The 56,727-nt window shown below is 68.2% G+C and carries 49 protein-coding genes and 1 pseudogene (2 of these 50 running past the window's edge); 28 read left to right on the plus strand and 22 right to left on the minus strand.

The features are described 5' to 3' along the window. The 8 genes from ACPTTC_RS13440 to ACPTTC_RS13475 form a co-directional block, all read right to left on the minus strand. Positions 1 to 930 carry the 5' end (the start) of a DUF4118 domain-containing protein gene (locus ACPTTC_RS13440; RefSeq protein ID WP_175951113.1) on the minus strand. 1,914 nt of this gene lie to the left of the window's left edge, so the window shows 930 of its 2,844 coding nt (coding positions 1–930); it begins with the start codon at positions 928 to 930; its stop codon lies beyond the left edge, outside the window. Between the two features lie 162 nt (positions 931 to 1,092). After that, positions 1,093 to 1,674, minus strand: coding sequence for a potassium-transporting ATPase subunit KdpC (gene kdpC / locus ACPTTC_RS13445; RefSeq protein WP_423392756.1), 582 nt, complete (start codon positions 1,672 to 1,674; stop codon positions 1,093 to 1,095). Between the two features lie 25 nt (positions 1,675 to 1,699). After that, the gene (gene kdpB, locus ACPTTC_RS13450) at positions 1,700 to 3,784 is read right to left on the minus strand and encodes a potassium-transporting ATPase subunit KdpB (RefSeq protein WP_226198831.1); all 2,085 of its coding nucleotides are present in this window, start codon (positions 3,782 to 3,784) and stop codon (positions 1,700 to 1,702) included. A gap of 54 nt (positions 3,785 to 3,838) precedes the next feature. Further along, a complete protein-coding gene (gene kdpA, locus ACPTTC_RS13455) occupies positions 3,839 to 5,644 on the minus strand; it encodes a potassium-transporting ATPase subunit KdpA (protein WP_423392757.1) in 1,806 nt (601 codons plus the stop codon). Continuing rightward, complete coding sequence (gene kdpF, locus ACPTTC_RS13460) at positions 5,641 to 5,733, minus strand: K(+)-transporting ATPase subunit F (RefSeq protein ID WP_006752209.1); 93 nt, start codon at positions 5,731 to 5,733, stop codon at positions 5,641 to 5,643. The genes kdpA and kdpF overlap by 4 nt, the downstream gene beginning before the upstream one ends. Positions 5,734 to 6,037: 304 nt before the next feature. Continuing rightward, entirely contained in the window at positions 6,038 to 7,012 is a 975-nt protein-coding gene (locus ACPTTC_RS13465; RefSeq protein WP_175971477.1) for a quinone oxidoreductase family protein, read from the minus strand. A 178-nt stretch (positions 7,013 to 7,190) separates the two neighbouring features. Next, positions 7,191 to 7,583, minus strand: a complete 393-nt coding sequence (locus ACPTTC_RS13470; protein ID WP_226198827.1) for a methylglyoxal synthase — start codon at positions 7,581 to 7,583, stop codon at positions 7,191 to 7,193. Between the two features lie 54 nt (positions 7,584 to 7,637). After that, complete coding sequence (locus tag ACPTTC_RS13475) at positions 7,638 to 8,417, minus strand: SDR family oxidoreductase (protein ID WP_423392758.1); 780 nt, start codon at positions 8,415 to 8,417, stop codon at positions 7,638 to 7,640. 230 nt (positions 8,418 to 8,647) lie between these two features. On the opposite strand from ACPTTC_RS13475, the gene upp reads away from it, so the two are divergent. The 13 genes from upp to ACPTTC_RS13540 all read left to right on the plus strand — a co-directional run bounded on the left by upp (position 8,648) and on the right by ACPTTC_RS13540 (position 20,107). Beyond that, positions 8,648 to 9,298: a uracil phosphoribosyltransferase gene (gene upp, locus ACPTTC_RS13480; RefSeq protein WP_011352740.1), complete on the plus strand. Its 651-nt coding sequence runs from the start codon at positions 8,648 to 8,650 to the stop codon at positions 9,296 to 9,298. 217 nt (positions 9,299 to 9,515) lie between these two features. Continuing rightward, positions 9,516 to 10,244: a YebC/PmpR family DNA-binding transcriptional regulator gene (locus ACPTTC_RS13485; RefSeq protein ID WP_175951107.1), complete on the plus strand. Its 729-nt coding sequence runs from the start codon at positions 9,516 to 9,518 to the stop codon at positions 10,242 to 10,244. Positions 10,245 to 10,348: 104 nt separating this feature from the next. Next, on the plus strand, positions 10,349 to 11,626 hold the full coding sequence (gene purD / locus ACPTTC_RS13490; protein ID WP_039370477.1) for a phosphoribosylamine--glycine ligase: 1,278 nt from the start codon (positions 10,349 to 10,351) through the stop codon (positions 11,624 to 11,626). A gap of 118 nt (positions 11,627 to 11,744) precedes the next feature. Continuing rightward, the gene (gene hemF, locus ACPTTC_RS13495; protein ID WP_423392759.1) at positions 11,745 to 12,668 is read left to right on the plus strand and encodes an oxygen-dependent coproporphyrinogen oxidase; all 924 of its coding nucleotides are present in this window, start codon (positions 11,745 to 11,747) and stop codon (positions 12,666 to 12,668) included. 9 nt (positions 12,669 to 12,677) lie between these two features. Next, positions 12,678 to 13,406 (plus strand): nicotinate-nucleotide adenylyltransferase, encoded by a 729-nt coding sequence (locus tag ACPTTC_RS13500; protein ID WP_423392760.1) that lies wholly within the window; start codon positions 12,678 to 12,680, stop codon positions 13,404 to 13,406. Positions 13,407 to 13,410: 4 nt separating this feature from the next. Further along, a complete protein-coding gene (gene rsfS, locus ACPTTC_RS13505; RefSeq protein WP_423392761.1) occupies positions 13,411 to 13,869 on the plus strand; it encodes a ribosome silencing factor in 459 nt (152 codons plus the stop codon). Between the two features lie 25 nt (positions 13,870 to 13,894). Further along, the gene (gene rlmH, locus ACPTTC_RS13510) at positions 13,895 to 14,365 is read left to right on the plus strand and encodes a 23S rRNA (pseudouridine(1915)-N(3))-methyltransferase RlmH (RefSeq protein WP_011352746.1); all 471 of its coding nucleotides are present in this window, start codon (positions 13,895 to 13,897) and stop codon (positions 14,363 to 14,365) included. A gap of 51 nt (positions 14,366 to 14,416) precedes the next feature. Then, entirely contained in the window at positions 14,417 to 15,049 is a 633-nt protein-coding gene (locus ACPTTC_RS13515) for a Maf family protein (protein ID WP_175971482.1), read from the plus strand. An 8-nt stretch (positions 15,050 to 15,057) separates the two neighbouring features. Continuing rightward, positions 15,058 to 16,527, plus strand: coding sequence for a ribonuclease G (rng, locus tag ACPTTC_RS13520; protein ID WP_175951102.1), 1,470 nt, complete (start codon positions 15,058 to 15,060; stop codon positions 16,525 to 16,527). 118 nt (positions 16,528 to 16,645) lie between these two features. Then, positions 16,646 to 16,981, plus strand: coding sequence for a YggL family protein (locus ACPTTC_RS13525; protein ID WP_175951101.1), 336 nt, complete (start codon positions 16,646 to 16,648; stop codon positions 16,979 to 16,981). A gap of 299 nt (positions 16,982 to 17,280) precedes the next feature. After that, on the plus strand, positions 17,281 to 18,243 hold the full coding sequence (locus ACPTTC_RS13530; protein ID WP_226198824.1) for a PRC-barrel domain-containing protein: 963 nt from the start codon (positions 17,281 to 17,283) through the stop codon (positions 18,241 to 18,243). Beyond that, positions 18,240 to 19,499 (plus strand): MFS transporter, encoded by a 1,260-nt coding sequence (locus ACPTTC_RS13535; RefSeq protein WP_175005482.1) that lies wholly within the window; start codon positions 18,240 to 18,242, stop codon positions 19,497 to 19,499. The genes ACPTTC_RS13530 and ACPTTC_RS13535 overlap by 4 nt, the downstream gene beginning before the upstream one ends. A gap of 41 nt (positions 19,500 to 19,540) precedes the next feature. Next, a complete protein-coding gene (locus ACPTTC_RS13540) occupies positions 19,541 to 20,107 on the plus strand; it encodes an FUSC family protein (RefSeq protein WP_423393359.1) in 567 nt (188 codons plus the stop codon). Positions 20,108 to 20,171: 64 nt separating this feature from the next. Here ACPTTC_RS13540 and ACPTTC_RS13545 read toward each other — a convergent pair whose 3' ends face one another. Both ACPTTC_RS13545 and msbA read right to left on the minus strand, forming a co-directional pair. Next, positions 20,172 to 20,552 (minus strand): RcnB family protein, encoded by a 381-nt coding sequence (locus ACPTTC_RS13545; protein WP_423392762.1) that lies wholly within the window; start codon positions 20,550 to 20,552, stop codon positions 20,172 to 20,174. Between the two features lie 94 nt (positions 20,553 to 20,646). Next, entirely contained in the window at positions 20,647 to 22,398 is a 1,752-nt protein-coding gene (gene msbA / locus ACPTTC_RS13550; RefSeq protein ID WP_226198871.1) for a lipid A export permease/ATP-binding protein MsbA, read from the minus strand. A gap of 223 nt (positions 22,399 to 22,621) precedes the next feature. Between msbA and ACPTTC_RS13555 the strand changes: the two genes are divergently transcribed. From ACPTTC_RS13555 to ACPTTC_RS13565, 3 genes are all read left to right on the plus strand, one after another. Then, positions 22,622 to 23,374 (plus strand): glycosyltransferase family 2 protein, encoded by a 753-nt coding sequence (locus ACPTTC_RS13555; RefSeq protein ID WP_423392763.1) that lies wholly within the window; start codon positions 22,622 to 22,624, stop codon positions 23,372 to 23,374. 120 nt (positions 23,375 to 23,494) lie between these two features. After that, complete coding sequence (locus ACPTTC_RS13560; RefSeq protein ID WP_423392764.1) at positions 23,495 to 24,337, plus strand: glycosyltransferase family 2 protein; 843 nt, start codon at positions 23,495 to 23,497, stop codon at positions 24,335 to 24,337. A gap of 128 nt (positions 24,338 to 24,465) precedes the next feature. Beyond that, positions 24,466 to 25,749 (plus strand): O-antigen ligase family protein, encoded by a 1,284-nt coding sequence (locus ACPTTC_RS13565; protein WP_423392765.1) that lies wholly within the window; start codon positions 24,466 to 24,468, stop codon positions 25,747 to 25,749. Between the two features lie 137 nt (positions 25,750 to 25,886). Here the strand turns inward: ACPTTC_RS13565 and ACPTTC_RS13570 are convergent, their stop codons facing one another. The 3 genes from ACPTTC_RS13570 to dnaE all read right to left on the minus strand — a co-directional run bounded on the left by ACPTTC_RS13570 (position 25,887) and on the right by dnaE (position 32,176). Beyond that, positions 25,887 to 27,065, minus strand: a complete 1,179-nt coding sequence (locus ACPTTC_RS13570; RefSeq protein WP_423392766.1) for a glycosyltransferase family 9 protein — start codon at positions 27,063 to 27,065, stop codon at positions 25,887 to 25,889. A gap of 178 nt (positions 27,066 to 27,243) precedes the next feature. Continuing rightward, positions 27,244 to 28,335, minus strand: coding sequence for a glycosyltransferase family 9 protein (locus tag ACPTTC_RS13575; RefSeq protein ID WP_423393360.1), 1,092 nt, complete (start codon positions 28,333 to 28,335; stop codon positions 27,244 to 27,246). 307 nt (positions 28,336 to 28,642) lie between these two features. Further along, on the minus strand, positions 28,643 to 32,176 hold the full coding sequence (gene dnaE / locus ACPTTC_RS13580; protein ID WP_423392767.1) for a DNA polymerase III subunit alpha: 3,534 nt from the start codon (positions 32,174 to 32,176) through the stop codon (positions 28,643 to 28,645). 217 nt (positions 32,177 to 32,393) lie between these two features. On the opposite strand from dnaE, the gene ACPTTC_RS13585 reads away from it, so the two are divergent. Beyond that, positions 32,394 to 33,248, plus strand: coding sequence for a sulfurtransferase (locus ACPTTC_RS13585; protein WP_175951091.1), 855 nt, complete (start codon positions 32,394 to 32,396; stop codon positions 33,246 to 33,248). 22 nt (positions 33,249 to 33,270) lie between these two features. Beyond that, positions 33,271 to 34,164 (plus strand): tRNA glutamyl-Q(34) synthetase GluQRS, encoded by an 894-nt coding sequence (gene gluQRS / locus ACPTTC_RS13590; protein ID WP_423392768.1) that lies wholly within the window; start codon positions 33,271 to 33,273, stop codon positions 34,162 to 34,164. 178 nt (positions 34,165 to 34,342) lie between these two features. Here gluQRS and ACPTTC_RS13595 read toward each other — a convergent pair whose 3' ends face one another. The 4 genes from ACPTTC_RS13595 to purT all read right to left on the minus strand — a co-directional run bounded on the left by ACPTTC_RS13595 (position 34,343) and on the right by purT (position 38,174). Next, complete coding sequence (locus ACPTTC_RS13595; protein ID WP_423392769.1) at positions 34,343 to 35,899, minus strand: DEAD/DEAH box helicase; 1,557 nt, start codon at positions 35,897 to 35,899, stop codon at positions 34,343 to 34,345. A gap of 394 nt (positions 35,900 to 36,293) precedes the next feature. Next, positions 36,294 to 36,674 (minus strand): MliC family protein, encoded by a 381-nt coding sequence (locus ACPTTC_RS13600; RefSeq protein WP_423392770.1) that lies wholly within the window; start codon positions 36,672 to 36,674, stop codon positions 36,294 to 36,296. Between the two features lie 81 nt (positions 36,675 to 36,755). Further along, a complete protein-coding gene (locus ACPTTC_RS13605) occupies positions 36,756 to 36,941 on the minus strand; it encodes a DUF6726 family protein (RefSeq protein ID WP_226198815.1) in 186 nt (61 codons plus the stop codon). Between the two features lie 18 nt (positions 36,942 to 36,959). Beyond that, positions 36,960 to 38,174: a formate-dependent phosphoribosylglycinamide formyltransferase gene (gene purT / locus ACPTTC_RS13610; RefSeq protein WP_423392771.1), complete on the minus strand. Its 1,215-nt coding sequence runs from the start codon at positions 38,172 to 38,174 to the stop codon at positions 36,960 to 36,962. 213 nt (positions 38,175 to 38,387) lie between these two features. On the opposite strand from purT, the gene ACPTTC_RS13615 reads away from it, so the two are divergent. Next, the gene (locus tag ACPTTC_RS13615; protein ID WP_089440712.1) at positions 38,388 to 38,933 is read left to right on the plus strand and encodes an META domain-containing protein; all 546 of its coding nucleotides are present in this window, start codon (positions 38,388 to 38,390) and stop codon (positions 38,931 to 38,933) included. 177 nt (positions 38,934 to 39,110) lie between these two features. Further along, positions 39,111 to 43,748: a DNA translocase FtsK gene (locus tag ACPTTC_RS13620; RefSeq protein WP_423392772.1), complete on the plus strand. Its 4,638-nt coding sequence runs from the start codon at positions 39,111 to 39,113 to the stop codon at positions 43,746 to 43,748. Positions 43,749 to 43,843: 95 nt separating this feature from the next. Here ACPTTC_RS13620 and ACPTTC_RS13625 read toward each other — a convergent pair whose 3' ends face one another. Beyond that, positions 43,844 to 45,088, minus strand: a complete 1,245-nt coding sequence (locus ACPTTC_RS13625; RefSeq protein WP_423392773.1) for a lactonase family protein — start codon at positions 45,086 to 45,088, stop codon at positions 43,844 to 43,846. A gap of 166 nt (positions 45,089 to 45,254) precedes the next feature. On the opposite strand from ACPTTC_RS13625, the gene ACPTTC_RS13630 reads away from it, so the two are divergent. After that, on the plus strand, positions 45,255 to 47,084 hold the full coding sequence (locus tag ACPTTC_RS13630; RefSeq protein ID WP_423392774.1) for a glycoside hydrolase family 15 protein: 1,830 nt from the start codon (positions 45,255 to 45,257) through the stop codon (positions 47,082 to 47,084). A 212-nt stretch (positions 47,085 to 47,296) separates the two neighbouring features. Beyond that, on the plus strand, positions 47,297 to 48,772 hold the full coding sequence (locus ACPTTC_RS13635; RefSeq protein ID WP_423392775.1) for a polyhydroxyalkanoate depolymerase: 1,476 nt from the start codon (positions 47,297 to 47,299) through the stop codon (positions 48,770 to 48,772). Positions 48,773 to 48,859: 87 nt separating this feature from the next. On the opposite strand, the gene ACPTTC_RS13640 is transcribed toward ACPTTC_RS13635, so the two are convergent. Beyond that, positions 48,860 to 49,492 (minus strand): TetR family transcriptional regulator, encoded by a 633-nt coding sequence (locus ACPTTC_RS13640; protein ID WP_039370405.1) that lies wholly within the window; start codon positions 49,490 to 49,492, stop codon positions 48,860 to 48,862. 156 nt (positions 49,493 to 49,648) lie between these two features. Between ACPTTC_RS13640 and rsxB the strand changes: the two genes are divergently transcribed. Then, positions 49,649 to 50,641 carry an electron transport complex subunit RsxB gene (gene rsxB / locus ACPTTC_RS13645; protein WP_423392776.1) on the plus strand — a complete coding sequence of 331 codons (993 nt, stop codon included), beginning with the start codon at positions 49,649 to 49,651 and terminating at the stop codon, positions 50,639 to 50,641. Beyond that, positions 50,638 to 51,282, plus strand: coding sequence for an endonuclease III (gene nth, locus ACPTTC_RS13650; RefSeq protein WP_042976184.1), 645 nt, complete (start codon positions 50,638 to 50,640; stop codon positions 51,280 to 51,282). The genes rsxB and nth overlap by 4 nt, the downstream gene beginning before the upstream one ends. Positions 51,283 to 51,430: 148 nt before the next feature. Here nth and ACPTTC_RS13655 read toward each other — a convergent pair. Beyond that, a pseudogene (locus ACPTTC_RS13655) lies at positions 51,431 to 51,844 on the minus strand (EamA/RhaT family transporter); the annotation flags it as partial. 52 nt (positions 51,845 to 51,896) lie between these two features. Here ACPTTC_RS13655 and ACPTTC_RS13660 point away from each other — a divergent pair. After that, positions 51,897 to 52,331: a DUF1841 family protein gene (locus tag ACPTTC_RS13660; protein ID WP_226198807.1), complete on the plus strand. Its 435-nt coding sequence runs from the start codon at positions 51,897 to 51,899 to the stop codon at positions 52,329 to 52,331. A 99-nt stretch (positions 52,332 to 52,430) separates the two neighbouring features. On the opposite strand, the gene ACPTTC_RS13665 is transcribed toward ACPTTC_RS13660, so the two are convergent. Beyond that, the gene (locus tag ACPTTC_RS13665) at positions 52,431 to 52,790 is read right to left on the minus strand and encodes a c-type cytochrome (RefSeq protein WP_027786804.1); all 360 of its coding nucleotides are present in this window, start codon (positions 52,788 to 52,790) and stop codon (positions 52,431 to 52,433) included. A gap of 39 nt (positions 52,791 to 52,829) precedes the next feature. Then, entirely contained in the window at positions 52,830 to 53,189 is a 360-nt protein-coding gene (locus ACPTTC_RS13670) for a c-type cytochrome (RefSeq protein ID WP_175951078.1), read from the minus strand. A 245-nt stretch (positions 53,190 to 53,434) separates the two neighbouring features. On the opposite strand from ACPTTC_RS13670, the gene ACPTTC_RS13675 reads away from it, so the two are divergent. The 3 genes in view from ACPTTC_RS13675 to ACPTTC_RS13685 are tightly spaced (at most 55 nt apart) and all read left to right on the plus strand, a layout consistent with a single transcriptional unit that may run on beyond the window. After that, entirely contained in the window at positions 53,435 to 54,277 is an 843-nt protein-coding gene (locus ACPTTC_RS13675; RefSeq protein WP_089426034.1) for an AAA family ATPase, read from the plus strand. A 27-nt stretch (positions 54,278 to 54,304) separates the two neighbouring features. After that, positions 54,305 to 55,480, plus strand: a complete 1,176-nt coding sequence (locus ACPTTC_RS13680) for a vWA domain-containing protein (protein WP_069257258.1) — start codon at positions 54,305 to 54,307, stop codon at positions 55,478 to 55,480. 55 nt (positions 55,481 to 55,535) lie between these two features. After that, a protein-coding gene (locus ACPTTC_RS13685; RefSeq protein WP_175951076.1) for a benzoate/H(+) symporter BenE family transporter crosses the window boundary here: on the plus strand, positions 55,536 to 56,727 show its 5' portion. Its footprint extends 20 nt past the window's final position; only the first 1,192 of its 1,212 coding nucleotides appear in the window; it begins with the start codon at positions 55,536 to 55,538; the stop codon falls past the right edge of the window.

Below are 56,727 nucleotides of genomic sequence, written 5' to 3' on the forward strand. Positions count from 1 at the left end.
GGCCGCGAGCTTCAGCGCGTCGAGCGTGCGTTGCCGCCGCGCATCGGGCAGCCGCTGCAGGCGCGGCGTCTCCACATAGACTGCGATCCAGTCGGCCTTCAGGCTCGCCGCGAGCCGCGCGGCCGCCCGCACGAGCGTCGGCGCCTCGGGGCCCGGCCCGACGCACACGAGCAGCCGCTCGCGCGCCTGCCAGATGCGCTGGATCGAACGGTCGGCGCGGTATTCGCGCATCTGCGCGTCGACCCGGTCGGCCGTGCGCCGCAGCGCCAGTTCGCGCAGCGCGATCAGGTTGCCCTTGCGGAAGAAGTTGCGCACCGCACGCTCGGCCTGCTGCGCGAGATAGACCTTGCCGTCGCGCATCCGCTCGAGCAGCTCCTCGGCCGGCAAGTCGACGAGCGTGACTTCGTCGGCCGCGTCGAACACGCGGTCGGGCACCGTCTCCCACACGCGGATGCCGGTGATCGCGCCGACCACGTCGTTCAGGCTTTCCAGGTGCTGGACGTTGACGGTCGTGTAGACGTCGATGCCCGCGTCGAGCAACTCGTACACATCCTGCCAGCGCTTCAGGTGCCGGGCGCCCTGCACGTTCGAGTGTGCGAGTTCGTCGACGAGGATCAGTTGCGGCTGGCGCGCGAGCGCGCCGTCGAGATCGAATTCGGTGAGCGTGCGGCCGCGATAGTCGATGCGCGCGAGCGGCAGCACGTCGAAGCCGTCGAGCAGCGCGGCGGTTTCGCTGCGCCCGTGGGTCTCGACGATGCCGACGACGACGTCGACGCCTTCCTGCAGGCGCTGGCGCGCGGCCTGCAGCATCGCATAGGTCTTGCCGACACCGGCCGATGCGCCGAAGAAGATCTTGAGCTGGCCGCGCCGCTGCTTTTCTTCGTCACGCTGCAGCTTGTCGAGGAGTTGGTCTGGATCGGGACGATTCATGCGTCAGAAAGGCGGAGCGCCCGGATGCGCGCGAGTACCAGCATTGTTGTTCCAAATCGCCGCAAAAGGCAAAGACGGCGCATGCGCCGTCGGGAAAAGGCGCGTCCGGCGCGAATCGGGCCGCGCCGGACGCCGGTTGCCGCCGCAAGCCCGCACGCGCGGTCAGTGCGCGGCCTGGGCCGCGTCGAGCGCGAGGTTCAGCTTCAGCACGTTCACGCGCGGTTCGCCGAGCACGCCCAGCTGGCGGCCCGTCGTGTTCGCGGCGACGAGTTGCGCGACCGCGTCGGGCGCCAGGTTGCGCGCCTTCGCGACGCGCTCGACCTGGTATGCGGCGGCGGCCGGCGTGATCTCCGGATCGAGGCCGCTCGCCGACGCCGTCACGAGGTCGACCGGCACGGGCTTCGACATGTCGGTGCCCGCGTCGCGCAGCGCGGCGATGCGCCCCTTCACCTGGTCGGCGAGCGACGGGTTCAGCGGGCCAAGGTTCGAGCCGCCGGAGCCGGTCGCGTTGTACGGCATCGGCGCGGTAGCCGACAACCGGCCCCAGAAGTACTTCGGCGCATCGAACTGCTGGCCGATCAGCGCGGAGCCGACTGCCTTGCCGTCCTTCTCGATCAGGCTGCCGTTCGCCTGCGACGGGAACACGGTCTGGCCGAACACGGTCATCACGGCCGGGTACGCGAGCCCCGTCACCGCGGTCAGCACGACAAAGATCACGACGAGCGGACGAATCAACGTTTTCATGATGTTTCCTTCAAATATGACCGGCTCAGGCCCAGCCGAGCGCCGCGAGCGTCATGTCGATCAGCTTGATGAACGGGAACGGCAGCAGCACGCCGCCGAGGCCGTACACCAGCAGGTTGCGGCGCAGCAGCGACGCCGCGCCGAGCGGGCGGTACGTCACGCCCTTCAGCGCCAGCGGAATCAGCGCGACGATGATCAGCGCGTTGAAGATCACCGCCGACAGGATCGCCGACGCCGGCGACGTCAGGTGCATGATGTCGAGCACGCGCAGTTGCGGATAGGTGGTCACGAACGCGGCCGGGATGATCGCGAAATACTTCGCGATGTCGTTCGCGATCGAGAACGTCGTCAGCGAGCCGCGCGTCATCAGCATCTGCTTGCCGATCTCGACGATCTCGATCAGCTTCGTCGGGTTCGAGTCGAGGTCGACCATGTTGCCGGCTTCCTTCGCCGCCTGCGTCCCGGTGTTCATCGCGACCGCCACGTCGGCCTGCGCGAGCGCCGGCGCGTCGTTGGTGCCGTCGCCCGTCATCGCGACGAGGCGCCCGGCCGCCTGGTGCTCGCGGATCGTCGCGAGCTTGGTTTCCGGCGTCGCTTCCGCGAGGAAATCGTCGACCCCTGCTTCCGCTGCAATCGCCGCGGCCGTCAGCCGGTTGTCGCCCGTCACCATCACGGTCTTGATGCCCATCTTGCGCAGTTCCGCGAAGCGCTCCTTGATGCCGCCCTTCACGATGTCCTTCAGCTCGATCACGCCGAGCACGCGCGCCGCACCCTCATGCAGGTCGGCCACGACGAGCGGCGTGCTACCGCGGCGCGCAACTTCGTCGACCGCGCGGCGCACTTCTTCCGGGAAGCGGCTGCCGTGTGTCTCGACGTAGTTGCGGATTGCATCGGCCGCACCCTTGCGGATCTCGCGGCCGGGCAAGTCGACGCCGCTCATCCGCGTCTGCGCGGAGAAGCCGATGAACGTCGCGTGCAACTGCCCCATGTCGCGCTGGCGAATGTTGAAGCGCTCCTTCGCGAGCACGACGATGCTGCGGCCTTCCGGCGTTTCGTCGGCGAGCGACGACAGCTGCGCGGCATCGGCCAGCGCTTCCTCGGTCACGCCCGGCGCCGGCACGAACGTCGATGCCTGGCGGTTGCCGAGCGTGATCGTGCCGGTCTTGTCGAGCAGCAGCACGTCGACGTCGCCGGCCGCCTCGACTGCACGGCCTGACGTCGCGATCACGTTCGCCTGCATCATCCGGCTCATCCCGGCCACGCCGATCGCGGACAGGAGGCCGCCGATCGTCGTCGGGATCAGGCACACGAGCAGCGCGACGAGCGCGGTGATCGTCACCACGTGGCCGGCCTTCATCGCTTCGACCGAGAACATCGAGAACGGCAGCAGCGTCGCGGTCGCGAGCAGCATCACGATCGTCAACGCGACGAGCAGGATCGTCAGCGCGATTTCGTTCGGCGTCTTCTTGCGCTTCGCGCCTTCGACCATCGCGATCATCCGGTCGAGGAACGCCTCGCCCGGGTTCGCGGTGACCTTCACGACGATCCAGTCGGACAGCACGCGCGTGCCGCCCGTCACCGACGAGAAGTCGCCGCCCGACTCGCGGATCACCGGCGCGGATTCGCCGGTGATCGCCGATTCGTCGACCGATGCGACCCCGTCGACCACCTCGCCGTCGGCCGGGATCACGTCGCCGGCCTCGACGAGCACGACGTCGCCACGGCGCAGCTCGGTCGCGGTCGTGATGCGGATCGGCGACTTCGGGTGCGGCTCGTTGAGCTTCTTCGCCATCACGTCTTTCTTCGCGCTGCGCAGCGACGCGGCCTGCGCCTTCGAGCGCCCTTCGGCGAGCGCCTCGGCGAAGTTCGCGAACAGCACGGTGAACCACAGCCACAGCGCGATCGCGAGGATGAAGCCCGCGGGCGCCTCGGCCTGGCCGGCGAGCGCCGCGATCCACAGGATCGTGGTCAGGATGCTGCCGACGTACACGCAGAACATCACCGGGTTGCGGAACTGCGTGCGCGGCGTGAGTTTCTTGAACGAGTCCACGATCGCCGGGCGCAGCAGCGCCGGATCGAACATGGACCGTGTTGCGGAATGTTGAGTCATTGCGATCTCTTCAATCTCTTCAGTCTTTTCAAGGTGTCGCCATGCGGGCGCGCATCACGCGCCCAGCCACATCATCAGGTGCTCGACACCCGGGCCGAGCGCAAGCGCCGGCACGTAGGTCAGCGCGCCCACCAGCAGCACGGTGCCGAGCAGCAGCACGACGAACAGCGGACCGTGCGTCGGCAGCGTGCCGCTCGTCACCGCGATGCGCTTCTTCGCGGCCAGCGAGCCGGCGATCGCCAGCACCGGCACGATCGTGCCGAAGCGGCCGAACCACATCGCGATCGCGGTCATCCAGTTGTAGAACGGCGTGCCGACCGTCAGGCCCGCGAACGCGCTGCCGTTGTTGTTGGCGGCCGAGCTGAACGCGTACAGGATTTCCGAGAAGCCGTGCGGCCCCGGGTTCGCGATGCCGGCCTTGCCCGCATCGGCGAGCACGGCGACCGACGTGCCGACCAGCACCAGCAGCGGCGTGAGCAGCACGACGATCGACACCATCTTCATCTCGTAGGACTCGATCTTCTTGCCGACGTATTCCGGCGTGCGGCCGATCATCAGGCCGGCGACGAACACCGCGAGCAGCGCGAACACGAGCATCCCGTAGAGCCCCGAGCCGACCCCGCCGTAGACCACCTCGCCGAGCTGCATCAGCAGCATCGGCACGAGGCCGCCGAGCGGCGTCAGCGAATCGTGCATCGTGTCGACCGCGCCGCACGACGCGGCCGTCGTCGCGACCGTGAAGATGCCGCTCTGCGCGATCCCGAAACGCGTTTCCTTGCCTTCCATGTTGCCGCCCGGCTGCAGCGTGCTCGCCGACTGGTCGACGTGCAGCGCGGCGAGCGTCGGGTTGCCGCCCTGCTCGGCGTTGACCTCGACGCCGACCGCGACCGCGAACGCAACCGTCATCGCCGCGAGCACCGCGATGCCCTGCCGGCGGTCGCCGATCACGCGGCCGAACACGAGGCACAGCGCGGCCGGGATGATCAGGATCGAGAAGATCTGCAGGAAGTTCGCGAACGGCGTCGGGTTCTCGTACGGGTGCGCCGAGTTCGCGTTGAAGAAGCCGCCACCGTTGGTGCCGAGCATCTTGATCGCTTCCTGCGACGCGACCGGGCCCATCGCGAGCGTCTGCTTCGTGAGCGGGGTCGGCACCGTCACCGGGTTGCCCTTGTCGTCCTTCACCGGGTTGCCCTGCGCGTCGAGCTTCGGCGCCGCATAGGTGCTGGCCTGCAGCACCGGCACGTCCTGGTACGCCTTCATGTTCTGGATCACGCCCTGGCTCATCAGCAGCGCGGCGATGATCATCGACATCGGCACGAGCACGTACATCGTCACGCGCGTGAGGTCGACCCAGAAGTTGCCGATGGTCTGCGACGTATGTCGCGCGAAGCCACGGATCAGCGCAACCACGACCGCGATGGCAGTCGCTGCCGACAGGAAGTTCTGCACGGTGAAGCCGAGCATCTGCGCCAGATAACTGACGGTCTGCTCCGGCGTGTAGTCCTGCCAGTTCGTGTTGGTGACGAAGCTGATGGCCGTGTTGAACGCGCCGTCGACCGTCATCGCACCGAACTGCTGCGGGTTGCCGGGCAGGAAGCCCTGCAGGCGCAGCAGGCCATAGAGGAACAACGCGCCAAGCGCGTTGAACGCGATCGTCGCGATCGCGTACTGCTTCCAGTTCATCTCGCTGCCGGCGTCGACGCCGGCGATGCGGTACAGCGCGCGTTCGAGCGGCCCGAACACGCGCACGACGCGCGAACTGCCATCCATCACCGCCGTCAGGTAGCGGGAGACCGGAACGGCCGCCGCCAGCAGCACGACGATGAACAGCAGCGATTGCAACAGGTTGTTCGCGTTCATTCGATGTCCTCCGCGCGCAGCAGCGCAAAGACGAGGTACGCGAACAGCAGGGCCGTCGAGGCGCCCGCCAGCCAAAGCATCCAGGTCATGCTCGCCCCCCGCGACCGTATTGCACGAGCTTCTCGCAACCGGCAATCAAACCGAGGATCAGCGCGGTGAAAAGCACCAGGGCGCCGATAAAAACCCCATCCATTTTTGTGTTCTCCGTCGTCGAAGTCAGACGACTAGAACCTTATGGGAACGCACGTAAAGGACGGGTCAAAGGTATCGGGGCGCGTATAAAAAACGCGTAAACGCGGCATTCAGTGGAGGACGGCGGGAAGCGGGACGGACGGCGCCGTGGCGCCGTCCGGAGAAGCGCGTGCCGGCAGGGCGCCGGCACGAGGAGGCAGCTCAGGGAACGAGGATCGTCGAGCCGGTGGTCTTGCGCGCTTCGAGATCCTCATGCGCGCGGCCGACTTCCGCGAGCGGATAGCGCTGGTTGATGCTCGTCTTCACCTTGCCCGACAGCAGCACGTCGAACAACTCGGCGGCGGCGGATTCGAGATCGGCGCGCTTCGCGATGTACGAGAACAGCGTGGGCCGCGTAAAGAACAGCGAGCCGCGCGACGAGAATTCCTTCGAATCGATCGGCGGCAGCGGGCCCGACGCATTGCCGAAGCTGACGAACAGCCCGAGCGGCGCGAGGCTGTCCAGCGAGCCGATGTAGGTGTCCTTGCCGATCGAGTCATAGACGACCGGCACGCCCGCGCCGTTCGTGATCTCCTTCACGCGCTGCGTGAAGTTCTCGCGCGTGTAGACGACCGGATGGTCGCAACCGTGCGCCTTCGCGAGCGCGGCTTTCTCGTCGGAGCCGACCGTCCCGATCACGGTCGCGCCGAGCGCCTTCGCCCACTGGCACACGAGCAGGCCGACACCGCCGGCCGCCGCGTGGATCAGGATCGTGTCGCCGGCTTTCACCGGATACGTGCGGCGCAGCAGGTAGTGCGCGGTCAGGCCCTGCAGCATCACCGACGCCGCGTCGTCGTAGCCGATGCCGTCAGGCAGCTTCACGAGCCGCTCGGCCGGCATCACGCGCTCCTGCGCGTACGCGCCCGGCGGCTGCCCGACGTACGCGACGCGGTCGCCCGGCTTGAGCGCGGTCACGCCTTCGCCGACGGCCGTCACCTCGCCCGCCGCCTCCATCCCGAGACCGCCGGGCAGCGCTTGCGGGTAAAGGCCGGTGCGGAAATAGACGTCGATGTAGTTGAGGCCGACCGCGTGCTGCCGGATACGGACTTCACCCGCCTTCGGTTCGCCGACGTCGACATCGACCCACTTCATCACGTCCGGGCCGCCCGGCTGGTCGTATCGGATTGCTTTCGGCATCGTTTCGCTCCTCGTTTCTGATTCGGTCAGGGAAAAATCCGGGTCGGCGATACGCGGAGCCGGCCGATTCATCCGTGAACCGGACGGCAGGACCGTATCGCGACGCCCGATTCTCGCGCGCCGCGGCCATCCATGCATGGCCCTGCCGATAGCAGGGGCAATCAGGCGCGGGCAGCGCCTAGCAAACGTCCTCCATGTTCCGAGCCAGATCGTCGAGCAGCATCCGCGCGGTCGCGACGTTGGTCGCGATCGGCACGTCGTGCACGTCGCACGCGCGCACGAGCGCGGTGATGTCGGGATCGTGCGGCTGAGCGGTCATCGGGTCGCGCAGGAACACGACGATGTCGACGCGGCCTTCGGCCAGCTCGGCGCCGATCTGCAGGTCGCCGCCGAGCGGCCCCGACAGCTTGCGCTCGACCTCCAGCCCGTGCGCGGCCGCGATGCGGCCGCCCGTCGTGCCCGTCGCGACCAGCCGGCATTGCGCGAGCGTCGCGCGAAATTGACCCACGAGCGCGACGATCTCGTCCTTCTTCGCGTCGTGCGCAATCAGTGCGATGCGGGGTTTGCTCATCTCCGATTCCTTCGTCGTTCGGTTGTGGTCGTGATCGTGATGCGAGGGGGCGCGTCAGAACGTGCCCGGATACGCGCCGCCGTCGAGCAGCCAGTTCTGCCCGGTGATGTAGCCGGCATGCACGCTGCACAGGAACGCGCACGCCGCGCCGAACTCTTCGCGCGTGCCGAGGCGGCCGGCCGGAATGTCCTTCGTGCGCCGCGCGCGCATCTCGTCGACGCTCACGCCCTGCGCCTTCGCCGACGCGGCGAGCGTGGTCGCGATCCGGTCGGTGTCGAACAGGCCCGGCAGCAGGTTGTTGATCGTCACGCCCTGCCCCGCGACCTTGCGCGACAGCCCCGCGACGAAGCCGGTCAGCCCCGAGCGCGCGCCGTTCGACAGCGCGAGCACGTCGATCGGCGCCTTCACGGCCGAGCTCGTGATGTTGACGATCCGGCCGAAACCGCGCGCGATCATCCCGTCGAGGGTCGCGCGGATCAGCTCGATCGGCGTCAGCATGTTCGATTCGAGCGCGCGGATCCAGTCGTCGTGCGAGAAGTCGCGGAAGTCGCCGGGCGGCGGCCCGCCGGCATTCGTCACGAGAATGTCCGGCTGCGGGCACGCGGCGAGCGCGGCCGCGCGCCCGTCCGGCGTCGTGATGTCGCAGGCGACCACGGTCACCGACACGTTCGCGCCGGCGCGGATCTCCTCCGCGGTTTCCTCCAGCGTGTCGCGCGTGCGCGCGACGATCACGAGGTTCACGCCCTCGGCGGCCAGCGCTTGCGCGCAGCCACGGCCGAGCCCCTTGCTTGCCGCGCACACGAGCGCGGTCTTTCCTTCGATACCGAGATCCATCGTCGATTCCTTGGTGGCGACACGCACCGGTTCGGCCCCGTCGCGCCGGCGCATGGACCCCGGGCGGGTCAGGCCGGCAATCGGTCGGGCGCGGGCGCGCGGATTGTCGTGAGACGTCGATATTATCCGGATCGTGCGGCGCGCCTTGGTAAAATTGCGGACATAAGCGCGCGGCCGGCTTGCGCCCGCCGCCGCCCCCGATCCTCTTTTGCCGCCAAGGCGCCCCCGTCATGAAACAGGACAGCCGTTTCCCGAATCTCTTCATCACCGATCACCCGCTGATCCAGCACAAACTCACGCACATGCGCGACAAGGACACGTCCACGCGCACGTTCCGCGAGCTGCTGCGCGAAATCACGCTGCTGATGGGTTACGAGATCACCCGCAACCTGCCGATCACGACCAAGCGGGTCGAAACCCCGCTCGTCGAGGTCGACGCGCCGGTGATCGCGGGCAAGAAACTGGCGATCGTGCCGGTGCTGCGCGCGGGCATCGGGATGTCGGACGGCCTGCTCGACCTGGTTCCGTCCGCGCGCGTCGGCCACATCGGCGTGTACCGCGCCGACGACCACCGCCCGGTCGAATACCTGGTGCGCCTGCCGGACCTGGAAGACCGCATCTTCATCCTGTGCGACCCGATGGTCGCGACCGGCTACTCGGCCGTGCACGCGGTCGACGTGCTCAAGCGCCGCAACGTGCCGGCCGCGAACATCATGTTCGTCGCGCTGGTCGCCGCCCCCGAAGGCGTGCAGGTGTTCCAGGACGCGCACCCGGACGTGAAGCTGTTCGTCGCGTCGCTCGATTCGCACCTGAACGAGCATGCGTACATCGTGCCGGGCCTCGGCGACGCGGGCGACCGCCTGTTCGGCACCAAGAACTGAGCACCGGCACGGCCGCGCGGCGCGCGGCCCGGCTCGTGGCGGCCTGCCTGGCCGTCCGGCCATGCGCGGCGGCCCCGATCAGGCAGTCGCCGCGTGATAAAATCTCGATCCACTCGACACGCGCGGCCCCGCGGCTTCATGCCCGCCGAAACGGCCGCCGATTCAACGACACATTGAAACAATCGCCCGCGCAGCGCGCCCGGGCACGGAGAAAGGTATGGCTGGTCATTCGAAATGGGCCAACATCAAGCATAAGAAGGCAGCGGCCGACGCGAAGCGCGGCAAGATCTGGACCCGCCTCATCAAGGAAATCCAGGTCGCGGCGCGCCTCGGCGGCGGCGACGTCAGCTCGAACCCGCGCCTGCGTCTCGCGGTCGACAAGGCGGCCGACGCGAACATGCCGAAGGACAACGTCAAGCGCGCGATCGATCGCGGCGTCGGCGGCGCGGATGGCGCGAACTACGAGGAAATCCGCTACGAAGGCTACGGCATCAGCGGCGCGGCGGTCATCGTCGACACGCTGACCGACAACCGCACCCGCACGGTCGCGGAAGTCCGCCATGCGTTCTCGAAGTTCGGCGGCAACATGGGCACCGACGGCTCGGTCGCGTTCATGTTCGATCACGTCGGCCAGTTCCTGTTCGCACCGGGCACGTCGGAAGACGCGCTGATGGAAGCCGCGCTCGAAGCCGGCGCGAACGACGTGAACACGAACGACGACGGTTCGATCGAAGTGCTGTGCGACTGGCAGGCATTCTCGGCGGTGAAGGACGCGCTCGAAGCCGCGGGCTTCAAGGCCGAACTCGCCGAAGTGACGATGAAGCCGCAGAACGAAGTCGAATTCACCGGCGACGACGCGGCGAAGATGCAGAAGCTCCTGGACGCGCTCGAGAACCTCGACGACGTGCAGGACGTGTATACGAACGCCGTCATCGTCGAGGAATGATGTGCCGGCCGCCGTGCTCCTGTCGCGGCGGCGGCCCGACCGAATCCGCGGCCGGCGCGCCTGAGCGTGCCGGCCGCCCTGTTTTCTAGTCTGCGGGGAATCCCATGAAACTACTCGTCGTCGGTTCCGGCGGCCGCGAACATGCGCTGGCGTGGAAGCTCGCGCAGTCGCCGCGCGTCCAGATGGTCTACGTCGCACCCGGCAATGGCGGCACGGCGCAGGACGAGCGTCTGAAGAACGTCGACATCACGGCGCTCGACGAACTCGCCGATTTCGCGGAACGCGAAGGCGTCGCGTTCACGCTCGTCGGGCCGGAAGCGCCGCTCGCGGCCGGCATCGTCAACCTGTTTCGCGCGCGCGGCCTGAAGGTCTTCGGCCCGACCCGCGAAGCCGCGCAGCTCGAGAGCTCGAAGGATTTCGCGAAGGCGTTCATGAAGCGCCACGGCATCCCGACCGCCGAGTACGAGACGTTCTCCGACGTGGCCGCCGCGCACGCGTACATCGACGCGAAGGGCGCGCCGATCGTCGTGAAGGCCGACGGCCTCGCGGCCGGCAAGGGTGTCGTCGTCGCGATGACGCTGGAAGAAGCACACGAAGCCGTCGACATGATGCTGTCGGGCAACAAGCTCGGCGACGCCGGCGCGCGCGTCGTGATCGAGGAATTCCTCGATGGCGAGGAAGCGAGCTTCATCGTGATGGTCGACGGCAAGCACGCGCTGGCGCTGGCTTCCAGCCAGGACCACAAGCGCCTGCTCGACGAGGATCGCGGCCCGAACACCGGCGGCATGGGGGCGTATTCGCCCGCGCCGATCGTCACGCCGCAGATGCATGCACGCGTGATGCGCGAGATCATCATGCCGACCGTGCGCGGGATGGAGAAGGACGGCATCCGCTTCACGGGCTTCCTGTATGCGGGCCTGATGATCGACAAGGAAGGCAATCCGCGCACGCTCGAGTTCAACTGCCGGATGGGCGACCCGGAAACGCAGCCGATCATGGCGCGCCTGAAGAGCGATTTCTCGAAGGTCGTCGAGCAGGCGATCGCGGGCACGCTCGACACGGTCGAGCTCGACTGGGACCGCCGCACCGCGCTGGGCGTCGTGCTGGCCGCGCACGGGTATCCGGACGCGCCGCGCAAGGGCGACCGCATCAACGGGATCCCGGCCGAGACCGAACAGGCCGTCACGTTCCATGCAGGCACGACGCTCGACGGCGACAAGCTGACGACGTCCGGCGGCCGCGTGCTGTGCGTGGTCGGTCTCGCCGATTCGGTGCGCGAAGCGCAGCAGCATGCGTACGAGACGATCAACCAGATCAATTTCGAAGGCATGCAGTACCGCCGCGACATCGGCTTCCGCGCGCTCAACCGCAAGAGCGCTTGACGTCGCGATCGCCGCCCCGCCCTCGTGCGGCGGCGGCCCCTCTGCCGGGGTTCGTTAGAATGCCCGGCAGAGGCTTTTTTTACGGCCCCCGCTTCGGGCGGGGGCGCCCAGTCCAGACATGACCGATTCGACCTACGACGTAGCGCGCGTGCGCACGTACCTCCAGAGCCTGCAGACACGCATCGCCGACGCGCTCGGCGCGCTCGACGGCACGCGGCTCGCGACCGACGCATGGCAGCGCGGGCCGGCCGAACGCCTGCGCGGCGGCGGCTGCACGCGGATTCTCGAAGGCGGCCGCGTGTTCGAACGCGCGGGAATCGGCTTTTCCGACGTCGCGGGCGATGCGCTGCCGCCGTCGGCGAGCGCGGCACGCCCGCAGCTCGCGGGCCGCGGCTTCGAGGCGCTCGGCGTGTCGCTGGTGCTGCACCCGCGCAATCCGTATTGCCCGACCGTGCACATGAACGTGCGGATGCTGATCGCGACGAAACCGGGCGAAGAGCCCGTGTTCTGGTTCGGCGGCGGCATGGATCTGACACCGGTTTACGGTTTCGAGGACGACGCCCGCCATTTCCACCAGACCTGCAAGGATGCGCTCGACCCGTTCGGCGTCGAACTCTACCCGCGCTTCAAGAAATGGTGCGACGAGTATTTCTTCCTGAAGCACCGCAACGAGATGCGCGGCATTGGCGGGATCTTCTTCGACGATTTCTCGGAGCCCGGTTTCGAACGCTCGTTTGATATGATGCAAAGCGTCGGCGACGCGTTCCTGCAGGCCTACCTGCCGATCGTCGAACGCCGCGCCGAGCTGCCGTACGGCGAGCGCGAGCGCGACTTCCAAGCATACCGCCGCGGCCGCTACGTCGAATTCAACCTCGTGTTCGACCGCGGCACGCTGTTCGGCCTGCAAAGCGGCGGCCGGACCGAGTCGATCCTGATGTCGATGCCGCCGGTCGCGAACTGGCGCTACAACTGGCAGCCCGAGCCGGGAACGCCCGAAGCGCGCCTGTACAGCGACTTCATCGTGCCGCGCGACTGGGTCTGACCCGCACGCGTGCTGCTTCAAGAAAAGGACGCGTTTCTGGACACCACCGCCCGCCCCGCCCCGCTGCCGCGTCGTATCGGCTTGCTGGGCGGCACTTTCGACCCGATCCACGACGGCCATCTCGCGCTCGCGCGCCGGTTCGCCGAACTGCTCGGCCTGACCGAACTCGTACTGCTGCCCGCCGGGCAGCCGTACCAGAAGCGCGACGTGTCGGCCGCCGAGCATCGGCTCGCGATGACGCGCGCGGCCGCCGGCTCGCTGTCCGTGCCGGGCGTGACCGTGACCGTCGCCACCGACGAGATCGAGCACGCCGGCCCGACCTACACGGTCGAGACGCTCGCGCGCTGGCGCGAGCGGATCGGCCCGGACGCGTCGCTGTCGCTGCTGATCGGCGCCGACCAGCTCGTGCGCCTCGACACGTGGCGCGACTGGCGCAAGCTGTTCGACTACGCGCACATCTGCGTGTCGACGCGCCCGGGGTTCGACCTCGGCGCGGCGCCGCCGGACGTCGCGCAGGAAATCGCCGCGCGGCAGGCCGGCGCCGACGTGCTGAAGGCCACGCCGGCAGGCCGTCTGCTGATCGATACGACCCTTTCGTTCGACATTGCCGCGACCGACATCCGCGCCCACCTGCGCGAATGCATCGCGCGCCATGCGCAAATGCCCGACGCGTCGGCCGAGCATGTGCCGGCCGCCGTATGGGCCTATATTCTTCAACATCGCCTCTACCATTCCTGAATCCATGGATATTCGCAAACTGCAGCGCGTGATCGTCGACGCCCTCGAAGACGTCAAGGCGCAAGACATCAAGGTGTTCAACACCAGCCACCTGACCGAACTGTTCGACCGCGTGGTCGTCGCTTCGGGCACCTCCAACCGCCAGACCAAGGCGCTCGCGTCGAGCGTGCGTGACAAGGTCAAGGAAGCCGGCGGCGACATCGTCAGTTCCGAAGGCGAAGACACCGGCGAATGGGTGCTCGTCGACTGCGGCGACGCGGTCGTGCACATCCTGCAACCGGCCCTGCGCCAGTACTACAACCTCGAGGAAATCTGGGGCGACAAGCCCGTGCGGATGAAGCTCGGCGGCGGCAAGGGGAGCGGCTTCGCCACGGCCAGCGAAGGCGGCGAAGACGAAGAGGAAGAGGAAGAGGAAGCCGCGCCCGCACGCCCGGCACGCAAGACGGCCGCCCGCCGCCGTTGAGCCCCGAGTCGTTACGCCTCTCCCGATGAAGCTTTTCATCCTTGCGGTCGGCCACAAGATGCCGGGCTGGATCGCGTCCGGCTTCGACGAATACACGAAGCGGATGCCGCCCGAGCTGCGCATCGAGTTGCGCGAGATCAAGCCCGAACTGCGTTCGGGCGGCCGCAGCGCCGAAAGCGTGATGGCGGCCGAGCGGCAGAAGATCGAGGCCGCGTTGCCGAAGGGCGCGCGCCTCGTCGCGCTCGACGAGCGCGGCCGCGACTGGACCACGATGCAGCTCGCTCAGGCACTGCCCGGTTGGCAGCAGGACGGCCGCGACGTCGCGTTCGTGATCGGCGGCGCCGACGGGCTCGATCCGGAACTGAAAGCGCGTGCCGATACGCTGCTGCGCATCTCGAGCATGACGCTGCCGCACGGGATGGTGCGCGTGCTGCTCGCCGAACAGCTTTACCGGGCGTGGAGCATCACGCAGAATCACCCCTACCACCGCGCATGACGTGTCGTCCTCGAGACGCGCGCCACGTGCGCACACCGAGATAACGACACCATGCCGTCCAGCACGCCCCCCGCGCTTTTCCCGTTCCTTTACCTCGCTTCGCAAAGTCCGCGCCGCCAGGAGCTGCTGCAGCAGATCGGCGTACGCTTCGAACTGCTGCTGCCACGCCCCGACGAGGACGCCGAGGCGCTCGAAGCCGAACTGCCCGGCGAGGCCGCCGATGCTTACGTGCGGCGGGTGACCGTCGCGAAGGCCGAAGCCGCGCGTGCGCGCCTCGTCGCGAGCGGCAAGCCCGCCGCACCCGTGCTGGTTGCCGATACAACCGTGACGATCGACGGCGCGATCCTCGGCAAGCCCGCCGATGCCGCCGACGCGCTCGCGATGCTGACGCGCCTCGCGGGCCGCGAACACGCGGTGCTGACCGCCGTCGCCGTGATCGACGCGAGCGGCGAACTGCTGCCGCCCGCGCTGTCGCGCTCGTCGGTGCGCTTCGCGGCAGCGTCGCGCGACGCGTACGCGCGCTATGTCGAATCGGGCGAGCCGTTCGGCAAGGCGGGCGCGTACGCGATCCAGGGGCGCGCCGCCGAATTCATCGAGCGAATCGACGGTTCCCATTCAGGTATCATGGGTCTGCCCCTTTTTGAGACCGCGGCGCTGTTGCGCGCCGCGCGCGTCGCCTTCTGAATCCCACCATGAACGAAGAAATCCTGATCAACCTCACGCCGCAGGAAACGCGGGTCGCACTCGTCCAGCAAGGCGCGGTGCAGGAGCTTCACGTCGAGCGCACGCTGTCGCGCGGGCGGGTCGGCAACATCTATCTCGGCAAGGTCGTGCGCGTGCTGCCGGGCATGCAGTCGGCGTTCATCGACATCGGCCTCGAGCGCGCGGCGTTCCTGCACGTGGCCGACATCTGGCACCCGCGCCTCGCGGGCGAGCCGCAGTCGAACACGCCGCACCAGCCGATCGAGAAGACCGTGTTCGAAGGCCAGACGCTGATGGTCCAGGTGATCAAGGATCCGATCGGCACGAAGGGCGCGCGGCTGTCGACGCAGGTCAGCATCGCGGGCCGCACGCTCGTCTACCTGCCACAGGAGCCGCATATCGGCATCTCGCAGAAGATCGAGAGCGAGGCCGAGCGCGAGGCCGTGCGCGCGCGCCTGACGGCCGTGATCCCGCCGGACGAAAAGGGCGGCTACATCGTGCGCACGATCGCCGAGGATGCGACCTCCGACGAGCTGGCCGGCGACGTCGCTTACCTGCGCAAGACCTGGGCGACGATCGTCGCGCAGGCGCAGCGGCTGCCGGCGACGAGCCTGCTGTACCAGGATCTCGATCTCGCGCAGCGCGTGCTGCGCGATTTCGCGAACGACGACACGACGCGCATCCAGGTCGATTCGCGCGAGACGTACCAGCGCCTCTCCGAATTCGCGTCCGAGTTCACGCCGGCCGTGAGCGCGAAGCTGCACCACTACACGGGCGAGCGGCCGCTGTTCGACCTGTACAACATCGAGACGGAGATCCAGCGCGCGCTGTCGCGCCGCGTCGACCTGAAATCGGGCGGTTACCTGATGATCGACCAGACCGAGGCGATGACGACGATCGACGTGAACACGGGCGGCTATGTCGGCGCGCGCAACTTCGACGACACGATCTTCAAGACCAACCTCGAGGCCGCGCACACGATCGCGCGGCAGTTGCGGCTGCGCAACCTCGGCGGGATCATCATCATCGACTTCATCGACATGGAGAACGCCGAGCATCGCGACGCGGTGCTGTCCGAACTGAAGAAGGCACTGTCGCGCGACCGCACGCGCGTGACGGTCAACACGTTCTCGCAGCTCGGGCTCGTCGAGATGACGCGCAAGCGCACGCGCGAATCGCTCGCGCACGTGCTGTGCGAGCCGTGCCCGACCTGCCAGGGCAAGGGCCAGGTGAAGACGTCGCGCACCGTGTGCTACGACATCCTGCGCGAGATCCTGCGTGAATCACGGCAGTTCAACCCGCGCGAATTCCGCGTGATCGCCGCGCAACAGGTGATCGATTTGTTCCTCGACGAGGAATCGCAGCATCTCGCGATGCTGATCGACTTCATCGGCAAGCCGGTGTCGCTGCAGGTCGAGTCGAACCTGAGCCAGGAGCAGTACGATATCGTGCTGATGTAACGTTCCGTCCATCCGCCGCCGGCATCGCCGCGCGGCGCTTCGATGCGGCACCCGGGCCGCCCCGACGGCACCCGCTGCCGCCCTTTTTCTACTACCCTTTTCGCATTCAACGCACACCATGAGCCAAGGCCACAACCGCCGCCAGCGCAAGAAACTCCACATCGGCGAATTCCAGGAACTCGCGTTCAACGCCACCGCGCATTACCGCAACGAGATGTCCGACCTCGAACGCGGCCAGCTGATCGACGCGTTCATCGACTTCGTCGAAGCGAACGGACTGCTGACCGTCGCGTCGGCGGACGAAGGCATCGGCGCTTACGTGATTTCCGGCGCACCGCGCGGCACGACGACCGACGCCGACCGCGAACTCGTGCGCGGCTGGCTGGCCGCACGGCCGGAACTGACCGACGTCAAGGTCAGCGAATTCACCGACGCGTGGTACCCGGAAGCCTGAGCTTCCGGTTTCACGCCCCTCGCGCAGCGCCCGCGCCTGCCCGCCGCCACGGCGGGCGAGGCCGGCGCCGCCCCGTTCCCTCCGCCTCCGCTGTCGCGCCTCCCCCCCCGCCACCCACTCACACAATTCGCGCCGCGATCCCTTCCTTTTCCCGACAGTCCGCCTCCAGCAAGCCATCAAAATCGGTCCTGAAAGCAAGACACGTTAAACTCTCACCTCGCGTGGTGCGCCGCCCGCACCCGCCATCCATCGCCAGCCGCGTGCCCTCGTGCCGCCCCCGACCCATGGAGTGAGTGTCAATGAGCGGCGGACTTCCGTTTCCCGCATCCCGCAAGTCGTTGCCGTCCTCGACGGTCTTCCTGATTCTCGCCGCCGCCGCGCTGCTGTCCGGCTGCGGGCTGCTGCCGGTCCAGAATCCGCCTGCGCCGATCAGCGAGGCGCTCGTCGAGCCCATCGAGGAAACCGCCGGCGAACCGCTGACGATGCCGCCCGTGCCCGCACCGACGCACCCGGGGGAACCGGAGGCGCCGAAGAAGCCGCACCGCGAAGTCGCGCGGCCGAAGCCCGTGCAGCGCCCCGAATCGCCGACACCGCCACCGCCGCCGCCCCCGCCGATCGTCGCGACGCGCCCGCTCGACCGCACCCAGATCCATGCGTTGCTCGACAGCGAAGTCGCGCGCCGCAACGGCAAGGTGATCGGCCGCGCGGTCGACATGGTGACCGACGCGAGCGGCAAGCCGCGCGAGATGGTCGTCAACCTGCAGGGCTTCATGGGTGTCGGCGACCGCAAGGTCATCTTCCCGTGGAACGTGTTCCGCTTCACGCCGGGCGGCAAACAGGAGCCGATCGTGCTCGACGTGCCGTCGGGTGACCTGCCGCCGGCCGCGCGGCCCAAGGCCGTGCCGCTGTCGGGTTCGGCCGCTGCCTCACCCGCGACGCGACTGCCGTTGCTCGACAGCGACGTCGAGCGCCCGAACGGCACGAAGATCGGCCGTATCGTCGACGTGCTGATCGACCGCGCATCGCAGCCGCAGGCAGTCGTGCTCGACCTCGGCGGCCTCGTCAATACCGACCGCCGTTCGATCGCCGCGAGCTGGGGTGCGCTGCGCTTCGTCACGCGCGACAAGGCGCTGCGTCCGCAGCTCGACCTGAACGACGCGCAGATCAAGGCATCGCCGCCCTACGCGGCCGACAAGCCGATCGTCGCGGTTTTCCCGCCCGTTGCCCCGGCACCGGCTTCCTCTGCGAGCGCGACCCGATGACGATCAAGCATTCCGTCAGCGTACGCAGTCTGCGGTCCCTCGACTGGCTCAACTTCTTCGTTGCAAACGTTCAAACAGGGTTCGGTCCGTTCATCGCGTCCTACCTCGCGTCGCACAAGTGGACGCAGGGCGAGATCGGCATGGTGCTGTCGATCGGCACGATCAGCGCGATGGTCAGCCAGGTGCCGGGCGGCGCGGCCGTCGATGCGCTGAAGAACAAGAAAGGCGCGGCCGCGTGGGCGATCGCGGCCATCATCCTGTCCGCGGTGCTGCTCGCGTCGAGCCCGACGATCGTGCCGGTGATCGCCGCCGAGGTGTTCCACGGCTTCGCGAGCTGCATGCTCGTGCCGGCAATGGCCGCGATCTCGTTCTCGCTCGTCGGCCGCGCCGACCTCGGCGACCGGCTCGGCCGCAACGCGCGCTGGGCGTCGATCGGCAGCGCGGTCGCGGCGGGCCTGATGGGGCTCACCGGCGAATACTTCTCCGCACGCGCGGTGTTCTGGCTGACCGCCGTGCTCGCGCTGCCCGCGCTGTTCGCACTCGCGATGATCCAGCCGACACACGAGGTGATCCCGCAGTCGTCGAAGCCCGACGACCACGACGAAGCCGGCGAACGCGAAACGCTGCTCGAGCTGCTGCGCGACCGCCGGATGCTGATCTTCGCGGCGTGCGTCGTGCTGTTCCACCTGTCGAACGCGGCAATGCTGAACCTCGCGGCCGGCGAAGTCACGGCCGGGATGGGCGAGAACGTACAGCTCGTGATCGCCGCGTGCATCATCGTGCCGCAGGCGATCGTCGCGATGCTGTCGCCGTGGGTCGGCCGCTCCGCGCAACGCTGGGGGCGCAGACCGATCCTGCTGCTCGGGTTCTCGGCACTGCCGGTGCGCGCGCTGCTGTTCGCCGGCGTGAGCAGCCCCTACCTGCTGGTGCCGGTGCAGATGCTCGACGGCATCAGCGCGGCCGTGTTCGGCGTGATGCTGCCGCTGATCGCGGCCGACGTCGCGGGCGGCAAGGGACGCTACAACCTGTGCATCGGGCTGTTCGGGCTCGCGGCCGGGATCGGCGCGACGCTCAGCACGGCCGCGGCCGGCTACGTCGCCGATCACTTCGGCAACGCCGTGAGCTTCTTCGGGCTCGCCGGCGCCGGGGCGCTCGCGGTGCTGCTGGTCTGGCTCGTGATGCCCGAAACGCGCGTCGAGAACGGTGACGCAGCCGCCGACGAACCGGCCGCCGCATCGCCCGAACAGGCGCGCTGACGCCGGCGCGCCGCCGTTACCCGCTTCTTGGCCAACACATGATGGATACGATCAGGACACTCAATGAAGCCCGCCAGCAGATCCAGCAGTCGATCTTCGATTTGTTCAAGGGGCTGTCATTCAGCGAACGGCTCGCGCAAGGCGCGTGGATGGCGCTGCAGGCCGTGTGCGGCGCATGTCTCGCGTATGTGATCGGCCGCGCGCTGCACACCGAGCAGGCCGTGTGGGCGTCGATCACGGCGATCGCCGTGACACAGCACAACTACTCGGACACGATGTCGCTGTCGCGCGACCAGTTCATCGGCGCCATGGTCGGCGGCGTGCTCGGCTTCGCCGGCGCGGCGCTCGGCGGCGACCGCCTCGTCGCGTATGCGATCACCGTCGCGGTCGTGATCGTCTGCTGCTGGTGCCTGAACGTCGGCAGCGCGGCACGGCTCGGCGGCGTGACCGCGACGATCGTGCTGCTGTTTCCGGGCAACGGCCCGCTGTGGGACATTCCGCTGATGCGGCTTGGCGAGGTGACGCTCGGCACCGTGTGTGCGCTGGGCGTGTGCTGGGTGATGTCGAAAATCGAGCGCCGCTGGTTCCGCCACGCAGCGGCAAAGTGACACGGTGAACCGGCTGCCCGGCACGGATCGCGGCATCGCAATCCGTGTCGGGCAGCCGGCCAGGTCAGTCACCGATCCGCAGCACGATACCGGAGCCGATCTGCACCAGCAGGTGATCCCCGCCGACGCCGACCCATTGATAGCCGCGCGGCGGCGGGCTCAGGTGATAGCCGCGCCAATCGTCGATCACATACTGGCGATCGCGGAACTCGGGGGGAAGCCGGTCGCCCTTGTGCCACTCGCGGCGCGGCTGGTCGGCCCAGCGCGGCGGCACGTCTTCCTCGTGGCGCATCTGGCCCGGCGGCATGCGCTTCGGACCATGGCCGTGCTGCATGCCGTGGTCGCCCTGGTCGTTGCGGTTGTCGTGATCCTGCGCCATCGCGGCCGGCGCGGCGAAACCCGCCGCGATCAGCACCGCCAACATCATCCCGTGCATCTTCTTCATCGTGCCTTCCCTCCGTGTTGTCACGTCGAACGAAACCACTCGGACTACCCGATGAAGACTAGCACACGGTATCGCGCGGCCGCGTGACCGGGTGTTACGCCGCCTGCTGCTGGTACTGGATCCGGTGCAGGTGCGCGTAAAGGCCGCCGCGGCGCAGCAATTCGTCGTGGCTGCCCTCTTCGACGATCTTGCCGGCCTCGAGCACGAGGATGCGGTCCGCACGCTCGATCGTCGACAGCCGGTGCGCGATCACGAGCGTCGTGCGGCCTTCCATCAGCCGTTCGAGCGCGGCCTGCACGTGGCGCTCCGATTCCGAGTCGAGCGCCGACGTCGCTTCGTCGAGGATCAGGATCGGCGCGTCCTTGTAGATCGCGCGCGCGATCGCGAGCCGCTGGCGCTGGCCGCCGGACAGCCGCATCCCGTTGCCGCCGACGAGCGTGTCGAGCCCGTCGGGCATCGCGGCGACCGCATCGGCGAGGTTCGCAGCCTCGAGCGCGGCCTGCACGCGCGCGCGATCGGGCGTCTGCCCGTACGCGACGTTCGCGGCAATCGTGTCGTTGAACAGCACGACGTCCTGGCTGACCATCGCCATCTGGCCGCGCAACGCGTGGAGGTCGTAGTCGGCAACCGGCACGCCGTCGACCAGGATCGCACCGTCGGTCGGGTCGAAGAAGCGCGGCAGCAGGTTCACGAGCGTCGTCTTGCCGCTGCCGGACGGGCCCGCGAGCGCGATCATTTCACCCGGCGCGACCTTGAACGAGATGCGGTCGAGCGTCGGCCGCTCGGCCGCGCCGTAGTCGAACGACACGTTGCGGAACTCGATGTCGCCGCGCGCCTGCGCCAGCGGCCGGCCGCCGCCCTGCGGTTCGGCCGGTTCGTCGATCAGCCCGAAGATCAGCTCGGCGGCCGTCATCCCGCGCTGGAGCGGTTGGTTGACATCGATCAGGTGCTTGAGCGGCGAGATCACCAGCAGCATCGACGTGACGAACGCGACAAAGCCGCCGACCGTCGTCTGGTCGTTCGACGACTGCACGACCGCGATCGTGATCACGACCGCGAGCGCGATCGACGCGAGGAACTGCGTAAGCGGCTGCGCGAGGCCGCCGGAGATCGTCATGCGCATCGCGTAGCCGCGCAGGCGCTTGCTCATCTGCGTGAAGCGGCCCATCTCGTACGCTTCGCCGTTGTGCACCTTGACGACCTTGTAGCCGCCGACCGTCTCCTCGACGATGTACGACAGCTCGTTGGTCAGCGTCTGGTGCTCGCGGTTCAGGCGGCGCAGGCGGCGATTGATCTTGCTGACGAGCCAGCCGATGCCCGGCAGGATCACCGCGACGATCAGCGTGAGCCGCCAGTTCAGGTAGAACAGGTAGCCGAGCAGGAAGATCACCGTCAGCGAATCGCGCACGAGCGTGACCATCACGCCGGTCAGCACCGACAGGATCTGGTTGACCTCGAACACGATCGCGTTGATCACCGTGCTCGCCGTCTCGCGCTGGAAAAACGACGCGCCGGTGTGCAGCATCCGCTGGAACATCTCGAGCCGCAGTTGCAGCAGGATGCGGTTCGACACGTAGTTGAGCAGGTAATTCGACGCGTACTGCGACACGCCGCGCACGAGCGCGAGCCCGATCACGGCCATCGGCACGTACCATTTCGCGCGATCGCTGCCGTGCGAGCCGAAGCCGTGGTCGAGGAGCGGCTTGAGCAGCGCCGGGATACCGGCCTCGGTGGCCGCGACGACGCCCATCGTCATCACGGCGAGCACCACGATGCCGATCAGCGGCCGGATGTACGGCCACAGGCGCTTGAGGACCGTCACGGGCGAGGTGCCCGTGCCGTCCATCGGTTTGCGAAGAGTGTTCTGGGTTTCCAAGGCAATCCTTCTTGAGCCGCGAAGCGGCGCCCGGACGTGACCGCCCGGGATTTCGCCCTGTCGGGCGGGTGCCGAAAAGGGCTCAACATTATAGCCGCACCGCCCCGACCGGCACGGTCATGGCCGATACGGGCGGCGGCCGAGCCGCGGGTATACTGCCGCTCACCGTTTTCTCCGCCTTTCCGACGATTTCATGGCTGAACCCTCCCTCGGCGTCGCCCTCATCGCCCTCAACGCGTCCGCGCGGCTTGCCCAGTGCCTTGCCGCGCTGTCGTTCGCCGACGACGTCGTCGTCATCGACGGCGGCAGCACCGACGATACCGTCGCGATCGCGCAGGCGCACGGCGCGCGCGTGATCGTCGAGCGCGACTGGCCGGGCTTCGGCCCGCAGAAGAACCGCGCGCTCGACGCGCTCGACACCGACTGGATCCTGTCCCTCGATACCGACGAAGTCGTCACTCCGGAGCTCGCGCAGTCGATCCGAGACACGATCCGCGCGCCGGCCGCGCAGATCTATGCGGTCGACCGGCTGTCGAGCTTCTGCGGCCAGTGGATCCATCACAGCGGCTGGTATCCGGACTGGATCCCGCGCCTGTTCCGGCGCGGCGCCGCGCGCTTCTCGGACGATCTCGTGCACGAGCGCCTCGTGTTCGATGGCGCCGCGCAACGCCTGTCCGGCAAGCTGATGCACTACTCGTACGAGGATTTCGAAACGGTGCTGCGCAAGCTCGACGCGTATTCGACGGCCGGTGCGCGCCAGCGCCGCGCGGCCGGCCAGCGCGGCGGCTTCGGCAAGGCGCTCGCGCGCGGCGCCTGGGCGTTCGTGCGCACCTACGTGCTGCGCCGCGGCTTCCTCGACGGCCGCGCCGGCTTCATGATCGCCGTGTTCAATGCGGAAACCGTGTACTACCGCTTCCTGAAGCTCGGCGACCAACGGCCGCGCTGAGCGCCCGCCCGGCGCGCGGCCGGCCCGGCGTTACAATGCCGGGCTGCCCGCGCCGCGCGCGCCCGACCGACCGGCGGCGCCACGCGCCGCCCGCCACGACGACTACCGAATCCGACCGCCATGTTCTCCATCATCATTCCGACCTGGAACAACCTGCCGTACCTCAAGCTCGTCGTCGACAGCCTGCGCCGCCACTCCGCGTACGACCACCAGATCATCGTGCACGTGAACGACGGCTCGGACGGCACGCTCGACTGGGTGCGCAGCGAAGGCATCGAGCACACCGCGTCGCCGACCAACATCGGCATCTGCCACGCAGTGAACTGGGCCGCCGCGCGCGCAACGCGCGACTACGTCGTTTACATGAACGACGACATGTTCTGCTGCCCCGGCTGGGACACGGCGCTCGCGCGCCGCATCGAACAGATGCCGACCGATCTCTTCATGCTGTCGGGCACGATGGTCGAGCCGGTCGACACGCGCAACCCGTGCGTCGTGGTCAGCAATTTCGGCCGCGACGCCGAACATTTCGACGCGGCGGGCCTCGTCGCGGCGGCCCCGAAGCTCGTACGCGCGGACTGGCTCGGCTCGACCTGGCCGCCGACGCTCGTGCACCGCGACTGGTGGAACCGGATCGGCGGCTACAGCAGCGAGCTGTCGCCCGGCATGAGCAGCGACAACGACTTCTCGATGAAAATCTGGGACGCCGGCTGCCGGATCTTCATCGGGGTCGGCGACAGCCTCGTCTACCACTTCCAGCAGAAGAGCACGGGCAAGATCGTCAAGAACGACGGTCGCCGCCAGTTTCTTAACAAATGGGGCATGACCCAGGCGACGTTCGACCGCTACTACCTGCATCGCGGCGAGCTGGCCGGCACGCGCGTCGCGCTCGACACGCCGGCCGTCGAAGGGCACCTGAAGCGCGCGCTGCTGCGCTCGCGGATCAAGCGCGCGCTCAGCTGATCGAGCCCCAAAAACGGCACGGAGACGCGCCCTGCTTCGCGTATACTCTGCGCCGTTCGTCCCGGATCTCCTGCCGGGACGCGCGGCACGATGTACGCAAGCCGCATTCGTCCATTCGACAGGTTCCGATGCTTTCGTTTTCCGCTCCCGCCTCGCGGCGCCTGACCGCCGCCCGTGCATTCGCCGTTGCCGCACTCTGCATGGTGCCCGTCTCGACCGCGTTGACCAATGTGTTCTGCGGGCTGTTCGCCGCCGCGCTCGTGATTTCCCCCGAATTCTGGCGCGACCTGCGCTCGTTCGTCACCGACCCGGCCTCGCTCGCGGCGCTGCTGATCCTGGCCGCGCTGGCCGCCAGCGTCACCTATACGGTTGCACCGCACAACAAGGCGTGGAACTGGGTCGCCAAGTACGACAAGCTGCTGCTGCTGCCGTTCGCCGTGCTCGCCTTCCGCCATTCGAACTGGGCGCCGATCGTGCGCCGTTGCTGGTTCGGCACGCTATGCGTGATCCTTCTGCTGTCGACCACCAACTATCTCGGCCTGACCGCGATCGGGCCCGCGCACGCGAGCGGACTGCCGGTGTCACGCGCGTGGGTGTTCAAGAACCACATCGCCGCCGGCATGTTCGGCGCGCTGCTGTTCTACCAGGCGGCCGATCTCGCGCTGGCGGCCCGCACGACGCTGTCACGCGTCGCGTATGCAGGTGTCGCCGCGTGGTCGCTCGTCAACGTGTTCGTGATGCTGCAGGGACGCACCGGGCAGGTCGTCGCGCTGCTGCTGATCCTCGTCATCGCCGTGCGTTTCGTGGTGTTGCTGCTGCGCCAGCAGTCGGCGCTGCGCGCGGGGCTCGCCGCCGCCGTGTTCGCGCTGGCAGGCATCGCGCTCGTGGTCGCCGCGTGCACGGTCCACAACGGCCGGCTCGTGAAGGTCGTGACGGAAGTCCAGCAATACTGGCAGAGCGACGCGGCGACACCCACCGGGCTGCGCCTCGAGTGGTACAAGAAGGGGCTCGAGCTGTATCGCCAGCGCCCGGCGATCGGCTATGGCGCGGGCGGCCTCGAGACGGAGTTCGAGAAGCTCACGGCCGGCAAGACGGCAGCCGAAGGCCAGCTCACGTCGAACCCGCACAATGAATACCTGCTGATGGCCGTGCAGCTCGGCTCGGTCGGCCTGCTGCTGTTCATCAACCTGATCGTGCAGATCGCACGCGGCAGCCGCACGCTCGATCCGCGCTCGCGACATCTGCTGCTCGGCTGGCTCGCGATCTTCGCGATCGGCAGCCTCGCCAATTCGCTCTTGCTCGATTTCGCCGAAGGGCACCTGATCGTGCTGCTGACCGGCATCCTGCTCGGCTGCGGCGAGCGCACCGAGGCGCTGCCGCGCGAAACGTCGGCGATCCGGCGCAGCGCGTAACGCGCAGGCCTACGCTTCGCCGGCGGACGGCTTCGGCCACCTCGGCGTTCGCCATATTCGAAGGAAACGGGCCGTACGGCCGGCTCGTCGCAAGACAAGCCGCCTGTAACCGGCAGGAAACGCGCGTTGCCCGCGCGTCAGTCGGATCCCGTGCGATGCAGTCGCGACGTATCGACGACGGCTTCGGCCGGGCCCGGCGGATGCAGCCCGAGCATCTCGGCCGCCGCGATTTTCACGCGCTGCGCACCGAGATTGACGAGGCAATCGCTGCGGCTGTCGACCTTGCGCTCGCAGCCCTCGTGCCGGCACGGCACGCAATCGCCCTCCCCCTGCAGCAGCCACACATTCCCGTGCCGACCCGAGCCGCGCAGCGGCCACGGATTTTCGGCGGCCGGCCAGTGCTGCGGCCACGGCCCCCAGCGGACGGGGTCGGACGGGCCGAACAGCGCGATCGTGTCGGTGCCGGTCGCGGCCGCGACGTGCGTCGCGCCGGTGTCGGGTCCGATGAAAAGCCGTGCGCGCCGCACGAGTTCGGCGCTTTCGCCGAACGTCAGGCGGCCGACCAGATTCAGCACGTCGCCGCCCGCTTCGGCCGCAATCTGCTCCGCATACTCGCGCTCGCTGTCCGCCGGGCCACCCGACAGCGCGATCGCGAAGCCGTGCTCGCGCAGCCAGCCGATCATCTCGACCCAGCCGTCGAGCCGCCATTGCTTGTAACGGAACATCGGATACGGATGCAGGACGACCAGCGGCTTGCCGGCGCGGATCGCCGGCGATTCGGCAAGCCACGCGTCGAAGCGCGCGCGCCGCGCCGGATCGTCGCCGATGCCGGGCGCGACGACCTCGGATACCGGCTCGATGCCGATCACGGGGGCAAGCGCGAGCGTGCTGACAACCGTATGCGCGGATTCGTGGTGATTGATCGCGATCCCGTTCAGCATCATTCGCGTGAGCCACGTCACGCGGTTCGGATCGACGAGGCCCACCCGCTTGCGGCCCGCGAACCAGCTGTAGAAACGCGGCCGGTCGGAACTCAGCGCCGCGCATGCGAGATCGTAGCGTCGCCACATCGACAGCGCGTCGCGCAGTCGCTCGCGGAACCCCGCGCGCTGCGCGACGACGATCACGCGCCGCACGTCCGGATTGTGCTCAAGCACGCCTTCGGTGCCGCGAAACACCAGCATGTCGATCTGCGCTTCCGGCCAGCGGGCCTTCAGCGAACGGACGAGCGGCGTCGTCAGCAGCACGTCGCCGATGCGACGCGGCGCGGCGACGAGGATGGTTCTGGGCGGGCGGGCGGAAGAAAACAGGGCCACGGCGATGGGTGTGTCTGGCTGGCTGAACAAGGCTGGCAATGTACAGGATTTTGCAGCAGCCGGCGCGACATGGCGAATCGGCCGCGCGGTTGCCCTGATACGGCCCCGCTCGCGAGCCGCGGCGCGGCAGGCGCACCGCGCGCCGGTGGCGTACGCGGTGCTTGCAATGCCCGTGGTGCTACGAAGCGACGGTCATGATCACCGGCGTCGCAGCGGCAGCAGCCGGCCGCGCGTGTGCCGCGTCAGCCAACGGTTCGTCGCGATGACTGGCCTGCGGCAGCAAATGATTCGCCGCACGCTCGACCGCGTCGACGCCGATCGCGTCGACGGTCGCACCGGCGCGCAGGATCACATGCGGCACACCGAGCGGATGCCAGCGCAGGTATTTTTCGGGACGGTCCTCGAACAGCGCGGCGACGGGCACGCCGAGCGCCGATGCGAGATGTACGGGGGCGCTGTCGGCGGAGACGATCACATCGAGCAGGCTCGCCGCGGCCACCAGCTCGGAGACCGACGACGGCGCGACATGGCGCGCGCGCACGTCGCGCCACGAGTCGTCCTCGGGGGCATGGCCGACGGCCGGATCGCGGAACACGATCACATCGGCGTGCGGCGCAAGCCGCTCGGCGAGGTCACGCCAGCGATCCGCCGGCCAGCGACGCTCGGCCGCCTTGTTCGTCACGAACAGTCCGATGCGCGGCTTCGTGCGCGCGCCGAGCAGCCGATGCCACGCGTCCTGCAGCGCGCGGTCGGGATGAACCGACAACGCGAGGCGGTCGACGTCGGCGCGGCCGAGTTCGGGTACGAGCCGGAAACCCGACAGCGCTTCGTGGCACATCGGCCGCTGCGCGACATGATCGGGCTTGCGATCGTCGAATTCGGTCTCTGCATCGTGCCAGCGGCAATCCTTCGCGCCGATCTGGCGCGCGAACTGCACGCTGCTGCGATGCATGCCGCCGTTCGGCACGACCACGAGGTCGAACCGCAAGCGACGCAGGCGGCGCACGAGCCGCAGCCGGTCGAAGAACGCGCGCATCCGCCCGGGACGGTCGTTACGCTCGCATTGACGGCTATAGACGTAGGTATGGATCAGGTCCACGTCCGGGTTTCCGGCCAGCGCGGCCGCGTTGTAGCGGTTCGCGACCACATGGAGTTCCGCGCCGGGCCAGCGCTCATTCAGCGCGCGGAGAAACGCCGTTGTGCAAAGCATGTCGCCCAGAAAATCAATCCGGATCACGAGGATCCGCTGCGTCGGGTTCCCATTGGCCATGGTCATGTGGTGACTGTCAGTTTTTTGTCGTCGCGACGGGCCATTCCACCGCATCCGGTTCCGGGATGGCCTGGTCGCATGTCGCCGATCGCCGCGCGGACCCGCCCCCGTTTATGTGCGCGATACCGGCGCCACCCGCCGGACAGGCGGCTGTCAGCGCCGCGTTCGTGCGGCCAGCGCCGGATTGTATAGCGTCCGGATGGCCAGCCCAAGACCCGTTTGCGTGAACATGCAAAACGGCCCGCCGCACCGCACGATGGCGATGCGACGGGCCGCATGGCGCGACAGCCGTCCGGCTAAGGCGCGATCAGTACGTGATTTCGACGACGCTGCCGTCGAACGTCGCACGCAACTCCGCGAGCAGCACGTCGCTCGGCTTCACGCGCCATGCGTCGCCGAGGCGCATTTCACCCTGTGCCCGCGCGTTGCTGTAGTGGATCTGGACCGCGAGCCCGTTCGGCAGCGGCGCCTGCGGGCGACGCCCGCCATCGCGCCCGCCGCCGCGCGGCGCCGGCGCTTCGGCCACGTTCACCGCCGCCGGATCGTCCTTCGACACGTGCGGCTCGAGCACGCGGCGCAGCGCGGCCGCGTCGGCGTTGCCGTTCATCGTCAGCCGCACGGCCTGCGCATAGCGGCTGCGCGCGCGTTCGAGATCCATCACGGTATCGGCCGTGAAGCGGATGCCGCCCGTGAACGCATCGTTGCGCGCCTGCCCCTGCACGATCAGCAGCTCATCTTCCTTGAACAGCGCCTTGTTCGCCTCGAACTGCTCGTTGAAGATCGTGATCTCGCACTGGCCCGAACCATCGTCGAGCAGCGCGATCAACATCTTGCCGCGCTGGGTCATCTGCGTGCGCAGCGACGCGATGATGCCGGCCACGAGCTTGTCGCGCCCTTCCTTCAGGTCGCCGACCTTCTGCCGCACGAAGCGGCGAACCTCGTCGCGATACGCGTCGAACAGGTGGCCGGACAGGTAGAAGCCGAGCGCGCCCTTTTCTTCCTGCAGGCGGCGCTTGTCGTCCCATGCGGGCTCGTCGACGAGCGCATGCGCGTGCGGCGACTCGGCACCCATGTCGAACAGGCCGGCCTGCATCGCGTTCGCCTCGGCCTGGTCGGCCGCTTCCATCGCCAGCGGCACCGACGCGATCAGCTGCGCACGGTTCGTGTTCAGCGAATCGAACGCGCCGGCACGGATCAGCGCCTCGACCGTGCGGCGGTTGACCACGCGCCGATCGATCCGCTCGCAGAAGTCGAACAGGTCGGTGAACGGTTTTTCCTCGCGGGCGCGCAGGATTTCCTCGATCGCGTTCTGGCCGCTGCCCTTCACCGCGCCGAGACCGTAGCGGATCGTGCGCGAACGCTTGCCGTCGGCTTCGGCGACCGGCTCGAAGCGGTAATGCGACTGGTTGATGTCGGGCGGCAGCACGGCGAGGTTGTTCACGACGCAATCGTCGAACAGGATCTTCACCTTGTCGGTGTCGTCCATCGCGAGCGTCATGTTGGCCGCCATGAATTCGGCCGGATGGTGCGCCTTCAGCCATGCCGTGTAGTACGCGAGCAGCGCATAGGCGGCCGCGTGCGACTTGTTGAAGCCGTAGCCCGCGAACTTCTCCATCAAGTCGAAGATCTCGTCGGACTTCTCGCGCGTGAGGCCGTTCTTCGCTGCCCCCTCGGCGAAGATCTCGCGGTGCTTGACCATCTCCTCGGGCTTCTTCTTGCCCATCGCGCGACGCAGCAAGTCCGCGCCGCCGAGCGAGTAGCCGCCGATGATCTGCGCCATCTGCATCACCTGCTCCTGATAGACCATGATGCCGTAGGTCTCTTTCAGGACGGGCTCGACGCGCGGATCCGGATACTCGACCTTCTCGCGGCCGTGCTTCCGTGCGCAGAAGCTCGGGATCAGGTCCATCGGGCCCGGACGGTACAACGACACGAGCGCGATGATGTCCTCGAAGCGGTCGGGCTGCGCATCCTTCAGCATGCCCTGCATCCCGCGGCTTTCCAGCTGGAACACCGCGACCGTATTGGCCTTTTTCAGGATCTGGAACGAGGCGGGATCGTCGAGCGGCACCTGCGCGAGCGACCAGTCGGCCTTCGACGGATCGAGGCGGCGGATGTAGCGCTCGGCCCAGTCGAGGATCGTCAGGGTCGTGAGACCCAGAAAGTCGAACTTCACGAGGCCGACGGCTTCGACGTCGTCCTTGTCGTACTGGCTGACGACGCCGCCGTCGTCGCCCTGCGTATACAGCGGGCAGAAATCGGTCAGCTTGCCGGGCGCGATCAGCACGCCGCCCGCGTGCATCCCGACGTTACGCGTGAGGCCCTCGACGCGCTGCGCGAGATCGAGCAGCTGGTGCACCTCGTCCTCGTGGTCGTAGCGCTCCTGCAGCTGCGGCTCCTCCTTCATCGCGTCGGCGATCGTCACGTGCTTGCCCGGCTTGAACGGGATCAGCTTCGCGACGCCGTCGGTGAACATGTAGCCGAGGTCGAGCACGCGGCCGATGTCGCGCACGGCCGCCTTCGCGGCCATCGTGCCGAAGGTGGCGATCTGCGACACGGCGTCCGCGCCGTACTTCTCCTTCACGTACTGGATCACGCGGTCGCGGCCGTGCTGGCAGAAGTCGATGTCGAAGTCGGGCATCGACACGCGTTCCGGGTTCAGGAAGCGCTCGAACAGCAGGTTGTAGCGCAGCGGGTCGAGGTCGGTAATACCGAGCGCGTACGCGACCAGAGAACCGGCGCCCGAGCCGCGGCCCGGGCCGACGGGTACGCCGTTGTTCTTCGCCCAGTTGATGAAGTCCGCGACGATCAGGAAGTAGCCCGGGAAGCCCATCTTCGTGATGGTCCCGCACTCGAATTCGAGGCGCTTGTAATACGTGTCGCGCTGCGCTTCGCGTTCGGCTTCGACCGGATACAGCTGCGCGAGACGGGTCTCGAGCCCTTCCTTCGACAGCTGGACCAGGTAGTCGTCGAGCGACATGCCGTCCGGCGTCGGGAACAGAGGCAGTTTCGGCTTGCCGAGCTCGAGCTTCAGGTTGCAGCGCTTCGCGACTTCGACCGTGTTCGCGATCGCCGACGGCAGGTCGGCGAACAGCGCAACCATGTCGGCCTGCGTGCGGAAATACTGATCGGTCGTGAAGCGCTTCTGGCGCCGCGGGTTCGCGAGGATGTCGCCTTCCGAGATACACACGCGCGCCTCGTGCGCGGTGAAATCGTCGTCGGTCATGAACTGCGTCGGGTGCGTCGCGATGACCGGCAGCTTCAGCGCCGCGGCGAGCGTCGCGGCCTGCTGGATGTACGCCTCGGCGCCCGGCTGGCCGTAACGCTGCAGCTCGATGTAGAAGCCGCCCGGGAACACCTTCGCCCAGCGCTCGGCGTGACGGCGCGCGGCTTCTTCGTTGCCCGCGGCAAGCGCGAGCCCGATGTCGCCCTGTTGCGCGCCCGACAGCGCGAGCAGCCCTTGGGCGAGCTCGCCGTCGAGCCAGCTCGCGTCGAGTTCCGCACGGCCGCGATACTGGTTCGTGAGCCACGCCTTCGACAGTAGCTCGCAGAGATTCAGGTAGCCGACCTTGTTCTTGACGAGCAGCAGCAGCCGCGACGGCTTGTCGCGGTCGTCCGGATTGGCGATCCAGACGTCGCAGCCGGCGATCGGCTTGATGCCCTTGCCGCGGGCTTCCTGGTAGAAACGGACGAGGCCGAATGCGTTGCCGAGATCGGTGAGCGCGAGCGCGCCCTGACCGTCTGCGGCCGCCGCCTTGACGATGTCGTCAATACGCACGATGCCGTCGGCAATCGAGAATTCGGAGTGAACGCGAAGATGGACGAAGCGGGGATCTGACATGGGCGCTATTGTAGCCGCCCCGCCGCGCAGCCTGCCCAAAAAATCCCCACGCCGGCCATTCGGCCAATGCACGCGACCGCACGTCGCGCGGCTGGCCAAACGGCTGGATGCCGGCCTGCGCGCGGTTTGCGGGATAATACGGTTTTTCGAATCAACGCCCCGGCTTCGCCCCCCTTTTTTGCGGGCCGCCGTGCGGCCGTTTTCCCGTCGGACCATCATGACCATCGTCAACCTCGCCGCCTACCACTTCGTGTCGCTCGACGCGAACGAGCACTGGCGCCCGCTCGTCACCGCCCGCTGCAACGAACTCGGCCTGCGCGGCACGATCCTGCTCGCGCCGGAAGGCATCAACCTGTTCGTCGCCGGCACGCGCGAAGCCACTGACGCGTTCATCGCGTACCTCCGCCACGATCCGCTGTTCGAAGGCAAGTTCGCGTCGCTGCAGTTCAAGGAAAGCCTGTCCGACTCGCAGCCGTTCCGCCGCATGCTCGTGCGCCTGAAGCGCGAGATCATCACGATGAAGAAGCCGGCGATCAAGCCGGAACTCGGCCGCGCACCGTTCGTCGACGCGCAGACGCTGAAGACGTGGCTCGACCGCGGCCACGACGACACGGGCCGCCCGGTCGTGATGCTCGACACGCGCAACGCATTCGAAGTCGACGTCGGCACCTTCGACGACGCGCTCGACTATCGGATCAACAAGTTCAGCGAATTCCCGGAAGTGATCGACGCGAACCGCGCCGACCTCGAAGGCAAGACGGTCGTGTCGTTCTGCACGGGCGGCATCCGCTGCGAGAAAGCCGCGATCCACATGAAGGAAATCGGCATCGAGAACGTGTACCAGCTCGAAGGCGGGATCCTGAAGTATTTCGAGGAAGTCGGCGGCGCGCACTATCACGGCGACTGCTTCGTGTTCGACTACCGCACCGCGCTGAATCCGCAACTCCAGCCCACCGAGAACGTCACGTGCTTCGCGTGCCGCGCGGTCGTCACGCCGGATGCGCAACAGTCGCCAAGCTACGTGCCCGGCAAGTCGTGCCCGGCCTGCGCACCGGCAGCCAGCGCCGCGTAAGCGCGCGCGGCCCCGCGCCCCGATGAGCGCCTATCGCGGCCGCTTCGCGCCGTCGCCCACCGGCCCGCTGCATTTCGGATCGCTGGTCGGCGCGCTCGCGAGCTGGCTCGACGCGCGCGCACACGGCGGCACATGGCTCGTGCGCATCGAGGATCTCGACGGCCCGCGCACGGTGCCCGGCGCCGCCGACGACATCCTCGCGACGCTCGCGCATTTCGGCATGACGCCCGACGAGCCGCCCGTCTGGCAAAGCACGCGCGATGCCGCGTACGCGGCCGCGCTCGAACGGCTCGTCGCGGCCGGGCTCGTCTATCCGTGCAGCTGCACGCGCAAGGAAATCGCCGATTCGCTGCGTGCCGCGCACGAGCGCCACACGACGCTCGCCTACCCGGGCACCTGCCGCACCGGCCTGCACGGCAAGCCCGCGCGCGCGTGGCGGCTGCGCGTGCCGGACGGCGACGATGCGATCGTCACGTTCGACGATCGCTGGCAGCACACGCAATCGCAGAACCTCGCGACCGAGGTCGGCGATTTCGTGCTGAAGCGCGCGGACGGACAATGGGCCTATCAGCTCGCGGTCGTCGTCGACGATGCCGATGCGCACGTCACGCACGTCGTGCGCGGCGCCGACCTGCTCGACTCGACCGCGCGCCAGATCCACCTGCAGCACTGCCTCGGCGTGCCGACGCCGCAATACCTGCATGTGCCCGTCGTCGTCGATGCGAACGGCGAAAAGCTCAGCAAGCAAACCGGCGCGACCGCGCTCGAACGCGACGATCCGCTGCCGGCGCTGCAGGCCGCGGCCGCGCACCTGGGCCTCGCGCCCGGCGGCGCGCTCGCATGCACGACCCTCGATGCGTTCTACGCAGCCGCAACGACCGCGTGGGCGACGCGCTTCGGGCGGCAGGCCGGCTAAGCGCGCGGCAGCAGGCCGCGGCGATCGGGCAGCGGCCGGATGCCACTTGCATCGTCCGCCGCCTGCGCCCCGCCCCTCCGCAATCAAGCCGCAGCCCCAATGAAAAACGGGCACATGCTCATCGCATGCACCCGCTTTTCCTGCAGCGCTCGCGCGCTGCGTGTCACATCCGCCCGGCTTACACCGACGGCTTGCGCGGCATCCCGAACCCGCCGAGCAGTGCGGCGACCTGACGCTTCGGCCCCTTCTTCTCGGGCTGCTGCGCGGGCTGCGCGTCGTCGTGCTGCTTCGCCGACGCCGACGGCTCGTACGGCTTCAGGAAAAAATCGTCGACCGGCGCTTCGTGGCGACGGTGATGACCGCGCTCGGAACCGCCCGGCCGGCGCCCCGACGCGCCGCGATGCTCGTCGCGATCTCGACGGCCGCCTCGCTCGGCACCGCGCTCGCTGTTGCGATCTCCGCCGCGGTCGTTGCCGCGCTCGTCGTGACGATGGCGTGCGGGCTTGTCGAGCGCGAGCGTCTGCACTTCGAGCGGACGCTTGATCAGCTTCTCGATATCGGCAAGCTGCTTGCGCTCGTTCGGGCTGCACAGCGACAGCGCGTCGCCCGTCGCACCCGCACGGCCGGTACGGCCGATCCGGTGCACGTAGTCTTCCGCACTGAACGGCAGGTCGAAGTTGATCACGGCCGGCAGTTCGGCGATGTCGAGGCCGCGCGCGGCCACGTCGGTCGCGACCAGCGCCTCGATCTCGCCGCGCTTGAACGCGTCGAGTGCCTGCATCCGCTCGATCTGCGTCTTGTCGCCGTGGATCGCCGACGCGACCACGCCGTCGCGCTCGAGATTGCGCGCAAGGCGGCTTGCGCCGATCTTGCTGTTGCAGAACACGATGACCTGCTTGAGGCCGCGATCGCGCAGCAATTGCACGACGGCCGCCTGCTTGTCGCCTTCGGCGACGTCGTAGACGATCTGCGTGACGTTCGCGTTCGTCGAGTTGCTGCGTGCGACTTCGATCGTCTGCGGGTTGCGCAGGTAGGTCGACGCAAGCTTCTTGATTTCCGGCGAGAAGGTGGCCGAGAACAGCAGCGTCTGGCGCTCCTTCGGCAGCAGGTTCAGGATGCGCTGCAGATCGGGCAGGAAGCCCATGTCGAGCATCCGGTCGGCTTCGTCGAGCACGAGGATCTGCACCTGGCCGAGATTCGCCGTTTTCTGCTGCACGTGGTCGAGCAGACGGCCGGGCGTCGCGATCAGGATCTCGACGCCGCGGCGCAGTTCGGCCATCTGCGGGTTCATGTCGACACCGCCGAACACGACCGCGCTGCGCAGCGGCGTGTGCTTCGCATACGCGTGCACGTTCGCGGCGACCTGGTCGGCGAGTTCGCGGGTCGGCGTGAGGATCAGCGCACGCACCGGGTGGCGCGCCGGAGACGCGCTCGTGTTGGCCTGCGGCAGCAGCCGCTGGATGATCGGCAGCGAGAAACTCGCGGTCTTGCCGGTGCCTGTTTGCGCGGCGCCCATGACGTCGCGGCCGGCGAGCACGACCGGAATGGCCTGCGCCTGGATCGGCGTCGGCGTCGTATAACCCTGCTCCGCAATGGCTTTCAGGATATCGGCGGCAAGGCCGAATTGATCGAAGGTTGCGTCGACGGGCTTGGCGACAGAATCGGACATGGTGGCGTTTCGCTCAAAAGGCGCGGCGGGGACATCGTGCGTCAGGCCAGCCGGGCCTGCGCTCATCACAATTCGGAAATAGACGGAGCCGCGGCGCGCCGCGCGGCGCCGCTCTGGCGCTTGGGACCGGTTCAATGCGAACGCTGGACGCCAGGCCGTGCGGACTCCGTTCGGCGCTAATGCCGACGGAAAGGGTCGTATTGTAGCACTGCGCAGCCATCTGTCCGTGACAACGCCGCGAACGGCCGCAACGGCGGTTCGCGCGGCGGGCCCGGGCAGGCCCGTGCGGCAGACGAATGACCCGATCGGACTCACCCGATCGGCCTGCGGGTGATTTCAGGGGGCTGATCCCGGATCGTCTTGCGCGGTCGCCCGCCGCCAGCCCGCTTGCCGGGCTGTCAGGCCCGGGAGCCGGCCGCCGGCAGGCACCGGCCGCACGATCCACATTCCCGCCCGGCGCTCAGCCCTTCTTCTTTTTCTTCTCGACCTGTACGCAGTCACCCAGCAGCGGCGGCGCGTTCGGGTCGGCGATCTCGTCGCGCAGCGTCGCTTCCTTGCCCTTCGTCCACCACGTATAGCGGCCGGCCTGGTAGCGCGCGCCCGACGCCGACACGGTATCGACGAACAGCATCTGCTTCCCGTTGACCGGCACGAGCGCGAAGCTCTGGCCGTTGCCCGCGAGCCAGTACGACACGCGCACCGGTTGCTTCTGGTTCGCGCACTGGTAGACGGCGAACTGGCGCGAATCTGCGTCGATCTCTTCGACGGTCAGTTGCGCGGCATGCGCGACGGAAACGGCCGTGCCGGCGAGCGCGAGCGCGGCGAGGGTTTGGCGAATCATGCAGGTCCTCTCACGAGACGGGTGAAAACGCGCCCTCGCGGGGCGCGCGATTATTGCGGGCGATCGGGACGGGTATGGTGATCAGGGATCGATGACGTCGGCACACGCGTCGGTCGGTGCGGCCGCGACATGGCCGACGAGCGGCACGATCTTGAGCCCGGCCGAGGCGACCCGGCACGGTGCGGCCGCGAGGCCGCAACCCGCGAGGTTCGCTGCAAGCGCCAGCGCGGCGGCCAGCTTTCCGATACGCAGCCACTTCGGCGTCATCGTCCTCTCCTGGTTGCGTCAGCGGGCCGACACGGGCCGGACGGCCGCGGCGGCACGCTTCGCGCGTTCGCGCGCTTCGTCGACGGTCGCGCCGGTCGCCAGCGCGACGCCCATGCGCCGCTTCGCAAAACTTTCCGGCTTGCCGAACAGGCGCAGGTCCGCGCCCGGCACCGCGAGCGCGTCGCGCACGCCCTCGAACGCGATCCCGCGCTCGTCGAGCCCGCCGTAGATCACGGCCGACGCGGCCGGCGTACCCAGCGCCGGATCGACCGGCAGCCCGAGAATCGCACGCGCGTGCAGCTCGAATTCCGACTGGCGCTGCGACGCAAGCGTGACGAGGCCCGTATCGTGCGGCCGCGGGCTCACCTCGGAGAACCATACGTCGTCGCCGCGCACGAACAGCTCGACGCCGAACATCCCGCGCCCGCCGAGCGCCTCGGTGACCTTGTGCGCGATCTCGCGCGACTTCTCGAGCGCCACCGCGCTCATCGGCTGCGGCTGCCACGACTCGACGTAGTCGCCCGCGACCTGCACGTGGCCGACCGGCTCGCAGAAGTAGGTGCGCGTGGCGTCCGTCGCCGGATCGATCGCGCGCACGGTGAGCTGCGTGATCTCGTAGTCGAAATCGATGAAGCCCTCGACAATCACGCGGCCGTGGTTCACCCGTCCGCCCGCCATCGCGTAGTCCCACGCCGGCTTCACGTCGGCTTCGGTCTTCACGACCGACTGCCCCTTGCCCGACGACGACATCACGGGCTTCACGACGCACGGCATGCCGATCTTCGCGATCGCCGCGCTGAACGCCTCGAACGAATCCGCGAACGCATACGGCGAGGTCGGCAGGCCGAGCTCCTCGGCCGCGAGCCGGCGGATCCCTTCGCGGTTCATCGTGAGCTGCGTCGCGCGTGCGGTCGGGATCACCTCGGCAAGGCCGGCCGCCTCGATCGCCGCGAGCGCGTCGGTCGCGATCGCCTCGATCTCGGGCACGATCAGGTGCGGGCGTTCGGCTTCGACGATCGCCCGCAGCGCGGCGGCGTCCGTCATGTCGATCACGTGCGCGCGATGCGCGACCTGGTGGCCCGGTGCGTCCGGATAGCGGTCGACCGCGACGACTTCGACGCCGAGCCGCTGCAACGCGATGATGACTTCCTTGCCGAGCTCGCCGGCGCCGAGCAGCATGACGCGCGTGGCCGAGGGTGAGAGCGGCGTACCGAGCCGCTGACCGATCTGCATGTGATTACCCGCTTCTGGTGGAGGACGAAAACGGCTCCGATGTTAACACGCGCCACGGCACCGGTTTTGCGCGTTTCGTCGCGCCGGCGCCCGGCCGCGGGCCGCTCGCAAGCGGGCTGCGAACGTTTTCACGCGCGAAGTGTCGGCTCGCCTGCCGCGGGGCGGGTGCGTTACTCTTACGCCTTGATCAGAATCCGATGAGGAACGAGGCTCATGTCCCACCTGTCCGCCGCCGCACGCGCACGCACCGGCCTGCTTCGCCCGCTGCGCGCGCCGCTTTGCGCGTTGACGCTTGCCACGCTTCTCGCCGCCTGCGCGATGCCGACCCACCCCGATTCCGCCGCCCCCGCGCCCGACCCGTACAATCCGGCCGCCGTCCAGCTGCTCGACGACACGAGCTGGGAACTCACCAGCTGGCTGAATGCCGACGGCACGCAGCGCGCGATCCCGCACGGCGACAACGGCGAGCCGATCAAGCTCGCGCTGTCGACCGACTCGGGCATCCGGCGCGCCAGCGGGTTCTCGGGCTGCAATCGCTACATGGGCACCTACGCGATCAAGAACGGCCTGTTGAGCTTCGGGCCGCTCGCCGGCACGCGGATGGCCTGCCCGAATACGCTCGGCGGCCAGCTCGAAACCGCGTACCTCGACGCACTCGCCCACGTCGACAAGACCGGCGTGCAGATGCGCGAGCCGCAGCAATTGCAGATCGTGACCACGTCCGGCGCAACGCTGACCTTCACGCACCGGAGCCCCTGATGCACGGCGCGCGCGAAGGCCGACCGACCGCCTTCGCGCCGCGCGCCACGCGCGTGTGCCGCGCACACGCGTCGCACGGCGTGAATCGAATGCACGCCGCGTTAGAGTCTTGTTCGCCGGCCGGTTAAACTCGGCGGGTCGCGCCTCGCGCGCCCCTCCCCACTCCTGTTTCAAAGCATGCACACGGTTGTCTTCGGCTGGTTCGGCATCTCCGCCGTCTGGTTCCTCCTTCTCTTCTGGCGTCTCGTGCAGGCGATGCTGCCCGGCGGCGGCGGACTCGCCGGCCGCGGCTCGATCCGCCTGTGGCTCGGCTTCGCCGCCGTGTTCGTGGGCAGCTGCACGCTGACGAGCCCACTGTCGGGCCCCGACACGAACGCGCTCGGCCATGCGTTCTCCGCAGGCTTCGCCCACGTGCTGGGCCCGATCGGCACGCCGGTCGCGATGGTCGTGCTGTTCTTCGCCGGGTTGCCCTGGCTGACCGGCATCGGCTGGCGGCAGTTCGCCGCGTGGGTCGATACGTCGTTCGGCGTCAAGCTGGCGCGCGACAGTGGTGACGACGAAGCGCGCGGCATCGCCGACCTGCCGCGCAGCGCGTTGCATCGCGACGACGATATCGTCCAGCCGAGCACCGCACATACCGTCAATTCGATGGCGCCGCGCCAGAACGGCCGGTATTCGCGCCCGACGCTGTGGAAACCCGACCCGCAGGCGCGACCGAAGCCGCGCAGCAGCACGCCTGCCCGTCCGCACGTGGAACCTGTTGCGCCGTCGGGCTGGTTGAAGCCGGCCGCGCCCCAGCGCAGCATGCCGGCACCGCCCGCGCCGATCCCCCCGGCCAGCGCAATGCCGCCGCCGACGACCGGCAGCACCGCCAGCCTCGCGCGCGCAGCGGCAAACTCACAAGTCCCGCGTCCAGATCCGGCCCCGCTTCCTGCCGGATTCCAACCCGTCCGCCCGCGGCCGACCGCCGCGCGACCGGCCACCGCCGCGTTGAAGCCGACTCCGCCGCGGACCACGGTCACGCCGCGGCCGGCCACCACGCAGCCGCAGCGCCCGCCGATACGCCCCGCCGCAGGAGCCGGTTCGGCCGGCCTGCCGTCGGATGCGGCACGACGTCGCCCGGCGCAGCAAACGCCGGCGCGCGCACCACTGTATGCCTGGACCGAAAAACCCGCCGCACCGATCACGCCGGCGCCGAGCGTGCACGACACGCTGCGCTCGATCGAGGCCAGCACCGCGCAATGGGCGACGCTGGGTGGCGCGCAGTCGGACGGTGCCGGGCACGCGGCGGCAGCCGCAACCGTGGCCGGTGTGGCCGCGGCAGCAGCCGGCATGGCAGCGCCGGCAGCAGCGACCGTGCCGACCGGGTTCGCCTCCGCGGCCCACGGCCTCGCGGCGCATGACGCCAGTGTTCCGCTCGCACACGATGCGACGCCCGCGTACGACGACAACGCACCGATCATGCTCGACGCGTTCGTGCCGGCAGCACCCGCCGTCCGTCCACCGGTTGCCGATGCGGGCGCCGTGGCGTTCGACGCCGCCGCACCGCACGCGGTGTCGAATACCGGCATCGACGCCGCCGCGTTCTCGCATCGCGCCGATGACGAAATCCGGCACGCCGACGATGCCGCTGCCGCACCGGCATCGGGAATCACACCCGCGCCGGCATTCGACGCGCCCATCGACCTCGCGCCGTGGGAAGACCTCGCCAGCCAGCCGGTTTCCGGGTTCGACGCGTCCGCGTGGCACCCGGTCGCCGCGCCGTCGACGGCTGTGACGGGATCGGAACCGGCCAATGCCGCCTCTGCGCAACCGACGACCGAGGTGGTTCACGACATCGCCGCGAGCAACCCGCCGGCATCGTTCGACACTGACGACAAGTACACGGCGCAACCGGCTGCTGCGATCGATCTCACGGCTTCGGCCCGCATGCCGCAGGACATCGCCAACGCGCACGCCGACGTGAAGCCCGCCGGGAACGTCGCGCCGTTCGCGGCCCTTCCCGCCTCTCCGATCGCCGAAACGACATCGCGCACAAGTGCCGAAACCCGACCGTTTGCAGCAGCGTCGGCATCGAGTGCCGCACTGGAAGCAGCCAAGTCGGACACGGTGGAACCTGTCGCACCGCTGACGACAATCGCTCAAGGCACCGCACCGGCGGCGGCATGGACGTGGACGCCTGCGACAGCGCAACCGGCCGCGACGCATACGCCCGTCACCTCGGAATTGCCGAAATCGCCGGTTACGGCTCAACCGTTTGCCGCCGCGCAAGCTCAGTCGGCGAGTACTGCGTCGCCGCTCGTCGGCACCGCCCACGGTTCGACCGCGCAAGCGTCTGCATCCGCATCGGACATTGCGCCCACCGCTTTGTCGGACGGTGTGATCGGCACGGCATCCGGTTCGCTTGCTCAACCGGCCGAGTCGACCGCTGCATCCGTCGCGCCGGCATCCCCGATCGGCGTGACCGGCGCTGCGTCGGCTCCGCTTTCGCAGCCGGCCACTTCGGCGTCGAACGCTGTATCCATCGCGCCGGCGCCTCCGGTCAGCGTTGCGGGCACGACTGACAGTTCGCCCCTCCGCGCATCGACATCCGCGTCGTCCGTCGCGCCCGCCGTGACGCCGTCGACGGCCGGCGTGTCGGCTTCGACTTCCGGTTCGACCGCGCCTGCGCCCGCCATGCCGGTGATCGCTGCCACGACACCCGTCAATGTCGCGTCGGACCTGATCACTGCACCGTCCGCGCCCGCCCCGACGCTTCAGGCCAACCCGGCAACCTCGTCGACGGGTACGACATTCGGCGCATTCGCACCGCAGCCGACCGCAAGCCTGCCCGTACCACCGGCCGCTTCCGACACAACTGCACCGACCTCCGCCCCGATCGCATCGATCGCCACGGCGGCAGCGACGCCAGCGCAACCGATCGCCAATTCGCCCACCGCTCCGGCCGGCTCGCTGACGTCCTTCGGCATGACCACCGCGACGCTGGCTCCGTCGATCGCTTCCGCACCTGCGGCAATCGAAGTCACGACGTTCGCAACCCCGCCCGCCTCGGCCTCGTCGCCGGCCAGCTGGCCCGTGTCGAATGTCTCCGCGGCACCGGCAGCCCCATTGGCCGCGGCGCCGCAACCCCCGGCAACGATCCCCGGCGCGAGCCTGTCCGCACCGGCGGCGGTCGCGCCCGTACCGGCGATGCCCGTCGGCCACCCGGCCGAAGCAGCCACAGCCGCGGCGACCGAACCGGCCGTGCCGATCGAAGCCGCATCGCCGCCGCCCGCCGACACCCCTGCGCGCCCACCGCGCCCGAACGCGTTCGAATTCCACGCGCCCGCGTCGTTCAACGTCGAACTGCCGACGCTCGACCTGCTCGAGCCCGCGTCCGACGACGTCGAAATGATCACCGAGGAACACCTCGCGCAAACGGCGCAGGTGATCGAACAGCGGCTGCAGGAATTCAAGGTGCCGGTGACGGTCGTCGGCGCTTCGGCCGGCCCCGTGATCACGCGCTTCGAGATCGAACCCGCGCTCGGCGTGCGCGGCAGCCAGATCGTCGGGTTGATGAAGGACCTGTCGCGCGGCCTCGGCCTCACGTCGATCCGCGTCGTCGAGACGATTCCCGGCAAGACCTGCATGGGCCTCGAACTGCCGAATGCGAAGCGCCAGATGATCCGCCTGTCGGAAATTCTCGAGTCGCGCCAGTACCAGCACTCTGCCTCGCAGCTGACGATCGCGATGGGCAAGGACATCACCGGCCACCCGGTCGTCACCGATCTCGCGAAGGCGCCGCACATGCTTGTCGCCGGCACGACGGGCTCGGGCAAGTCGGTCGCGATCAACGCGATGATCCTGTCGCTGCTGTACAAGGCGACGCCGGAAGACGTGCGGCTCATCATGATCGACCCGAAGATGCTGGAGCTGTCGGTCTACGAAGGCATCCCGCACCTGCTCGCGCCGGTCGTCACCGACATGAAGCTCGCGGCGAACGCGCTGAACTGGTGCGTCGGCGAGATGGAGAAACGCTACCGGCTGATGTCGGCCGTCGGCGTGCGCAACCTCGCGGGCTTCAACCAGAAGATCCGCGACGCCGAAGCGAAGGAAAAGAAGATCGGCAATCCGTTCTCGCTGACGCCCGAGGATCCGGAGCCGCTGTCGACGCTGCCGCTGATCGTCGTCGTGATCGACGAGCTGGCCGACCTGATGATGGTCGCAGGCAAAAAGATCGAGGAACTGATCGCGCGCCTCGCGCAGAAGGCGCGTGCGGCCGGCATCCACCTGATTCTCGCGACGCAGCGTCCGTCCGTCGACGTGATCACGGGCCTGATCAAGGCGAACATCCCGACGCGCGTCGCGTTCCAGGTGTCGTCGAAGATCGACTCGCGCACGATTCTCGACCAGATGGGTGCCGAGTCGCTGCTCGGGATGGGCGACATGCTGTTCCTGCCGCCGGGCACCGGTTATCCGCAGCGCGTGCACGGCGCGTTCGTCGCCGACGAGGAAGTGCACCGGATCGTCGAATACCTGAAGCAGTTCGGCGAGCCGCAGTACGAGGAAGGGATCCTCGACGGCCCGGCTGCCGACGGCGCGACGCAGGACCTGTTCGGCGATGCGCCGGACGCGGAAGCCGATCCGCTGTACGACGAAGCCGTCGCGTTCGTCGTGCGCACGCGGCGCGCGTCGATCTCGTCCGTGCAGCGGCAGTTGCGCATCGGCTACAACCGCGCGGCGCGCCTCGTCGAGCAGATGGAGGCGGCCGGGCTCGTGTCGGCGATGGGCATCAACGGCAGCCGCGAGGTGCTCGTGCCGGCCGCGGCCGACTGAGCGCGGCGGCCGGTCGGCCACCGGCAACCGATACGGGCGCACCGGGAAACCGGCCGCCCCCAGAAAGGGCGCTGCATCGGCAGCGCCCTTTTCCTTTACTGCACCGGCACCAGCTTGAAGTCGACCGGCTTGCCGACCGCCACCTTCTGCGGATTTGGGCCGAGCTGCCCCGTTTCGACATTGCGGCTGAACACGTAGAACGTATCGCTGTCCTGGTTGCCAACGATCAGCCACTTGCCGGTCGGATCGATCAGGAACTCGCGCGGCGTCTTGCCGAGGCTCGACTGGCGGCCGACCAGCTTCAACCGGCCGTCCGCCTGGTTCACCGCGTAGATCACCAGGTCGTTCGCATCGCCGCGGTTGCTCACGTACAGGAAGCGGCCGTCCGGCGACAGGTGGATCGCGCCGCCGCCGACCTTGCCCTTGAAGCCCGGCGCGGTCATCGACACGGTCTCGACCGGCGTCAGCTTGCCGTCGTGGTAGCCGAACACCTCGACCGACGCATTGAGCTCGCTCGTCACGTACGCGTACCGGCCATCAGCGCCGAACACCATGTGACGCGGGCCCGAGCCCGCCTTCACCGGCGTGTAGCGCGTGTCGGTCGGGCTGATCAGCCCGCGGCTGCCGTCCACCGTGTAGCGGTAGCCGTAGATCTTGTCCGCGCCGAGATCCTGCACGAACAGGTAACGGCCGTCCGGCGAAAACACCGTCGAATGCACGTGCGCGCCGTCCTGGCGGCCCTTCACGGGCCCCGTGCCTTCATGGTGCACGGTCAGCACGGCCTGACCGACCGCGCCGTCGTCTCGCAGCGGAAACACCGCGAAGCTGCCGCCCGGATCCTTCGCGACCGAGTAGTTGGCCGTCACGAGGTATTTGCCGTCCGGCGACAGCGCGAGATAGCAAGGATCGTTCCCTTCCGACGACACGCGGTCGATGAAGCTCAGCGCGCCCGTCTTCGCGTCGAAGCGGAATGCGCTGACGCCGCCGCGCTGCGTCGCCGGGCCGTCGTCGCCGGGCAGTTCGTTGACCGCGTAGACGGTGCGACCGTCGCGGCTCGGCAACAGGTACGACGGATTCACGGTCTTCGCCGACGACACGGGCGCGACGCTGCCGGTTTTCGTATCGAAGCGGTAAACATAGATGCCGTCGCTGCCGCCCCCCGTATAGGTGCCGACGAGCAGGTTGTAGACGCCGTCGGCCGGGGCGGGCGATTGCTGCGCAAATGCGTGGGTCGCGGAAAGGGAGAGCACGATCGCGAAACCTTTCATCCAGTGAGCGAGCCTAAGCGGGAACCCTCGTGTCGAAGCGCGTGCGTCACGCTCGCGTAAACGGTTGGGCATTGAATCCTCCTTGCATCGAGTCGCTTCAAGTGTTGAGATAGGACGAAACGCCGGCCGTTCATGCGCTCCGCCGCCCGGCCGAGTATACGGGGCGCGGCGCCAGCGCGTGAAGCCTTGGCCACCGCCGTCCGCATTGTGAACTCGAATACCCAAGGATCGCCTGCCCATGCCTGCCCTGATCGAAGACTACGCCCTCGTCGGCGACGGCCACACCGCCGCGCTGATCGCCAAAGACGGCTCCGTCGACTGGCTGTGCTGGCCCCGCTTCGATTCGGGCGCCTGCTTCGCGGCGCTTCTCGGCACGCCCGAGCACGGCCGCTGGCTGCTCGCGCCGGCCGCCGACGCCGCGATCACGCACACGACGCGCCGCTATCGCGGCGACACGCTGATTCTCGAAACCGACTACGAAAGCGCCGACGGTGCCGTCACCGTGATCGACTTCATGCCGCCCGGCAACGGCTGGTCCGAACTGGTGCGGATCGTCGTCGGCCGCCACGGCACGATGAAGATGCGCATGGAGCTGGTGTTGCGCTTCGACTACGGCTTCTCGGTCCCGTGGGTCACGCAGCTGACCCGCGAGGACGGCATGAAGGCGATCGCGGGCCCCGACACCGTCGTGCTGCGCACGCCGGTGCCGCTCACCGGCAAAAACCTCCATACGCTCGCGGAATTCACGGTGAACGCGGACGAGCGCGTGCCGTTCTCGCTGAGCTATGCGGCATCGCACCTGCGGTTGCCGCCCGCGCGCGATCCGCTGTCGATGCTCGCGCGCACCGAGAACTACTGGCTCGAATGGTCGGGCCGCTGCCAGGTGCAGGGCCGCTACGCGGCCGCGGTGCGCCGCTCGCTAATCACGCTGAAGGCGCTCGCGTACGAGCCGACCGGCGGCATCGTCGCGGCGCCGACCACGTCGCTGCCCGAGAAGATCGGCGGCAACCGCAACTGGGACTACCGTTACTGCTGGCTGCGCGACGCGACGATCACGCTACTCGCGCTGATGCGCGGCGGCTATTACGACGAGGCGCGCGCGTGGCGCACGTGGCTGGGCCGGGTGATGGCCGGCTCGCCCGAGCAGATCCAGATCATGTACGGGATCGCCGGCGAGCGCCGGCTGCCGGAAATGGAGCTCGACTGGCTGCCCGGCTACCAGGACTCGAAGCCGGTGCGCATCGGCAACGGCGCCGCGAACCAGTTGCAGCTCGACGTGTTCGGCGAGGTGATGGCCGCGCTGCACCTCGCACGGGTGGGCGGCCTGCAGGCCGACGACACGGTCTGGTCCGTGCAGTGCGCGCTGCTCGACCATCTCGAGAAGGTCTGGCAGGAACCCGACGAAGGCATCTGGGAAACGCGCGGCGGCCGCCGCCATTTCACGTTCTCGAAGGTGATGGCGTGGGTCGCGTTCGACCGCGCGATCAAGTCGGCGGAGATGTTCCGGCTGCCCGGCTCGCTCGACCGCTGGCGCGCGCTGCGCGACCAGATCCATGCCGACGTGTGCAACAACGCGTGGCACGAGAGCAAACGGGCGTTTGCACAGAGCTACGGCAGCGACGAGCTCGACGCGAGCGTGCTGCTGATGCCGCTGCTCGGCTTCCTGCCGCCGGAAGATCCGCGCATCGTCGGCACGGTCGAAGCGATCGAGCGGGAATTGCTGCACGACGGGCTCGTGCTGCGCTACCGCACGACCGACTACGACGACGGCCTGCCGCCCGGCGAAGGCACGTTTCTCGCGTGCAGCTTCTGGCTGGTCGACAACTATGCGCTGCTCGGCCGGATCGACGACGCGCACCGCCTGTTCAGCCGGCTGCTCGCGCTGTCGAACGACCTCGGGCTGCTCGCGGAGGAGTACGACCCGGTCGCCGGACGGCTCGTCGGCAACTTCCCGCAGGCGTTTTCCCATGTGGCGCTCGTGCATACCGCGATGAACCTGATGCACCACGAGGACGCGATGGCGCGCGCCGCCGGCCAGCCCGCGCCGGCGGTCGCGACGGGGCGCTGAACGGGGGCGCGAGCGACTTGGTCAGAGAACGTCAAATCGCAAAACTTTGATGAAAAATCGGGGAAATGTTGCATTGCACCACCCATCGTTGTCCGATATGATCGACGCGATTGTCCGGCTGCAGTGCACCATGGCCGGTCGCTGACCCACACGGCACGCCGCGACGCCCCACGCCGCCCTTGCGCACCGTCCCCCACGCGGGAGTAGCCTGCATGCTTTACCAATTGCACGAATTCCAGCGGGCGATGCTGAGCCCGCTCACGGCCTGGGCCCAGGCCGCGTCCAAGTCGTTCGCCAATCCGTCCAGCCCGTTCTCGCTGATGCCCGGCGCGACGCGGATGGCCGCCGCGTACGAACTGATGTACCGGCTCGGCAAGGATTACGAGAAGCCCGAATTCAACATTCATCAGATCGTCAAGGACGGCCACAACATTCCGATCGTCGAGCAGACGATCGTCGAGAAGCCGTTCTGCCGGCTGCTGCGTTTCAAGCGCTATTCGGACGACGCCGACGCCGTCACGCAACTGAAGGACGAGCCGGTCGTGCTGGTCTGCGCGCCGCTGTCGGGCCACCACTCGACGCTGCTGCGCGACACCGTGCGCACGCTGCTGCAGGATCACAAGGTCTACATCACCGACTGGATCGACGCGCGGATGGTGCCGGTCGAAACCGGCCCGTTCCACCTGCACGACTACATCGCGTACATCCAGGAGTTCATCCGTCACATCGGCGCGCGCAACCTGCACGTGATCTCGGTGTGCCAGCCGACGGTGCCGGTGCTCGCGGCGATCTCGCTGATGGCGAGCCGCGGCGAGGACACGCCGCTCACGATGACGATGATGGGCGGCCCGATCGACGCGCGCCGCAGCCCGACGTCGGTGAATTCGCTCGCCACGCAGCACTCGACCGCGTGGTTCGAGAACAACGTGATCCACACGGTGCCCGCCAACTATCCGGGCGAAGGCCGCCAGGTGTATCCGGGCTTCCTGCAGCACACGGGCTTCGTCGCGATGAACCCGGAGCGGCACGCGCAATCGCACTGGGATTTCTACCAGAGCCTGCTGCGCGGCGACGAGGATGACGCCGAAGCGCACCGCCGCTTCTACGACGAGTACAACGCGGTGCTCGACATGGCCGCCGAGTATTACCTCGAGACGATCCGCATCGTGTTCCAGGAATTCCGCCTGGCGGAAGGCACGTGGGATGTCGAAGGCGAGCGCGTGCGTCCGCAGGACATCAAGCACACCGCGCTGATGACGATCGAGGGCGAACTCGACGACATCTCCGGCAGCGGCCAGACGCACGTCGCGCACGAGCTGTGCACGGGTATCCCGCAGGATCAGCGCCGCAGCCTGACCGCCGAGAAGTGCGGTCACTACGGGATTTTCTCGGGCCGCCGCTGGCGCACGATCATCTATCCGCAACTGCGCGACTTCATCCGCGAGCACGCACCGGAGCCGAAGCACGGCGCGACGAAGGATGTCCCGCAAGCGCCGGCGGCCAAGACGCTCGTGGCCGTGCCGGCCAGCAACGCGCCGGCCGAAACGACGCGCGCCACCACGGCGAAGCGCACGCGCGCGAAGGCGCCGGCGAAAGCCGCCGCCCCCGCCAAGGCCGCGCCGGCCACGAAACGCGCCGCCACCGGCAGCCCACGCGCAAAGGCCGTGCGCCCGCGCAAGGCCGCCTGACGCACCGCGTTCCGATGTAAAAACGCCGCCGATGCCTGCGCACGGCGGCGTTTTTACATCGGGCGGCGCTTCGGCGCGGTCAGCGCATCAGCGCCGCAGCAGATACGCGAGCAGCACTTCGGTGTTCATCCGGACCATCTCGGCCCGCTCGTCGGCATCGGTGAAATCGCGGCCGAGCGTCGCGGCGAGCGTGAAGCGGTTCGACACGATGTAGTAGCCGAGCCCCGACAGCGTCACGTAGAAGCGCAGCGGATCGACGTCGGTGCGGAACAGCCCGGCCTTCTGGCCGCGCGTCAGCACGTTGCCGAGCTTCGCGACGATCGGCGACATCATCTCGCGGATCCGAGTCGACTTGTGCAGGTAGCGCGCTTCGTGCAGGTTCTCGTTGTTGATGAGCCTGAGCAGTTCCGGATGGTCGCGGTAGTAGTCCCAAACGAAATGTGCAAGCCGCGTGACGGCTTCGACCGGCGCGACGCCGTCGAGATCGAGCTCGCGCTCGGCCTCGGTCAGCGCGGAGAACGCGTGTTCGAGCACGGCCGTAAACAGCTGCTCCTTGCTGCCGAAGTAGTAATAGAGCATGCGCTCGTTGGTTTCGGCCCGGCGCGCGATCTGGTCGACGCGTGCGCCGAACAGCCCTCCACTCGCGAACTCTTCGGCTGCCGCCATCAGGATGCGGCGCCGCGTACCTTCAGGATCTCTTTTGATTTTTGGCTGATTCATGGTGGCGTTTTGCTATGTGAGCCGCGTGATCCGGACCGGCACCCCCACCGCCTCGGCGCCGGCCGCCGTGGAACTGGCGCGCCGCGGGCGGCCGCCCTCCTGCTGAGCCCCTGCAAAAAAGCGGTTCGATTATGCGCACAGACGGCGTCCAGCGCAATGCGGGAAATCGGCGATAATCGAGCTTTGGCAAACCTTTCCGGCCGCGCCCGACGTGGCCGAGAGCCATTCGGCGCCGCTGCGCCCGTTGTCACCGTGACCGATTCCAAAACACTCGCAGATCGCATCGAAGATCTGCTTCCCCAGACGCAATGCACGAAGTGCGGCTATAACGGCTGCCGCCCGTATGCCGAGGCGATCGCCGCCGGCGACGCGAACTACAACCAGTGCCCGCCCGGCGGCGCCGAAGGCATCGCGCGCCTGTCGAGCCTGCTCGGCAAACCGGTGATTCCGCTGAACCCCGTCAACGGCAGCGAGCATCCGCGCGCGGTCGCCTTCATCGACGAAAGCCTGTGCATCGGCTGCACGCTGTGCATGCAGGCGTGCCCGGTCGACGCGATCGTCGGTGCGCCGAAGCAGATGCACACGATCATCGAATCGCTGTGCACGGGCTGCGACCTGTGCGTGCCGCCCTGCCCGGTCGACTGCATCGCGATGCTGCCGGTGACCGGCGAACGCACCGGCTGGGACGCGTGGTCGCAGGAACAGGCCGATGCCGCGCGCGAACGCCACGACCTGCGGCTCGCGCGCCAGCGCCGCGAACGCGAGGCCGCCGAAGCACGCGCGGCCGCACGCCGCGCGGCCAGTGCCGCGAAGCCGGCGGCGGCACCAGCGGAAGCGCAATCCGCCGCCCCGGCCACGGACGACGCCGAAGCGAAGAAGCGCGCGATCATCGCCGCCGCGCTCGAACGGGCGCGCAAGAAGAAGGAAGAGCTGTCCGGGCAAGGCGCCGGGCCGAAGAACACCGAAAGCGTGAGCGCGGCCGTCCAGGCGCAGATCGACGCGGCCGAGGCACGCCGCAAACGGCTCGCCGAACAACAGGCCCAGCGCGACGCCGAAGCGGCAGCCGCGAGCGGCACCGACGAAGAGAACGACGCAGGCAACGACGGCCCAGGCGGCCCGTCCGCACCGCCCGACCAGAACGCTCCATGAACGCCAGCAAACGACGCGCGATCTACGAAACACTGCAGAGCCTCAATCCGCATCCGACCACCGAGCTCGAATACTCGACGCCGTTCGAGCTGCTGATCGCCGTGATGCTGTCCGCGCAGGCGACTGACGTATCGGTCAACAAGGCGATGCGGAAGATGTTTCCGGTCGCGAACACACCGCGACAAATCGTCGCACTCGGCGAAGAAGGCGTCACCGAGTACATCAAGACGATCGGCCTGTACCGGACCAAGGCGAAGAACGTGGTCGCGACGTGCCGGATCCTGCTGGACCGCTACGACGGCGAGGTGCCGGCCGATCGCGAAGCGCTCGAAGGGCTGCCTGGCGTCGGCCGCAAGACCGCGAACGTCGTGCTGAACACCGCGTTCGGCCAGCCGACCATCGCGGTCGACACGCATATCTTTCGCGTCGCGAACCGCACCGGGCTCGCGCCGGGCAAGGACGTGCGCGCCGTCGAGGCCGCGCTCGAGAAGTTCACGCCTAAGGAATTCCTGCAGGATGCGCATCACTGGCTGATCCTGCACGGGCGCTACGTGTGCAAGGCCCGCAAGCCCGAATGCTGGCACTGCGCGATCGAGCCGCTGTGCGAATTCAGGCCGAAGACGCCGCCGCCGAACGAGTGACGCGCAACCGCGGCTGACGTGCCGCAGCCGCCCGGCGCCCTGTGGTCGGACGCACGCCGCACGCCGCGTCGGTCGTTGTTCGGCCGGCAAGCCGCAGCCGCGACAACGCGTCGCCACCCGCGCCATCGCCCCCGCGTCCCCTTTCAAACTACGCGTTGGACGTCACCGTCGCATCGTCTGCCGCCGCACCGCCCGCACGCACCAACGCCAGCACGGCTGCCGGAATCGCGACGCCGCCCGCCCACTGCAGCGGCGACAGCGCTTCACCGAACGGCAGCGCCGCAAGCGCGACCGTCGACACGAGCGCGATCGCGAGCATCGCCGCCCAGCCGCCGGCCGTCGCGGGCCAGCGCGGCGGCGCGCCGGACGCGGTGGTCCGCACGACGGCGATCGCCACGAGCGTCGCGGTCGCCGACAGGCAGATGATCGCAGTGGTCGCGAGCCGATCGACGCCGCGCGTCGCCTTCGTGCCGCCGACGACGTACAGCGAATAGATCACCGCGGCGGCCAGCGCGAGCGCGATCTGCTCCCGCCCACGGCCAGCGCCGTCCGCCGACCCGGCGTACAATGCGCGACGCGGCATCACGCCGTCCGAATCACGACGTTTCCCCACCATGTTCAATCCAAGTCGCGACGAAGTGCGTCGCTTTTTCACCGAGACCTGGCGCAAGCAGCGCGCGGGCGAGATCCTGACGCCGCTGGAAGCGATGGCAGCCGACTGGATCGTCGAGCACCCCGAATACCACGACGCACTCGCCGACGCCGATGGCGCCACCGCGCGCGAGTACACGCCCGAGGAAGGCCGCACGAACCCGTTCCTGCACCTGTCGATGCATCTCGCGATCAGCGAGCAGTTGTCGATCGACCAGCCACCCGGCATCCGTGCCGCGCACGACAAGCTCGCGGCCAAGCTCGACTCGACCCACGACGCGCAGCACGTGATCATGGAATGTCTCGGCGAGACGATCTGGGAAGCCCAGCGCACCGGCACGCCGCCCGATACCGACGCGTACCTGCAGCGCATCCTGCGCCGCGCGTCGCGCGACTGAGCGCCGCGGCTCCAGCCCACGGGCGCCGGAGCGCGGACAAAAAAATACCCCGCCTCGGCAGGGTATTTTTGCTGCACGGGCCCGTCGGGCCTGTCGCGCTTACTTCTTGAACACCAGATCGGTTTCTTTCAGCGACTCGATGTAGGCCGCGATGTCCTTCATGTCGCTGACCGACAGGCTCTGCACCTGTGCCTGCATGATCGCGTTGTTGCGACCGAGCAGCGGATTCGTCAGGCCCATCTGGTACTGGCGCATCGCCCACACGAGGTAGTCGGCATGCTGGCCGGCGAGGCGCGGATATTCGGCGTTGATCGGCTTGTTCATCTGCGCGCCGTGGCAGGCGGCGCAGTTGTGCGATTCGACCAGTTCCTTGCCCTTCGTGATGTCCGCCGCGTGCGCGGTACCGATCGCGAGGCCGGCCGCCAGTGCAACCGCCGCCGTCTTGAATGCGTTGTTCATGAATGCTCCTGTCCCGCCGGAGAGATCGGCGGCGCGCGCTTACTTGTAGGGGTTGTCCTTCGAGTCGGCCTTCTGGGCGGCGTAGTACGCCGCCAGATCCGCGATGTCCTGGTCCGTCAGCGAACCGGCAATCGCATTCATCGACGGGAAGTGACGATCCTTCTTGCGGTAAGCCTTCAGCGCGTTCTCGAGGTATTGCTGGTTCTGGCCGCCGAGGACAGGCACCCGGTAGACCTCCGGGTACGCCGCGCGGTAGTCCTGGATGCCGTGGCAACCGATGCACATGGCGACCTTGCTCGCCCCGTCCTTCGGGTTGCCGACCACACCGGCCGCCTGCGCGCTGCCCGCGAGCGCCACGAGCGCTGCGACAACGACGTGTTTGCCGACGAATTTGTTCATAGCTCTTGTAACCTAGCTTGAGGGGAAACTGGCGCCGAAGCGGCAACGGCCCGCGCCGTTTTGCTTATCGGATCGCCACGCAGGCCAAAAAAAACGGCCAGATTGTACCGCGTCGGCGGGGAACGCGTCCATAAGGCGCCCCGGTTCGCCCCGCCGCAGTCCCGCCACGATACGCGGGCACGGCCCAACCGGACAGCCCTTCTGACTTATACTGGGTTTTTTCCCCGATTGAGAAGAGCGCCGCCATGCGTTTCGAAGGGTCCTCGCACTACGTCGCCACCGACGATCTGAAGCTCGCGGTCAATGCCGCGCTGACGCTGCAGCGCCCGCTGCTGATCAAGGGCGAGCCCGGCACCGGCAAGACCATGCTCGCCGAGGAAGTGGCCGCCGCGCTCGACATGCCGCTGCTGCAGTGGCACATCAAGTCGACCACGAAGGCGCAGCAGGGCCTGTACGAATACGACGCCGTGTCGCGGCTGCGCGATTCGCAGCTCGGCGACGCGCGCGTGAAGGACATCTCGAACTACATCGTCAAGGGCGTGCTGTGGCAGGCATTCGATGCCGAGCACCCGAGCGTGCTGCTGATCGACGAGATCGACAAGGCCGACATCGAATTCCCGAACGACCTGCTGCGCGAGCTCGACCGGATGGAATTCCACGTGTACGAAACCCGGGAAACGGTCCGCGCGAAGCATCGCCCGCTCGTCATCATCACGTCGAACAACGAAAAAGAGCTGCCCGACGCATTCCTGCGGCGCTGCTTCTTCCACTACATCCAGTTTCCCGATCCGGCGACGATGCAGAAGATCGTCGCGGTCCATTTCCCGGACATCCGCGAGGAGCTGCTGCGCGCGGCCCTTGAGAGTTTCTTCGAATTGCGCGGCGTGTCGGGCCTGAAGAAGAAGCCGTCGACCTCCGAGCTGCTCGACTGGCTGAAGCTGCTGCTCGCCGAGAACATCCCGGCCGACCAGTTGCGCGGCGTGGACGCGAAGCAGATCGTGCCGCCGCTCGCGGGCGCGCTGCTGAAGAACGAGCAGGACCTGAGCCTGCTCGAACGGCTCGTCTACATGAACCGGCACAACCGGTAATCCTCTCTCACCCGCGAAGGCCCGGCCATGCTGCTCAATTTCTTCTACGCGCTGCGCGCAGCCAAGCTGCCCGTCTCGGTGAAGGAATACCTGACGCTGCTCGAATCGCTGAAGGCCGGGCTGATCTCGCCGTCGATCGACGCGTTCTACTTCCTCGCGCGGATGACGCTCGTCAAGGACGAGCAGTACTTCGACAAGTTCGACCAGGCGTTCGGCGCGTATTTCCACGGCGTGTCCGCCCTGCCGTCCGAAGCATTCGACATTCCGCTCGACTGGCTCGAGAAGCGCCTCGAGCGCGAGCTGTCGCCGGAGGAAAAGGCGCAGATCGAGGCGATGGGCGGGCTCGACAAGCTGATGGAGCGCTTGAAGGAACTGCTCGACGAGCAGAAGGAGCGCCACGAAGGCGGCAACAAGTGGATCGGCACCGGCGGCACGTCGCCGTTCGGGCACGGCGGCTACAACCCGGAAGGCGTACGCATCGGCGGCCCGTCGAACGGCAACCGCACCGCGGTGAAGGTGTGGGAAGCACGTGCGTATCGCGACTACGACGATTCCGTCGAGATCGGCACGCGCAACATCAAGGTTGCACTGCGGCGGCTGCGCCGCTTCGCGCGTGAAGGCGCCGCCGAGGAGCTCGACCTGCCCGGCACGATCCGCAGCACCGCCGCGAACGCGGGCTGGCTCGATCTGCGGATGGTGCCCGAGCGCCACAACAACGTGAAAGTGCTGATGCTGCTCGACGTCGGCGGCTCGATGGACGATCACATCAAGCGCACCGAAGAGCTGTTCTCGGCCGCGAAGGCCGAATTCAAGCACCTCGAGTTCTACTACTTCCACAACTGCGTGTACGACCACCTGTGGAAGAACAACCGCCGCCGCCACTCGGAACGCACCGCGACGTGGGACGTGCTGCACAAGTTCACGCCCGACTACAAGCTGATCTTCGTCGGCGATGCAACGATGAGCCCGTACGAAGTGCTGCAGCCCGGCGGCTCGGTCGAGTACAACAACCCGGAAGCCGGCGCCGTGTGGCTGCGTCGCCTCGCCGACCAGTTCCCCCACCATGCGTGGCTGAACCCGGAGCCCGAGCGGCTATGGGAATACCGGCAGTCGGTCGCGGTGATCCGCGACCTGCTCGGCCATCGCATGTATCCGCTCACGCTCGCGGGCCTCGAAACCGCGATGCGCGCACTCAGCAAGTAACCGCAGCCCCCCAAGACTCGCAGGCCGCGTCCGAGCGGCCTCCCCCGGAGATAGCATGAACCCCTCGCCCACCGCGAGCGCCAGCCGCGCCGGCGGCCGCCGCTTTTTCGCCGATACTTCCGTCTCGGCGCTCGTCGCCGGCTTCGTCGCGATGATGACGGGCTACACGAGCTCGCTCGTGCTGATGTTCCAGGCCGGCCGCGCCGCCCACCTCACCGATGCGCAGATCTCGTCGTGGATCTGGGCGCTGTCGATCGGCATGGCGCTGACGACGATCGGCCTGTCGCTGCGCTTTCGCGCGCCCGTCGTCGTCGCGTGGTCGACGCCCGGCGCCGCGCTGCTGATCGCATCGCTGCCGGGCGTGCCCTATCCCGAGGCGATCGGTGCATTCGTCGTCTGCGCGGTGCTGCTGACGGCCGTCGGCGTGAGCGGGCTGTTCGACACGCTGATGCGCAAGATTCCGGCCGGCATCGCCGCGGCGCTGCTCGCGGGCATCCTGTTCGAGATCGGCATCGAGATCTTCCGCGCCGCGCAGTTCCAGACGGCGCTCGTGCTCGCGATGTTCTTCACGTACCTGATCGTCAAGCGGATCGCGCCGCGCTATGCGATTCCGACGACGCTGATCGTCGGCACGGCGGTCGCCGGCGGGCTCGGCCTGCTCGACTTCAGCGGTTTTCACGTCGCGTTCGCGAAACCCGTGTTCACGATGCCCGCGTTCTCGATCGCGTCGATCGTCAGCATCGGCATTCCGCTGTTCGTCGTCGCGATGGCGTCGCAGAACGTGCCGGGCATCGCGGTGCTGCGCGCGGACGGCTATCAGACCCCGTCGTCACCGCTGATCGCGACCACCGGCCTCGCGTCGCTGCTGCTCGCGCCGTTCGGCTCGCACGGCGTCAACCTCGCGGCGATCACGGCCGCGATCTGCACGGGCCCGGAAGCGCACGAGGATCGCGCGAAGCGCTACACGGCCGCCGTGTGGTGCGGCACGTTCTACCTGATCGCGGGGATCTTCGGCGCGACGATCGCCGCGCTGTTCGCGGCGCTGCCGAAGGCGCTCGTCGTATCGGTCGCCGCGCTCGCGCTGTTCGGCTCGATCATGAGCGGCCTCGCGAACGCGATGCAGGACGTCAAGCAGCGCGAAGCCGCGCTCGTCACGTTCATGGTCACCGCGTCGGGCCTCACGCTGCTGTCGATCGGCTCGGCATTCTGGGGGCTCGTCGCGGGGATCGTCACGCAGGTGATCCTGA

Origin of the sequence: Burkholderia mycopellens (assembly GCF_964265025.1) — a bacterium.
In the GTDB taxonomy this organism is placed as follows: Bacteria; Pseudomonadota; Gammaproteobacteria; order Burkholderiales; family Burkholderiaceae; genus Burkholderia.

What these genes read in the sequence shown, in the direction of transcription:
- kdpC (WP_423392756.1), bottom strand. Translation starts at nt 1,674, where the DNA reads ATGAAAACGTTGATTCGTCCGCTCGTCGTGATCTTTGTCGTGCTGACC.
- kdpB (WP_226198831.1), bottom strand. Translation starts at nt 3,784, where the DNA reads ATGACTCAACATTCCGCAACACGGTCCATGTTCGATCCGGCGCTGCTG.
- kdpA (WP_423392757.1), bottom strand. Translation starts at nt 5,644, where the DNA reads ATGAACGCGAACAACCTGTTGCAATCGCTGCTGTTCATCGTCGTGCTG.
- kdpF (WP_006752209.1), bottom strand. Translation starts at nt 5,733, where the DNA reads ATGACCTGGATGCTTTGGCTGGCGGGCGCCTCGACGGCCCTGCTGTTC.
- ACPTTC_RS13465 (WP_175971477.1), bottom strand. Translation starts at nt 7,012, where the DNA reads ATGCCGAAAGCAATCCGATACGACCAGCCGGGCGGCCCGGACGTGATG.
- ACPTTC_RS13470 (WP_226198827.1), bottom strand. Translation starts at nt 7,583, where the DNA reads ATGAGCAAACCCCGCATCGCACTGATTGCGCACGACGCGAAGAAGGAC.
- ACPTTC_RS13475 (WP_423392758.1), bottom strand. Translation starts at nt 8,417, where the DNA reads ATGGATCTCGGTATCGAAGGAAAGACCGCGCTCGTGTGCGCGGCAAGC.
- upp (WP_011352740.1), top strand. Translation starts at nt 8,648, where the DNA reads ATGAAACAGGACAGCCGTTTCCCGAATCTCTTCATCACCGATCACCCG.
- ACPTTC_RS13485 (WP_175951107.1), top strand. Translation starts at nt 9,516, where the DNA reads ATGGCTGGTCATTCGAAATGGGCCAACATCAAGCATAAGAAGGCAGCG.
- purD (WP_039370477.1), top strand. Translation starts at nt 10,349, where the DNA reads ATGAAACTACTCGTCGTCGGTTCCGGCGGCCGCGAACATGCGCTGGCG.
- hemF (WP_423392759.1), top strand. Translation starts at nt 11,745, where the DNA reads ATGACCGATTCGACCTACGACGTAGCGCGCGTGCGCACGTACCTCCAG.
- rsfS (WP_423392761.1), top strand. Translation starts at nt 13,411, where the DNA reads ATGGATATTCGCAAACTGCAGCGCGTGATCGTCGACGCCCTCGAAGAC.
- rlmH (WP_011352746.1), top strand. Translation starts at nt 13,895, where the DNA reads ATGAAGCTTTTCATCCTTGCGGTCGGCCACAAGATGCCGGGCTGGATC.
- ACPTTC_RS13515 (WP_175971482.1), top strand. Translation starts at nt 14,417, where the DNA reads ATGCCGTCCAGCACGCCCCCCGCGCTTTTCCCGTTCCTTTACCTCGCT.
- rng (WP_175951102.1), top strand. Translation starts at nt 15,058, where the DNA reads ATGAACGAAGAAATCCTGATCAACCTCACGCCGCAGGAAACGCGGGTC.
- ACPTTC_RS13525 (WP_175951101.1), top strand. Translation starts at nt 16,646, where the DNA reads ATGAGCCAAGGCCACAACCGCCGCCAGCGCAAGAAACTCCACATCGGC.
- ACPTTC_RS13530 (WP_226198824.1), top strand. Translation starts at nt 17,281, where the DNA reads ATGAGCGGCGGACTTCCGTTTCCCGCATCCCGCAAGTCGTTGCCGTCC.
- ACPTTC_RS13535 (WP_175005482.1), top strand. Translation starts at nt 18,240, where the DNA reads ATGACGATCAAGCATTCCGTCAGCGTACGCAGTCTGCGGTCCCTCGAC.
- ACPTTC_RS13540 (WP_423393359.1), top strand. Translation starts at nt 19,541, where the DNA reads ATGGATACGATCAGGACACTCAATGAAGCCCGCCAGCAGATCCAGCAG.
- ACPTTC_RS13545 (WP_423392762.1), bottom strand. Translation starts at nt 20,552, where the DNA reads ATGAAGAAGATGCACGGGATGATGTTGGCGGTGCTGATCGCGGCGGGT.
- msbA (WP_226198871.1), bottom strand. Translation starts at nt 22,398, where the DNA reads ATGGACGGCACGGGCACCTCGCCCGTGACGGTCCTCAAGCGCCTGTGG.
- ACPTTC_RS13555 (WP_423392763.1), top strand. Translation starts at nt 22,622, where the DNA reads ATGGCTGAACCCTCCCTCGGCGTCGCCCTCATCGCCCTCAACGCGTCC.
- ACPTTC_RS13560 (WP_423392764.1), top strand. Translation starts at nt 23,495, where the DNA reads ATGTTCTCCATCATCATTCCGACCTGGAACAACCTGCCGTACCTCAAG.
- ACPTTC_RS13565 (WP_423392765.1), top strand. Translation starts at nt 24,466, where the DNA reads ATGCTTTCGTTTTCCGCTCCCGCCTCGCGGCGCCTGACCGCCGCCCGT.
- ACPTTC_RS13575 (WP_423393360.1), bottom strand. Translation starts at nt 28,335, where the DNA reads ATGGCCAATGGGAACCCGACGCAGCGGATCCTCGTGATCCGGATTGAT.
- dnaE (WP_423392767.1), bottom strand. Translation starts at nt 32,176, where the DNA reads ATGTCAGATCCCCGCTTCGTCCATCTTCGCGTTCACTCCGAATTCTCG.
- ACPTTC_RS13585 (WP_175951091.1), top strand. Translation starts at nt 32,394, where the DNA reads ATGACCATCGTCAACCTCGCCGCCTACCACTTCGTGTCGCTCGACGCG.
- gluQRS (WP_423392768.1), top strand. Translation starts at nt 33,271, where the DNA reads ATGAGCGCCTATCGCGGCCGCTTCGCGCCGTCGCCCACCGGCCCGCTG.
- ACPTTC_RS13595 (WP_423392769.1), bottom strand. Translation starts at nt 35,899, where the DNA reads ATGAGCGCAGGCCCGGCTGGCCTGACGCACGATGTCCCCGCCGCGCCT.
- ACPTTC_RS13600 (WP_423392770.1), bottom strand. Translation starts at nt 36,674, where the DNA reads ATGATTCGCCAAACCCTCGCCGCGCTCGCGCTCGCCGGCACGGCCGTT.
- ACPTTC_RS13605 (WP_226198815.1), bottom strand. Translation starts at nt 36,941, where the DNA reads ATGACGCCGAAGTGGCTGCGTATCGGAAAGCTGGCCGCCGCGCTGGCG.
- purT (WP_423392771.1), bottom strand. Translation starts at nt 38,174, where the DNA reads ATGCAGATCGGTCAGCGGCTCGGTACGCCGCTCTCACCCTCGGCCACG.
- ACPTTC_RS13615 (WP_089440712.1), top strand. Translation starts at nt 38,388, where the DNA reads ATGTCCCACCTGTCCGCCGCCGCACGCGCACGCACCGGCCTGCTTCGC.
- ACPTTC_RS13620 (WP_423392772.1), top strand. Translation starts at nt 39,111, where the DNA reads ATGCACACGGTTGTCTTCGGCTGGTTCGGCATCTCCGCCGTCTGGTTC.
- ACPTTC_RS13625 (WP_423392773.1), bottom strand. Translation starts at nt 45,088, where the DNA reads ATGCCCAACCGTTTACGCGAGCGTGACGCACGCGCTTCGACACGAGGG.
- ACPTTC_RS13630 (WP_423392774.1), top strand. Translation starts at nt 45,255, where the DNA reads ATGCCTGCCCTGATCGAAGACTACGCCCTCGTCGGCGACGGCCACACC.
- ACPTTC_RS13635 (WP_423392775.1), top strand. Translation starts at nt 47,297, where the DNA reads ATGCTTTACCAATTGCACGAATTCCAGCGGGCGATGCTGAGCCCGCTC.
- ACPTTC_RS13640 (WP_039370405.1), bottom strand. Translation starts at nt 49,492, where the DNA reads ATGAATCAGCCAAAAATCAAAAGAGATCCTGAAGGTACGCGGCGCCGC.
- rsxB (WP_423392776.1), top strand. Translation starts at nt 49,649, where the DNA reads ATGCGGGAAATCGGCGATAATCGAGCTTTGGCAAACCTTTCCGGCCGC.
- nth (WP_042976184.1), top strand. Translation starts at nt 50,638, where the DNA reads ATGAACGCCAGCAAACGACGCGCGATCTACGAAACACTGCAGAGCCTC.
- ACPTTC_RS13660 (WP_226198807.1), top strand. Translation starts at nt 51,897, where the DNA reads ATGTTCAATCCAAGTCGCGACGAAGTGCGTCGCTTTTTCACCGAGACC.
- ACPTTC_RS13665 (WP_027786804.1), bottom strand. Translation starts at nt 52,790, where the DNA reads ATGAACAACGCATTCAAGACGGCGGCGGTTGCACTGGCGGCCGGCCTC.
- ACPTTC_RS13670 (WP_175951078.1), bottom strand. Translation starts at nt 53,189, where the DNA reads ATGAACAAATTCGTCGGCAAACACGTCGTTGTCGCAGCGCTCGTGGCG.
- ACPTTC_RS13675 (WP_089426034.1), top strand. Translation starts at nt 53,435, where the DNA reads ATGCGTTTCGAAGGGTCCTCGCACTACGTCGCCACCGACGATCTGAAG.
- ACPTTC_RS13680 (WP_069257258.1), top strand. Translation starts at nt 54,305, where the DNA reads ATGCTGCTCAATTTCTTCTACGCGCTGCGCGCAGCCAAGCTGCCCGTC.